At 42.0% G+C, this 57,671-nt stretch carries 47 protein-coding genes and 1 riboswitch (1 of these 48 running past the window's edge); of the genes, 19 read left to right on the top strand and 28 right to left on the bottom strand.

What is annotated here, in order from left to right:
• The 11 genes from dnaB to yaaA all read right to left on the bottom strand — a co-directional run.
• Window positions 1–265, bottom strand: partial view of a replicative DNA helicase gene (gene dnaB / locus EKM82_RS07660; protein WP_125767709.1) — the beginning only. The gene continues 1,127 nt to the left of window position 1, outside the view; the window shows 265 of its 1,392 coding nt (coding positions 1–265); it begins with the start codon at window positions 263–265; its stop codon lies beyond the left edge, outside the window.
• 145 nt (window positions 266–410) lie between these two features.
• Window positions 411–863 (bottom strand): 50S ribosomal protein L9, encoded by a 453-nt coding sequence (gene rplI / locus EKM82_RS07655; protein ID WP_125767708.1) that lies wholly within the window; start codon window positions 861–863, stop codon window positions 411–413.
• 12 nt (window positions 864–875) lie between these two features.
• Window positions 876–2,909, bottom strand: coding sequence for a DHH family phosphoesterase (locus EKM82_RS07650; RefSeq protein ID WP_125767707.1), 2,034 nt, complete (start codon window positions 2,907–2,909; stop codon window positions 876–878).
• Between the two features lie 120 nt (window positions 2,910–3,029).
• Window positions 3,030–3,266, bottom strand: a complete 237-nt coding sequence (locus EKM82_RS11475; RefSeq protein ID WP_164508171.1) for a hypothetical protein — start codon at window positions 3,264–3,266, stop codon at window positions 3,030–3,032.
• A 473-nt stretch (window positions 3,267–3,739) separates the two neighbouring features.
• Entirely contained in the window at window positions 3,740–3,976 is a 237-nt protein-coding gene (gene rpsR / locus EKM82_RS07645) for a 30S ribosomal protein S18 (RefSeq protein WP_125647142.1), read from the bottom strand.
• A gap of 36 nt (window positions 3,977–4,012) precedes the next feature.
• The gene (gene ssb / locus EKM82_RS07640; RefSeq protein ID WP_125767706.1) at window positions 4,013–4,573 is read right to left on the bottom strand and encodes a single-stranded DNA-binding protein; all 561 of its coding nucleotides are present in this window, start codon (window positions 4,571–4,573) and stop codon (window positions 4,013–4,015) included.
• A gap of 42 nt (window positions 4,574–4,615) precedes the next feature.
• Window positions 4,616–4,927, bottom strand: a complete 312-nt coding sequence (gene rpsF, locus EKM82_RS07635; protein ID WP_125767705.1) for a 30S ribosomal protein S6 — start codon at window positions 4,925–4,927, stop codon at window positions 4,616–4,618.
• Between the two features lie 260 nt (window positions 4,928–5,187).
• Complete coding sequence (gene gyrA, locus EKM82_RS07630; RefSeq protein ID WP_125767704.1) at window positions 5,188–7,836, bottom strand: DNA gyrase subunit A; 2,649 nt, start codon at window positions 7,834–7,836, stop codon at window positions 5,188–5,190.
• Window positions 7,837–7,856: 20 nt separating this feature from the next.
• Entirely contained in the window at window positions 7,857–9,956 is a 2,100-nt protein-coding gene (gene gyrB, locus EKM82_RS07625) for a DNA topoisomerase (ATP-hydrolyzing) subunit B (RefSeq protein WP_125767703.1), read from the bottom strand.
• A gap of 17 nt (window positions 9,957–9,973) precedes the next feature.
• Complete coding sequence (gene recF, locus EKM82_RS07620; RefSeq protein WP_125767702.1) at window positions 9,974–11,104, bottom strand: DNA replication/repair protein RecF; 1,131 nt, start codon at window positions 11,102–11,104, stop codon at window positions 9,974–9,976.
• Between the two features lies 1 nt (window position 11,105).
• Window positions 11,106–11,321, bottom strand: coding sequence for a S4 domain-containing protein YaaA (gene yaaA / locus EKM82_RS07615; protein WP_125767803.1), 216 nt, complete (start codon window positions 11,319–11,321; stop codon window positions 11,106–11,108).
• A 501-nt stretch (window positions 11,322–11,822) separates the two neighbouring features.
• On the opposite strand from yaaA, the gene EKM82_RS11970 reads away from it, so the two are divergent.
• Window positions 11,823–11,903, top strand: a complete 81-nt coding sequence (locus EKM82_RS11970) for a type I toxin-antitoxin system Fst family toxin (protein ID WP_125767801.1) — start codon at window positions 11,823–11,825, stop codon at window positions 11,901–11,903.
• Between the two features lie 180 nt (window positions 11,904–12,083).
• Here the strand turns inward: EKM82_RS11970 and EKM82_RS07605 are convergent, their stop codons facing one another.
• The 7 genes from EKM82_RS07605 to dnaA all read right to left on the bottom strand — a co-directional run bounded on the left by EKM82_RS07605 (window position 12,084) and on the right by dnaA (window position 25,331).
• Window positions 12,084–12,698 carry a transposase gene (locus EKM82_RS07605; RefSeq protein ID WP_164508170.1) on the bottom strand — a complete coding sequence of 205 codons (615 nt, stop codon included), beginning with the start codon at window positions 12,696–12,698 and terminating at the stop codon, window positions 12,084–12,086.
• A 25-nt stretch (window positions 12,699–12,723) separates the two neighbouring features.
• Window positions 12,724–15,333 carry a hypothetical protein gene (locus tag EKM82_RS07600; RefSeq protein ID WP_125767700.1) on the bottom strand — a complete coding sequence of 870 codons (2,610 nt, stop codon included), beginning with the start codon at window positions 15,331–15,333 and terminating at the stop codon, window positions 12,724–12,726.
• A 335-nt stretch (window positions 15,334–15,668) separates the two neighbouring features.
• Window positions 15,669–16,625: a helix-turn-helix transcriptional regulator gene (locus EKM82_RS07595; protein ID WP_125767699.1), complete on the bottom strand. Its 957-nt coding sequence runs from the start codon at window positions 16,623–16,625 to the stop codon at window positions 15,669–15,671.
• A 274-nt stretch (window positions 16,626–16,899) separates the two neighbouring features.
• Window positions 16,900–20,730: a Cna B-type domain-containing protein gene (locus EKM82_RS07590; RefSeq protein WP_125767698.1), complete on the bottom strand. Its 3,831-nt coding sequence runs from the start codon at window positions 20,728–20,730 to the stop codon at window positions 16,900–16,902.
• A 318-nt stretch (window positions 20,731–21,048) separates the two neighbouring features.
• Window positions 21,049–21,816, bottom strand: coding sequence for a hypothetical protein (locus tag EKM82_RS07585; RefSeq protein ID WP_125767697.1), 768 nt, complete (start codon window positions 21,814–21,816; stop codon window positions 21,049–21,051).
• An 857-nt stretch (window positions 21,817–22,673) separates the two neighbouring features.
• Complete coding sequence (gene dnaN, locus EKM82_RS07580; RefSeq protein ID WP_125767696.1) at window positions 22,674–23,813, bottom strand: DNA polymerase III subunit beta; 1,140 nt, start codon at window positions 23,811–23,813, stop codon at window positions 22,674–22,676.
• Window positions 23,814–23,987: 174 nt separating this feature from the next.
• Window positions 23,988–25,331 (bottom strand): chromosomal replication initiator protein DnaA, encoded by a 1,344-nt coding sequence (gene dnaA / locus EKM82_RS07575; RefSeq protein WP_125767695.1) that lies wholly within the window; start codon window positions 25,329–25,331, stop codon window positions 23,988–23,990.
• 516 nt (window positions 25,332–25,847) lie between these two features.
• Here dnaA and rpmH point away from each other — a divergent pair.
• From rpmH to jag, 4 genes are all read left to right on the top strand, one after another.
• Window positions 25,848–25,988, top strand: a complete 141-nt coding sequence (rpmH, locus tag EKM82_RS07570; RefSeq protein ID WP_125647113.1) for a 50S ribosomal protein L34 — start codon at window positions 25,848–25,850, stop codon at window positions 25,986–25,988.
• A 212-nt stretch (window positions 25,989–26,200) separates the two neighbouring features.
• Window positions 26,201–26,566: a ribonuclease P protein component gene (gene rnpA, locus EKM82_RS07565; protein WP_125767694.1), complete on the top strand. Its 366-nt coding sequence runs from the start codon at window positions 26,201–26,203 to the stop codon at window positions 26,564–26,566.
• A gap of 17 nt (window positions 26,567–26,583) precedes the next feature.
• Window positions 26,584–27,426, top strand: a complete 843-nt coding sequence (yidC, locus tag EKM82_RS07560; RefSeq protein ID WP_125767693.1) for a membrane protein insertase YidC — start codon at window positions 26,584–26,586, stop codon at window positions 27,424–27,426.
• 32 nt (window positions 27,427–27,458) lie between these two features.
• On the top strand, window positions 27,459–28,277 hold the full coding sequence (gene jag / locus EKM82_RS07555) for an RNA-binding cell elongation regulator Jag/EloR (RefSeq protein WP_125767692.1): 819 nt from the start codon (window positions 27,459–27,461) through the stop codon (window positions 28,275–28,277).
• Window positions 28,278–28,303: 26 nt separating this feature from the next.
• On the opposite strand, the gene EKM82_RS11470 is transcribed toward jag, so the two are convergent.
• Window positions 28,304–28,504 (bottom strand): hypothetical protein, encoded by a 201-nt coding sequence (locus EKM82_RS11470; RefSeq protein WP_164508169.1) that lies wholly within the window; start codon window positions 28,502–28,504, stop codon window positions 28,304–28,306.
• A gap of 326 nt (window positions 28,505–28,830) precedes the next feature.
• The gene (locus tag EKM82_RS11965) at window positions 28,831–28,911 is read right to left on the bottom strand and encodes a type I toxin-antitoxin system Fst family toxin (RefSeq protein ID WP_125767798.1); all 81 of its coding nucleotides are present in this window, start codon (window positions 28,909–28,911) and stop codon (window positions 28,831–28,833) included.
• A 960-nt stretch (window positions 28,912–29,871) separates the two neighbouring features.
• Between EKM82_RS11965 and EKM82_RS11465 the strand changes: the two genes are divergently transcribed.
• From EKM82_RS11465 to EKM82_RS11895, 5 genes are all read left to right on the top strand, one after another.
• On the top strand, window positions 29,872–30,048 hold the full coding sequence (locus EKM82_RS11465; protein WP_164508168.1) for a hypothetical protein: 177 nt from the start codon (window positions 29,872–29,874) through the stop codon (window positions 30,046–30,048).
• Between the two features lie 226 nt (window positions 30,049–30,274).
• Complete coding sequence (gene mnmE / locus EKM82_RS07545; RefSeq protein ID WP_125767691.1) at window positions 30,275–31,660, top strand: tRNA uridine-5-carboxymethylaminomethyl(34) synthesis GTPase MnmE; 1,386 nt, start codon at window positions 30,275–30,277, stop codon at window positions 31,658–31,660.
• A gap of 5 nt (window positions 31,661–31,665) precedes the next feature.
• Window positions 31,666–33,576, top strand: coding sequence for a tRNA uridine-5-carboxymethylaminomethyl(34) synthesis enzyme MnmG (gene mnmG, locus EKM82_RS07540; RefSeq protein ID WP_125767690.1), 1,911 nt, complete (start codon window positions 31,666–31,668; stop codon window positions 33,574–33,576).
• Window positions 33,577–33,675: 99 nt separating this feature from the next.
• Window positions 33,676–35,241, top strand: coding sequence for a ClC family H(+)/Cl(-) exchange transporter (locus tag EKM82_RS07535; protein ID WP_404802895.1), 1,566 nt, complete (start codon window positions 33,676–33,678; stop codon window positions 35,239–35,241).
• A gap of 119 nt (window positions 35,242–35,360) precedes the next feature.
• Complete coding sequence (locus EKM82_RS11895; RefSeq protein ID WP_263853122.1) at window positions 35,361–35,492, top strand: hypothetical protein; 132 nt, start codon at window positions 35,361–35,363, stop codon at window positions 35,490–35,492.
• A gap of 54 nt (window positions 35,493–35,546) precedes the next feature.
• Here the strand turns inward: EKM82_RS11895 and EKM82_RS07530 are convergent, their stop codons facing one another.
• Window positions 35,547–35,798, bottom strand: a complete 252-nt coding sequence (locus tag EKM82_RS07530) for a hypothetical protein (RefSeq protein ID WP_125767688.1) — start codon at window positions 35,796–35,798, stop codon at window positions 35,547–35,549.
• Between the two features lie 181 nt (window positions 35,799–35,979).
• Between EKM82_RS07530 and EKM82_RS07525 the strand changes: the two genes are divergently transcribed.
• The 4 genes from EKM82_RS07525 to EKM82_RS07510 all read left to right on the top strand — a co-directional run bounded on the left by EKM82_RS07525 (window position 35,980) and on the right by EKM82_RS07510 (window position 41,705).
• Window positions 35,980–36,303, top strand: a complete 324-nt coding sequence (locus tag EKM82_RS07525; protein WP_125767687.1) for a hypothetical protein — start codon at window positions 35,980–35,982, stop codon at window positions 36,301–36,303.
• A 166-nt stretch (window positions 36,304–36,469) separates the two neighbouring features.
• Window positions 36,470–37,378 carry an HNH endonuclease gene (locus EKM82_RS07520; RefSeq protein WP_164508167.1) on the top strand — a complete coding sequence of 303 codons (909 nt, stop codon included), beginning with the start codon at window positions 36,470–36,472 and terminating at the stop codon, window positions 37,376–37,378.
• Between the two features lie 32 nt (window positions 37,379–37,410).
• Window positions 37,411–38,532, top strand: a complete 1,122-nt coding sequence (locus EKM82_RS07515; RefSeq protein ID WP_125767685.1) for an exonuclease SbcCD subunit D — start codon at window positions 37,411–37,413, stop codon at window positions 38,530–38,532.
• Window positions 38,532–41,705, top strand: coding sequence for an AAA family ATPase (locus tag EKM82_RS07510; protein ID WP_125767684.1), 3,174 nt, complete (start codon window positions 38,532–38,534; stop codon window positions 41,703–41,705). The genes EKM82_RS07515 and EKM82_RS07510 overlap by 1 nt, the downstream gene beginning before the upstream one ends.
• A gap of 981 nt (window positions 41,706–42,686) precedes the next feature.
• Here EKM82_RS07510 and EKM82_RS07505 read toward each other — a convergent pair.
• From EKM82_RS07505 to EKM82_RS07490, 4 genes are all read right to left on the bottom strand, one after another.
• On the bottom strand, window positions 42,687–43,439 hold the full coding sequence (locus tag EKM82_RS07505; protein WP_125767683.1) for an amino acid ABC transporter ATP-binding protein: 753 nt from the start codon (window positions 43,437–43,439) through the stop codon (window positions 42,687–42,689).
• Window positions 43,440–43,441: 2 nt separating this feature from the next.
• A complete protein-coding gene (locus EKM82_RS07500) occupies window positions 43,442–45,022 on the bottom strand; it encodes an ABC transporter permease subunit (protein WP_125767682.1) in 1,581 nt (526 codons plus the stop codon).
• A 148-nt stretch (window positions 45,023–45,170) separates the two neighbouring features.
• A riboswitch (Lysine riboswitch) is annotated at window positions 45,171–45,348 on the bottom strand.
• A 996-nt stretch (window positions 45,349–46,344) separates the two neighbouring features.
• Window positions 46,345–47,235, bottom strand: coding sequence for a helix-turn-helix domain-containing protein (locus EKM82_RS07495; protein WP_125767681.1), 891 nt, complete (start codon window positions 47,233–47,235; stop codon window positions 46,345–46,347).
• Between the two features lie 251 nt (window positions 47,236–47,486).
• On the bottom strand, window positions 47,487–48,302 hold the full coding sequence (locus EKM82_RS07490) for an AraC family transcriptional regulator (protein ID WP_125767680.1): 816 nt from the start codon (window positions 48,300–48,302) through the stop codon (window positions 47,487–47,489).
• A 99-nt stretch (window positions 48,303–48,401) separates the two neighbouring features.
• Here EKM82_RS07490 and EKM82_RS07485 point away from each other — a divergent pair, with 99 nt between their 5' ends.
• Window positions 48,402–50,135, top strand: a complete 1,734-nt coding sequence (locus tag EKM82_RS07485; RefSeq protein WP_225419689.1) for a glycoside hydrolase family 2 protein — start codon at window positions 48,402–48,404, stop codon at window positions 50,133–50,135.
• 112 nt (window positions 50,136–50,247) lie between these two features.
• Here the strand turns inward: EKM82_RS07485 and EKM82_RS07480 are convergent, their stop codons facing one another.
• On the bottom strand, window positions 50,248–51,117 hold the full coding sequence (locus EKM82_RS07480; protein WP_125767678.1) for a GRP family sugar transporter: 870 nt from the start codon (window positions 51,115–51,117) through the stop codon (window positions 50,248–50,250).
• A gap of 291 nt (window positions 51,118–51,408) precedes the next feature.
• Between EKM82_RS07480 and EKM82_RS07475 the strand changes: the two genes are divergently transcribed.
• From EKM82_RS07475 to EKM82_RS07465, 3 genes are all read left to right on the top strand, one after another.
• Entirely contained in the window at window positions 51,409–52,320 is a 912-nt protein-coding gene (locus EKM82_RS07475) for a YitT family protein (RefSeq protein WP_125767677.1), read from the top strand.
• Between the two features lie 925 nt (window positions 52,321–53,245).
• On the top strand, window positions 53,246–53,692 hold the full coding sequence (locus EKM82_RS07470; RefSeq protein WP_125767676.1) for an Hsp20/alpha crystallin family protein: 447 nt from the start codon (window positions 53,246–53,248) through the stop codon (window positions 53,690–53,692).
• Window positions 53,693–53,840: 148 nt separating this feature from the next.
• The gene (locus tag EKM82_RS07465) at window positions 53,841–54,728 is read left to right on the top strand and encodes a cation diffusion facilitator family transporter (RefSeq protein WP_125767796.1); all 888 of its coding nucleotides are present in this window, start codon (window positions 53,841–53,843) and stop codon (window positions 54,726–54,728) included.
• Window positions 54,729–55,135: 407 nt separating this feature from the next.
• On the opposite strand, the gene EKM82_RS07460 is transcribed toward EKM82_RS07465, so the two are convergent.
• Entirely contained in the window at window positions 55,136–55,957 is an 822-nt protein-coding gene (locus EKM82_RS07460; RefSeq protein ID WP_125767675.1) for an alpha/beta hydrolase, read from the bottom strand.
• A gap of 324 nt (window positions 55,958–56,281) precedes the next feature.
• On the opposite strand from EKM82_RS07460, the gene EKM82_RS07455 reads away from it, so the two are divergent.
• Complete coding sequence (locus EKM82_RS07455) at window positions 56,282–57,445, top strand: cation:proton antiporter (protein WP_125767674.1); 1,164 nt, start codon at window positions 56,282–56,284, stop codon at window positions 57,443–57,445.
• Between the two features lie 13 nt (window positions 57,446–57,458).
• Here EKM82_RS07455 and EKM82_RS11460 read toward each other — a convergent pair.
• Window positions 57,459–57,671 (bottom strand): hypothetical protein (locus tag EKM82_RS11460; protein ID WP_225419688.1); only part of this gene is annotated, 213 nt, incomplete at its 5' end.

The raw sequence follows: 57,671 nt of genomic DNA, 5'->3' as shown, positions 1-57,671 counted from the left end.
TTAAGTAGCCAATGCCACCAATATCCTCTAATTGATGATGGCTTTCCAACTCATTACGCATCGTAACGACATCAATGGCCAAGTTCTGATCATTTAAATTGATCATTGCTTGAAAAACTATTTGGTTGGCATGGTGATAAAAATCAGCCGGTGTTAAATATTCCATGGCATCAATTAAAGATTCCGGTTGCAAAAAAACGGCCCCTAGGACTGACTGCTCGGCTTCTTCACTATTTGGTGGTAATTGATTTGCTATATTATCCATTTCTGCTCCTCGTTACGAGCGTTATAACGCCAAAACCTGTTTAATAAATCTAAGCTCGTTGATTCTATTATAGTAAAAAAAACCGCCAAGGGGAATTGAATCCTCATGGACGGCCGTAATTTATTCATTAACGACAATTGTAAGTCTACTCAGCCGTGATGTGAACACGAATTGTGGCATTAACACCATTAAAAAGCTTCGCAGGCACATTAGTGTAGCCCAGTGCCTTAATTGGCTCTGCTAACTGTAATTTACGTTTATCAATAGTGATGTCGTATTGTTTAGCTAAAGCTTCCACGATTTGTTTACTTGGTACTGAACCAAATAAACGGCTATCAGCGCCAGCTTTTGACTTCAATTGAACAACAGTGTCGTCAGCTTCCAACTTTTCTTTAACGGCGACGGCTTCAGCTTTTTCATTGGCTAATTGCTTTGCTTCAGCTTTTTGTTGGCCTTGTAATTGGCTAATGGCCTCTTTAGTTGCAACTTTGGCAGCACCATTTTTAATTAAAAAGTTACGAGCATAGCCATCAGGAACTTCCTTCACATCGCCACGCTTGCCTTTACCACGTACGTCTTTCAAAAAGATAACTTTCATTGTTGTAACCTCCTATGATTGCTGATCCTGATCAGTTTGATCTTGCTGGTTCAGAATCGTAATTAATTGCTTCTTAGCGTCTTCAATCGTGGTGTCCTTAAGTTGAGTCGCGGCGTTAGATAAATGGCCGCCACCACCCATTTTTTCCATAATTATCTGAACGTTAAAGTCACCTAAACTGCGAGCCGAAATGGCGATGACGTTATCAACGCGTCGACTAATGACAAAGGACGCATCGATTCCGGCCAACCTGAGAATCGTATCAGCTGCTTGTGCCGCAATAACTGGGTCATAAGCTTGATCTTCTTCACCTGCAGCTAAAGCAATTCGTGGCCGCACCATTTCCATGCCGTCAATCAAATGATTGCGTTGAATGAAGTCGTCAGCATTTTCCTTCAATAACCGTTGCACCATTGAATTGTCAGCACCGACTGAACGTAAATAACTAGCCGCATCAAAAGTCCGGGTCCCAGTGCGTTGGGCAAACGATTGGGTATCGACTGAAATACCAGCTAACATCGCTGTTGCTTCGATCTTATTCAACGGCTCAGCATCAGTTGGTTGATACTCAAAAATCTCAGTAATCAACTCACAAGTTGAGGACGCATACGGTTCAATGTAGGTCAGCATTGGATTCTCAGGGAATTCCTCGCCACGACGATGGTGGTCAATGATGACAACCCGTTGCTCTAATTTATGGTATAACTCAGGACTGATCGAAATTGATGGCTTCGAATGATCAACCATAATTAGCATACTCTTTGCAGTTGCCGCTGCCAAGGCCTGCTCTGGCGTGACCACACATTGAATTAAATCTGGATAACGTTTGATTTCCTCAACTAATCGCTGAACATCAGAATGAATTGACGATTGATCAAGGACAATATGACACTTCACATTATTCATTTGCGCAATCCGGCGAATCCCCAATGAAGCCCCAATCGCATCCATATCTGGGTGATTGTGGCCCATGACATAAATATCTTGAACCTGGGTAAATAAGCCTTGCAGTGCCTGACTGATCATTCGCGCTCTAACACGCGTCCGTTTCTCCATTGGATTCGTTTTACCACCGTAGAAACGTGCTTGTTGGCCCTTAGCACGGACGACAACTTGATCACCACCACGGCCTAAAGCCAAATCAAGGTTGTTCTGGGAAGTAACAGCTAAGTCAGCTAAGTTATCACTACCATAGGCAAAACCGACGCTGAGAGTAATCGGAAAGTTCTGTGCCGAGGTATCTTCACGAATGCGATCCAAAATTTGAAACTTGTTTTTCTCGGCTTTAGCCAATGATTGGGCATAGGCTAAAACAAAGAAATGATCCTCATCAACTCGTTTTAAGAACATTTCATAACGGCTAGCCCAATTACTCAAGCGGTTGGTCAGGTAATTACTTAAATTAGAAACGCCCTGATCGTCCATTGTTTGGGTGATTTCATCATAATTATCAACGAAAATTTGGCCGATAACAATTTGTTGATCAATAAATCGTTGCTCGATTTTAGCTGAGTGGGTCACATCTAATAAATAAAGTGCCCCGACTTTGGCTTGTAGGGTGATTTCAAACTTATACTCGCCCCAGTCAACAATTCGTGAAACATCATCTTCTTGATGTTGTTCAATTAACGTCGCCAAATCAGCATCTACATCTTTGATCTTGCGGCCTAGAACACTGCGATCGCCAAGATACTTCTGCAAAGTCGGATTGACCCACTGTATCTCATAATCAGTATCAAACAACATAATCCCAATCGGCATTTGGATCAACGCTTCTTGTTCGCCCCGTTTAATGCGATAGGACAAGTCAGAAACATACTGATTGGTATTTTTAGAAAGTACTTCAAACCCATAGAAAATAACGCCGACTAGTAAAATGATTGCGACCAGAAAAATAAGGCCAAAAATTGGCTCAATGATCAAAGCAATCACACTAGCAGCAATAGCTATACCGAGAACGGTTAACGCGATAACCCGCAGTTGCAAATCGGCGAAAAAGGTCGGTAAAGCAAATTTATCCTTTAAGAAATTAATAAACTTCTTCATAATACCCCTTCGTTGTTAGTTTCGCTAAGTATCCATTCAAAACTATTCTACCATAAATTAGTTTTCTCTGTAGTCTTCCTATCTGGCAAGGCTTTGAACCTGATGAAGCTGTTAAAACTGTTAAAACAGAACTAGTTCTGACTCCATTGCGGGCTTGCTGGTTGTGGAACACGGCCGGCATCGATTTGAAGCTGTGACATAAGTGCAAAAACAGAATGGCGTCTGACTCTGTTCCGGGCTGCTTAGCGTGGAACGCGGCCGACGTTGATCTGAGCCAATTAAAGACCAAATTGTCTCAGATACAAGTCTTGTACTAAGTGGCACAGCCACTAAGAACAATTTGGCGGCTGACGCCAAGATCCCTCCACGCCGTCTGGAATTGAGGTGGTTCACTTTATCCTTGCTAGTAATCAATGCAGGCATTGTAAGATTGCAGCAAATATCTGACTTATCTCACAACTTCAATTTTGCTGCCAGGCCAAGCCAACTTTTCTAGTACTGCCATTTAATCGAACTAAGCTAAAGTGAACTGATCTAGCTCAAAACGCAGTGGAGGCCGCCGGGGTGTCAGGTGTGAAATTATTGTTGGTGCTTTAGCACTTACAATAAGTCTTGTATTCGAGATTGTTGCGCTAGCAATCAGCTCAAATCAACGCCCACACCGTTCCACAACCCGCCGGCCGGAACGGTGTTGGCCACTACTCTGCCTAAAATAAGTTTTGCTTTAAAACCACGACTACGATGCTGGCAATTTCGAAATTGCCTTACTGCTGATTGTAAAATAAAAACCCCACTCAGCCCAAAGCTAAGTGAGGTTTGTTTATTCAGAATTATTCTGCACTGACGAAAGGCAATAAGCCCATGATCCGTGCACGCTTGATCGCAACTGTTAATTTACGTTGGTTTTTAGCACTCGTACCAGTTACGCGGCGTGGTAAAATTTTACCTCGTTCTGAGATAAAACGTTTCAACAATTCTGTGTCTTTGTAATCGATATATTCGATGTGATTAGCAGCGATAAAATCGACCTTACGGCGACGACGGCCGCCACGACGTTGTTGAGCCATGTTAGTTCCTCCTCTCAAGCGTGATCAATAAGTTCTTTAGAATGGTAAATCGTCATCAGAAATATCAATTGGTTCGCTACTATCCGCAAAAGGATCATTAGTGGCATTATTATTGCCACCATTGTTGCCTTGATTTTGGTTATTAGCAGTCCCATTAGTGGGGCCAGTTGGATTCTGATTATTGAAGTTATTGTTATTATTAGTGTTGTTATTCGATTGATAACCGCCACCATTATTGGCGTTGCCGCCCATATTCGTGTGGCTACCATCTTGACTACTCTTTGGTTCCAGTAACGAGAAGTTATCAACGACAACTTCAGTGACATAAACCCGGTTACCTTGGTTGTTTTCGTAGTTACGAGTTTGCACCCGGCCTTCGACACCAACCAAAGATCCCTTATGCGTGAAATTAGCGAAGTTTTCCGCTGCTTTCCGCCAGAGTACACATGAAATAAAATCAGCTTCACGTTCACCTTGGGCATTCGTAAATTGACGATTAACGGCAAGTGTAAAAGTTGCCACTGCAGTACCGCTACCGGTATAACGTAATTCAACATCCCGAGTTAGTCGACCAATAAGCACTACACGATTAATCATAAAAAAATCCCCTTCCTGAACTCATCTCACTGAAGTTTTAAATTATTTCTTAGCGTTCTTGTCATCACGTTTAACGATCATGTGACGTAAAACGGCACTGTCGATTTTAGCCAAACGGTCAAATTCGTTGATTGCTTTATCGTTGTCGGCTTTCACATTAACAATGTGATAAACACCATCACGGTAATCGTTGATTTCGTAAGCGAAACGACGCTTAGACCAATCTTTAGAATCAACCACTTCAGCACCATCTGCAGCTAAAACTTCATCATAATGCTTGATCAAAGCAGCTTTAGCTTCTTCGTCGATATCAGGCTTGATGATATAAGTAACTTCATAGTTAGTTTGTGTCATGGTTTGTACACCTCCTCGTGGACTATTGGCTCTTTTCTACTAAGAGCAAGGAGTAAGTTAGTCAGATATGGCTACTCACAAGCTACTAGTTTATCATAAAAAGACCAATTTAACAATTTAATTTTGTGAATCACACGGAAATGCCACTCACGTCGGCTAATTGCTCATAAAAAATACTTTGGCTTAGATTAACTCGGATGTTAAATCACTCACCTAATTAATTACGCCAAAGTATCTGTTTTACGCTTTTAAATTAAAAATTATTTCTGATCGTCTGAATTTTCGTCATCGTGGTGATCATCAGTATCATCAGGTTGTTCCGCCCGATCAACTAACTTCTGCACATCACTTGGCAATTCTTTAGGCGCTTCAGTAGCAGTCGTTGTTTCAGTTGCTGCTGATTCAGATGTTGCTGTAGTCGCATCATTAGCATTGGCTTCATTTTCAGCCGTAGCTGCTTCAGGATCATCATCTTCAGGTTCTTCGTGATCAACCTTGGCCATGGCGGCAACTTTAGCACCGTTATCGACCTTGATCAAGCGAACCCCAAGTGTGGCCCGACCAGTTTGCGAAACATTAGCAACCGCAAAACGAATTAAGACACCTTCGTTAGTGATCAACATAATATCTTCGCTACCATCAACCACGCTAATCCCAGCAAGTGGCCCGTTCTTTTCAGTGATATTGGCGGTCTTAATACCTTTACCACCACGACCCTTAACTGGATACTCACTAGCAGCAGTCCGCTTACCATAACCATTCTCAGAAATGACCAGCACTTCATGATCAGGGTTAAGCACTGACGAACCAACGACATAGTCATTCTCGCGGAGACGAATCCCCCGCACACCAGCGGCCGTCCGACCCATTGAACGAACATCTTGTTCATTGAATGTAACGGCATAACCAAGATGAGTACCAATAAAGATATTCTGAACACCATTGGTTAATAGCACGTTGGTCAAGGAATCGCCATCACGTAAAGTTAAGGCCCGTAAACCATTGCGACGAATATTTGTAAATTCAGCCACTGGCGTCCGTTTAACTGTCCCTAACTTAGTGATGAAGAATAAGGCGTCGTCATCATGAATTTCATGAATTTTAACGACTGTTTCAATCTTCTCACCATTTTCCACGCCGAGAAGGTTGATAATTGGCAAGCCCTTCGCTGTCCGACCATATTCAGGAATCTCATAGCCCTTAGCGCGATAGACCTTACCAACATCGGTGAAGAATAACAAAGTATCGTGAGTCGAGGTGTAAATCAAATGTTCGATGAAATCATCATCGTGAACACCCATACCTTGAATTCCACGTCCACCACGATTTTGCAACTTGAATTCGGTTGCTGGCAAACGTTTAACGTAACCATTGTGGGTCAACACGATCATCACGTCTTCTTCTTCGATCAAGTCTTCATCTTCAAGACTTAATTCTTCACCAACGAGTAATTCAGTTCGCCGTTCATCACCAAACCGCTTTTGAATATCAAGTAATTCTTGATAAATAATCGTATCGATTCGTTCAGGACGAGCTAAGATGTCCTTCAAATCGGCGATGGTTTTCATCAACTCATTATATTCGGACTCAATCTTTTCTCGTTCCAAACCGGTTAACCGAACTAATCGCATATCCAAAATAGCTTGGGATTGCTTGTCGCTTAAACCAAAGTTGGCAATTAAAGTATTCTTGGCAATTTCACCAGTTTCCGAACCACGAATGATCTTGATGATTTCATCAATATGATCTAAGGCAATTCGCAAACCTTCCAAGATGTGTGCCCGTGCTTGAGCCTTCTTTAAATCAAAGACAGTCCGCCGGCGGATCACTTCTTCTTGGTGTTTCAAGTAATATTGCAGAATTTCTTTTAAGCTTAATTGCTTAGGAGCCCCGGCAACAATGGCGACCATATTAAAGCCGAATGTGGTTTGCATGGGGGTTAATTTGTACAAATTATTTAAAACGACGGTGGCGCTAGTATCGCGACGAACATCAATCACGATCCGCATCCCTTCGCGGTCAGACTCATCGGCTAAGTCGATAATGCCATCGATTCGCTTGTCGCGAGCCAATTCAGCAATTCGTTCCACCAATTTAGCCTTGTTGACCATGTAAGGAATTTCATGAACGATAATCCGTTCGCGACCACTCTTGTTGGTTTCGACTTCAGTCTTAGCCCGCAGAATAATCGTGCCTTTACCAGTTTCGTAAGCCCGGCGAATGCCAGACTTGCCCATAACGATCCCACCAGTTGGGAAATCAGGCCCTGGTAAAACTTCCATCAAATCAGCAATTGTGGCGTCAGGATTCTTCATCAACATGTGCAAAGCACTAATAACTTCACTTAAATTATGTGGGGGAATATTGGTGGTCATCCCCACGGCAATCCCCGTCGCCCCATTGACTAGTAAGTTAGGGAAACGTGCTGGTAAAACAACTGGTTCCCGTTCCGTACCGTCATAGTTTGGTTGGAAATCAATCGTGTCTTTATTAATATCCCGCAACATTTCTACGGAAATTTTACTCATTTTAGCTTCGGTATAACGCATTGCGGCAGCGCCATCACCATCGACGGAACCAAAGTTACCATGGCCGTCAACCAGCATATAACGGTAACTAAAGTCTTGGGCCATCCGCACCATTGACTCATAAATTGCTGAGTCACCGTGGGGATGATACTTACCCATAACGTCGCCGACGATCCGGGCTGATTTCTTGTAAGGTTTTTCTGGGGTAACCCCTAACTCATTCATCCCATAAAGAATTCGCCGATGAACAGGCTTCAAACCATCACGTACATCAGGCAACGCCCGAGCCACAATAACACTCATGGCGTAGTCTAAGAACGAATCGCGCATCGTCCGCGATAAATTGATGGTTTCAATGCGATGATCTTCAATTTCTGCCATTTAATTCATCAACTCTCCCTTTAGACATCTAAGTTCTTAGTATATTTCGCGTTCTTTTCAATAAATTCACGCCGTGGCGCTACATCGTCACCCATTAGCATTTCAAAAACACCATTGGCTTCTTCAGCATCAGTCACTTGCACCCGGTCCAAACGCCGGTTTTCAGGATTCATGGTTGTTTCCCATAACTGCGAAGCATCCATTTCCCCTAAACCTTTGTAACGCTGAATTGCAGGCTTTGGTGAAGCTGGCAATTGACCTAACACTTCATCCAATTCTTCATCAGAATCAATGTAGCGCATGAACTTACCTTGACGCACTTGATATAGCGGTGGCTTGGCAATATAAACGTAGCCAGCTTCAACAACCGGCCGCATGTAACGATAAAATAACGTTAACAGCAAGGTTCGAATATGAGCACCATCCACATCGGCATCAGTCATAATAATTAATTTATGATAACGGGCTTTCGTCACGTCGAAATCGCCACCGAAACCAGTACCCATGGCCGTAAATAACGTCCGAATTTCTTCGTTGGCCAAGATCCGATCCATTGACGCCTTTTCCACGTTCAGAATTTTCCCACGAATTGGCAAAATTGCTTGCGTTAATCGAGAACGACCTTGCTTAGCGGAACCACCGGCAGAATCACCCTCGACAATGAACAATTCAGAAATATCAGGGTTCTTGCTGGAGTTGTCAGCCAATTTACCTGGCAAATTACTGATTTCCAAACCAGACTTCTTCCGCGTAACTTCACGGGCATGCTTAGCCGCCAATCGCGCTTTCGAAGCTAATTGACCCTTCTCAACGATTTGCTTAGCAACAGTCGGATTCTCCATTAAGAACTTCATGAACGTCTCGGAGAACAACCGGTCAGTTGCGGTCCGCGCGTCAGAGTTGCCTAACTTCGTCTTAGTCTGACCTTCAAATTGAGGATCGGGATGTTTGATCGAGACAACCGCAGTCATCCCTTCACGCACATCATCCCCGGACAAGTTATCATCGTTATCCTTAAGAATATTAGCCTTATGACCATAATCATTGATGATCCGCGTTAAGGCCGTCTTGAAACCAGCCTCATGGGTCCCACCTTCATAAGTATGGATATTGTTGGCGAAAGTTAACAAGTTAGAATGGAAATCGTCCGTATATTGAATTGCCACTTCAACAGTAATGCCGTCTTGTTGACCTTCCACATAAATTGGTTCAGGGAAAATCACGGTCTTATCTTCGTTTAAAAATTCAACGTAACTCTTGATCCCACCAACATAGTGATAAGTGATCCGTTCGGCGGTTGCGGCCCGTTTATCAGTAAAGGTTAATTTCAAGCCCTTATTTAAGAAAGCCAACTCGCGAATCCGAGTATTCAACACTTTGTCATCATAAACGGTTGTTTCCGTAAAAATATCACCATCAGGGACAAAATGAACTTTAGTGCCGTGTTCATGAGGTGCAGCGGTGCCAATGACCTTCATTTCGGTATGCACTTTGCCGCGAACGAAATCCATATAGTAGCGTTTGCCATCACGAGTGACAGTCACATCAAGACTAGTTGATAAGGCGTTAACAACGGAAGCACCAACACCGTGCAGACCACCAGAAACCTTGTAGCCGCCACCGCCGAATTTACCGCCGGCATGTAAAATGGTGAAGACTGTTTCCAGCGCTGGCCGACCAGTTTTGGTCTGAATACCCACAGGGATACCACGACCATCATCAGTCACGGTAATACTATTGTCAGGTTCAACCTCAATGTCGATCCGCGTGGCAAAACCAGCTAAGGCTTCATCGATCCCGTTATCAATAATTTCCCAAACCAAATGATGGAGACCTTGGCTACTTGTAGAGCCAATGTACATCCCGGGCCGCTTACGAACCGCTTCCAGTCCCTCGAGAACTTGGATTTGACTAGCATCGTATTCTTTAACTTTTTCGTCTTTAGCTTCTAGGGCTTCTTCTTTTTTAGCAGCCGCTTCTTCGGCCGTTAATTCTGGCTGAGTGGTTGCTTGATCAACTGCTGTTTGATCGGTATTAGCCTCAGTAGCGGGCTGTTCGTGATTTTGCGCATCATTTACTGGTTGATTAGTTGTTTGATTCGAATCATTCTCGTTACTCATGCGAAAACCTCCTCTGGTTATTCTGACTCAGTGGTTGCGGCAGTAACTTGCCCAGCGGCCACTTGAAAAATCGTGGGTTTGCCAATAATTTCTTCGGCAACGCCATCAAGACTGGTAGTGGTTAAGAAGGTCTGCACCTGATTCTTAATGGTATGTAATAAATGGGTTTGCCGTAAATCGTCTAACTCTGACAACACATCGTCCAACAACAATACTGGCGCTTCGCCAGTTTGCTGCTTGACCATTTGAATTTCCGCCAGTTTCAAACTTAAAGCGACTGTTCGTTGTTGCCCTTGTGAACCGAAGTCTTGCACATTCCGGTCATTGACAATAAACGCCACATCATCACGGTGTGGTCCTAAAACAGTCGTTCCCTGTTGTAATTCACGTTTACGATTTTTCTGATATTGTTCCTGTAAAAAATGATAAATCTGATCGGAATCTTTTAATTCCTCATCGGGCAATACGGTTTGATAGACAAACTGTAATTGCTCTCGTTGCTGGGTGATTTGTTGGTGCTGCTCTTTCGCAAAAACCGCCATTTGTTGCAAAAATTGATGGCGCGCCCAAATAATCTCGGCCCCAAAACCAGCAAGCTGATCTGACAAAACATCCAAATAAACTAAATCCTTAGCCTCGTGAAACTTCAATTGCCGCAAATAAAGATTACGCTGCTTCAAGATATTGCGATATTGGGTGATGTTATAGAGATACTGGTGATTGATCTGACCGAATTCCATATCAATGAAACGCCGGCGCTTGGCTGGTGAGCCCTTGACCAATTCCAGATCCTCTGGCGCAAATAAGATCACATTGAACTGACCCACATATTGTGAGAGACGATCTTGATCAAGATGATTGACCCGGGCTTTTTTGCCTTGGTGACTTAAAATAATCTCCAAAGGCAACGGTCCCAATTTCCGCTCAATTACCCCACTGACCTTGGCAAAATCGGCGCCCCATTTAATCAGTGCCTTATCATCATTCATTCGATGTGAGCGCGCTAACGCCAACACATAGATGGCTTCCAGTAAATTGGTCTTACCTTGGGCATTCTCGCCAATCAAAACATTGATCTGTGGCGAAAACGTCAGGTCCAAATCACTGTAGTTGCGAAAATTCTTTAATTTTAATTCTTTTAGGTACATTTTAGGCCTGCACGATTTGGTAAACTTCGCCAGACGCTAATTCAACGACATCATTTGGGTAAAGCTTCTTACCCCGCCGATTCTCAGAAACCCCATTGAGTTTAACTGGGGTTTCTTGCAGATACCATTTCACTTGACCACCACTGCCAACGATCCCTGCTTCTTTCAATAACTGTGTTAAAGTCATGAAATTATCTGTTAATTTAACTTGTTCGATTATTTTCGCCCCCAGCACACCACGATGAGTTAGTTTCACTACTAAATTATACTCTTTTTTTGACTAAAAAACAATTTAGACCGGAAATTTGGCCGATTATAGCAAATCTTAGTTTAAATAAACTAGGTAGACTATTTTTATTAAAATTGCTGAGAAGGGCCGTTTTTTTGATTTTACGGAAAATGGTCAATTTTGAGAAACAAACTAAATTTAACTGACTATTTGCAGCGATGACCTTAAAAATTGGGAAATTAAAAAAGCCAATCTCGACACACGACAAATTTAAATATTGCTCGTGTATCTAGATTGGCTTTTTTTGTTTTGGTGATTTTTCAAACTGGATTAAAAAGTTGTCAGCGTTAGTTAAAGGCAAAATAACAACGTTGATTATGATTTTGCTCATTATTTTTCATTGTTTGACCAATCTTGAATGATTCCATGATATATTGGTTATGTTGTCGGAATAGACTTCCAGTCTAACAGCAGGGTGGAGGTGATCTGATGTTCGGCGATATTATTGCGCCATTAATCGTGGGCCTTCTGCTGATGCTGGTTCAGCATTGGCTTGATAAACACGACTAGCCGATGACACACCCGCTAAATTAAGATAATTAGTGTAAAAAAAAGCCCTCAACTACCGACATAGTTGAGGGCTTTGGTGTATCTGATGTGGCGATATCATTGTGACTACATTATAACATACTTTAGTGCATTAAACTACTGAGCATAAAAAATTGTTATAAATTGTGCAATTGAACTCACTTAACGACCAAGTGCTGTTGACTGTGGCAACGTAAAAGTTAAAACTTCATCATCACTATTTAAATATAAACCAATTTTAACCTGAATTATTGACGGTTCACGCAGATTATCGACTGCCGGCAGCACCAAACTTTCCTGATAGGTCCCACTAAGCTGTGTGTTCATATAATGTTGTTTCAGAATATGATGCTGTTTCAAAATGAGTTGTGCCAAATTAGCAACAGTCGGCTGATCATAGTGGGGCTGATACAACTGCTGGATAAGTGTTGAAATGCCAGCTAAGGTCGCCTGAGAATCTCTTAAACTCAGCGCCAATTGTTCAAGCAAGATATTGTCATCATGTTGCTTAAATGTGTGAGCCGTAAATTGACCGAAACGATCCCGCGGCACGCGCACACTGAGCCAGCCGAAACGACTGTTAAGCTGGCGAGTATAGAAACCATTCCGACAATTTTTCTGATGGCTAGGGCGATGAAATGCATCATAACCAAGAAAAGCAGTCATTTCATCTTGCAGTAGTAATTTAATAATTTGTTCCAGTTGTTTCCGAAAGCTCTCTTTAGTCACTGCATTCTGAGCTAAAGCAGCCGCAATTCTTGAATAATCATTTTGCAAGGATTTTGACACCTTTCAATCAAAATTATGAACGCCGTTTCTTATTCAACGTTCCTAAACCAAAGAGTGATAATAACGAAGCGCCAACTAAAACTAACCAGCCTGCTTGTTTATTATTCTCACTCGCTTGTGGTAATTTCGATTGGTTAAGAGTTGCTGCTTGGACAACACCATTGCCATTATTTGACTTAGCCTTAGCAGCCGCTAATTTATCAGTTTCAGCTTTCTTGGCTGCTTCAGCAACTGCTTGTTTAAGTGCTTGTTCTTGAGCCAATTTAGTTTCAGCCAATTTCAAAGTTTGCTTAGCTGTGGCTAGTTGAGTTTGCGCGTCTTTCAAAGCAACAGTAGCTTGTTTAACAACAGCAACTTTCGCGTCGTAATCAGCTTGAGCTAATTTTTGGTCCACTTTAGCTTGGGTCAAGACCTGTTGAGCGGCAGCTAAGTTCTCGTCAGCATTCTGTAAGTCGTCTAAATATTGTTCCGCATCGGCAACTGCTTGTTTAGCGTCAGCAAGTTTAGTTACAGCATCATCTGCTTCACCTTGGGCATCAAATAAGTTAGCTGTAGCATTGTCTAAATCAGCTTGAGCAGTGGTTACAGTATTTTGAAGATTTTGTAAAATCTGTGTCTCTGACGTTAAGTTAGCTTTTGCTTTATCCAGATTCAACTTTTCATTTGTATTGTTCATTAGTAATTCAATTTTTTTATTAATACTATCAGATATCTTCTGATTCTCACTTAATTTACTAGTCTCAACTGTTATTTTATTATTAACACTTTGCAAATCATTATTTTCACTGACAATTTTTTCTTTTATAGTATCCGAGTTGTCTACAAGGTCTTTTTTTGTACTAATAAGGTCATCAACATAGCTTTGCGCGATCTTTTGATCTGCCAATTCTTTTTGTAGTTCAGATTTCTGTTCATTTAATGTTTTGTAGAGTTCCTCTGTGTCATTACTTACAACTCCTGAGTTAATTGCTGGTATTTCATAAAAAGATTCAGTTGAGGATGGATTTGGATCATTAATAGGATCTTCCACTGATGTTCCAGAAGACATTGATTTTGTTAACACTTGAAAATTCATAAACTTATCCACACCAACTACAAAATAATCAGGATATTTATCCTTTCTATAATCAAGATCAAAAATAGATGTATAGTCATTCCAATCATTGACAGTAGTTAAATAGTCAAATAAACTTGACTTCAAAGTAGCCATTGTTGAGGTTTCTTCATTATACGAATTAGTTGGTCGAACCCCAAACCAATACACGTAATGTGAAACATTGTTATATTTAAACTGGGAGAAATCAAACATTTCTTCTGTATAAAATGGATCTAAAAGTGCGTTATTCAACACTGCATCAAAATCGGCATCGTTATAAAATTGATCCATATATCCAGCCAATTTTATCGAGACATCACTAACCTGAAAGGTCGGGTTCTCTCCGATTTGTTCACGCATTTTATTTGCAACCTGAGCACCAAATAAGTTTAATTCCAATAATTGTTTATCCGTCACATTATTGGCATCAACAACATCCTTTTGATCCTCCTCACTTGGAATATATTTTATATCATCATTTTCAAAATTTTCCCAAATAACATCATTGAAGCGATTTAGCCAATCATTATAACCATCGCCATCATATTTATCAGTGGAATCATCATAATTATAATCACTATATATATAATCTCTATGAAATCCATTCTTTGCACGATATTCGTTTATTAGCGTATTAATACTAGTTTTTGTGGATTCAGAATATTTTATGATTATCTGTTCTTCATTTTCTTCTTGATCAAGTTTATTTTGAATATCCTGTATATTTGTCTGAATTTTTTCGATGGTTGTCTTGTAAGTATTTAATTCAATATTACCGTTGTTTATCTTTTCAGAAATTGTTTGCAGTTTTTGTTGAATTGATTTAATTTCATTTTGATCTTTTTCAAGCAATTTAAGTATATTTTCGCGACTTATTTTATTTTGATTAATTGTATTTATATCATTTGAAATATCATTTTGAACTTTTGTTAACTCATTCGCTAATTCATCTGGGATAGACTTCAATAAGACCGACTGGGCTTCTTTAACTTTATTTTCAGCGTCAGCGACCACCTTTTCCTGATCAGTTACTGCTTTAGCAGCGGCAGTTTTATTAGCTGTCTTTTCGTCAACTTCATTTTGTTTGTCAGCGAAATTTTTGTCGGTAGCATCAGCTTTGTTCTGGGCCGCTGTTTGTTGGTCTTTAGCTGTTGAAACATCAGCTTCAGCTTGTTTGATGCCATCTTCAGTGGCAGCTGCTTTATTAGTTTCCGCTTGATTGAGATCTGTTTCAGCATCAGTGACTTGATTTTGAGCATCATTCAATTTATCACTAGCTGCAGTTTGATCTTTGTTAGCTGCATTTAAATCATTTTGGGCCTGCCCAACTTGATCAGTGGCCGTTTTGACATCAGTTGTTGCTTTAGTAACTGCAGTTTCAGCGGCACTTTTAGTAGCTGTGGCTGTTTTAGCAACGCCATCAGTGCTCGCCGCCTGAACAGTTTGATTTTGGTTTTGCGCGGTGACTCCAGTAACCCCCGCCAGAACAGCAGCAGTTGCCAATGAAACAATTTTCTGGTTCTTCATAACTTATTCCTCCTGAAAGTATCAATAATAACGATCATTAAACAGCGTCATTGTAGCAAGAGGATTGGTCACATTATGTCGTTTTAGCTATTATTGCTCAATTATATTCAATATTACTTTACACATTTTTAATTGTTCAAAGGCTAGCCATCAAGTTATTTGATTTTACTATTCAAACAGGCCAACAACTTAGTTGGAATGCATTATCTCATCGGTTTTAGCGCAAAAAAAGCCCGCAACTATCAAGAATAGTTACGGGCTTTAGTGTATCTATGTGCAATCCGCTGCTTACAAATTCAGTGTACGGCATTCTAACTAATCTACTTACTAACCATTCAATACAAGTCCAGCGTCGCCTTCATTTCATATTGCAGGCGAGTAATCAATGATGGCGGTGAAATCACCTTAACCTTGGCACCCTGGCTCATGATCCAGAACAGGGCCGCATCGAATTTAAACCGTGCTTCAATAATAACTTGGCCAGCAGCATTGTGGCCAACAATCTTTGAACCTGGAAAATGGTCTAACGCTGTCGGCGGATAACAATTCAAGCACTCAAAACGAAAAGTAATCAACTGGCCAGTATGGAAGAAATATGATTGCTGACGGCGATCGATCAATGAGAAGTCGTGACCATAATCCATCGGCTTACCTGCAGTAATCTTTTTGATTTTTAAAATCCGATCAACCCGATTAAACCAATAGCCATGGGTTTGAACATTATACATCGCCACATAGAAATAATACTTCTCAAAGAAAAGTGCGACTGGCTGTGCTTCGTGTTCATGTGGTTCGGGATCGTCAATCCAACTCCCCTGATAATCAAAAGTTAGCACCTGATGATTGAGAATACAATCTGAAAGCTGGCGCAGATGTACCAATAGTGGCTGAGCATTAGTCAACGGCAGATAACTTGATTTAGGCATAACCAAGTAATTGGCAACTTGTTCCCGCTCATTAGGTGGTAAGCCCGCCTGTAAATAGGTCAAGCATTCCTTCATTTCAGCATTTGTTAGCGCTCGACTGGCTAATAAAATATTGCTAATCAGTAAAACCTTATTTAGAGATTCGTTCAAATCTTCGCGGACCAAATAATACTGTTGGCGATTTTCGACTTTCTTCAAATAACTATCGTTAGGATCTACCTCAGCCAAGGCACCTTCAATATCATGCAGATCGCGCTGGAAGGTACGGTGACTAATATCATACTTCTGCTGTAACGATTCGTAATCAACAACTTCCCCTAACATTAGCCGTACTAAAGTTTCCGCCACTCGATAGTTGCTATTCAAGGTTATTCCCCCAAAAACGCTTATATTTTAAAACAAAAAACGACGTTATCAGCAAAATATTAAGAACAGATTGTAGCGATATTGTTAATATTTTATTTACTGTCTTAAAAAGGTCCTATTTCCTAATTTAACAATGACTATAGTAACTTATTGCATAATTTATTATACCTTATTTCTTTAATAAATAGTGTAATTCACAATTAGTTTAAACTAGCAGCAAAAAAAGCATCTACAATTTTTTAAATTGTAGATGCTTTTAATTTTAATTTAGAAATTAATGCTGCTTTTTTAAATTAACTTTTGCAAAACTGAAAATAGTCGTTAGTAGTAATACGAAACCAGCAACGATTAATAAGTTGCTATTATTTCGTTCCCCAGCTTGTGGTAACTTCTGTTTACTACTGTCTTTCTTCTCATCATGGTGACTGGAATTATTGTTGTCCTCTGAGCCATGATCTTCTTCGCCAGAACCGCCGTTGTCTTCATCGGTGGTTTCTTTGTCTAAGGTATTGGTGAAGTTATAGCCATCTTGGCTGGTGGTGTAACCTAGCACCGCCACTTCTTTGACGGTGTAGGTATATTCCTTGCCTAATTTGTCAAACTTGGCTAATTTAGTGAACTGATATTGCCAATTAGTGGCAGCTATTGCTTCTGTAGTTTGACCAGTCTTTTTACCATTGCGATAAAGTTCGAAGGTCACGCTAGTTGGTCGTTTATTAGCCGCGTTATGATCATCGACCCAAGTCTTCTGACCGGAAATTTTCGTGGTCACTAAGCGATTAACGAAAACAAAACCAAATTGACTGTTCGTATAACCAGGAACTTTTTCTTCTGCAACCGTATATTTGTAGGCATTGCCGTGATCATCGGTTTTAGGTAAGGCCGTGAACTCATAACGCCAATTATCAGCGGCGGTTACTTGGCGAGAATCGATTTTCTGACCATTGCGCAATAAGTTGACAGTGATACTTTCGGGACGTTCACCTTGAGCATCATGTTGATCAACCCAAATCTTACGGCCAGAAATATTCGTAACTTCCTCAGCTGGCTCAACACTCTTATTTAAGGTGTTGGTCCAATCGTAGTTACCTGTTTGTTCCCCAGTGTAATACTTGACGTTTTCTTCCTCAATCGTATATTGGTACTCCTTGCCCTGAGCATCGAACTTATCAAGGTCGGTGAAACTGTACTGCCATTTATCAGCTGCAGTGACTTCGCGGCTAGCAATCACTTCACCATTACGCTTGAGTTTGATGGTAATGGATTCAGGACGTACACCGTTCTCATCATCATTATCGACCCAGGTTTTGGTCCCGGCTACTTCGGTTTTGACTAAAGTATTAACGATATTGAAACCGTCATATTCGACATGATAGTTATTAGGGACATCAGTTTCTTTAACGGTATAAACATAAGGATCGCCGTTAGCATCATATTTCTCTAAATCAGTAAAATGATATTGCCAGCTATTTGCCGCAGTGATTTTTTGGGATTGCGTCGTCTGAGTGCCATTGCGATAAAGGGCGACGGTTACACTCTCAGGCCGCACACCTGAAGCGTCATTGTTGTCGTTCCAAATTTTCTCACCGCTGATTTCAGTCTTTTCTTGCGCCACATAAGTGTTGATGAAATCAGTCCCGACTTGTTCGCTAGTGTAATCTGCAGGAACATCAGCTTCTTTTACAGAATAAACGTATTCGTTACCATCTTTATCATACTTATCCAAGTTGGTAAAACTATATTGCCAATTTTCAGCGGCGGTTACCTGCTTACTATTTATTTTGACACCATTTTGATAAAGATCGACGGTAATACTCTTTGGTCGACTCGTTTCGGTATCGCCAACCCAAGTTTTGGTACCACTGATTTCAGTCTTTTCTGGTTCAGTGGTGGTTTCTTCAAGGGTATTGGTTAAATTATCGCCATCCCGATCACTGGTATAACCAGGCACCGCATCCTCACCAATGGTGTATTCATACTCGGCGCCATTTTCGTCATACTTGGGCAAATCAGTGAAGCTGTATTGCCAATTATTAGTCGCAGTGACTTCTTGAGACTTGAACAATTCGCCATTCTGGTACAAATGGACGGTAATCCTGTCCGGCCGAGTTTTCCCAGCATTATCATTATCGACCCAAGTCTTCGTACCATTAACGGCGGTTGTTTCAGGTTCTGGCGTGACTTCCGGTTCAATCGTGTTGGTAAGATTCAGCCCATTTTGTATTTGGGTATAGCCAGGCACGGTCTCTTCTTTAACGGTGTAAACATATTCTTTGCCATCAGCATCATACTTCGGCAAGTTGGTAAAATTATATGGCCAGTCGTTGCCTTCACCTGTGACATCTTTGGAATCAATTTGAATGCCGTTCTGATAAAGATCAACTTTAATACTGCTTGGCCGTTTGCCGGCAGCATTATCATTATCGACCCAAGTCTTGTTGCCACTAATGCTGGTCGCTAAGGTGTTGGTAATATTATCATCAGCATCAACGCCGGTAATATAGCCCGGCACTTTCCATTCTTTCACCGTATAAAGATATTCGTTGCCATCTTCATCGTACTTCGGCAAATTATCGAAACTATAATGCCAGTTATCTTTGGCGGTGATTTCTCGATAATCGATTTGCTGGCCATTTTGATAGAGATCAACGATGACTTTTTTAGGTCGTTCAGGATTATTGCCGTCGATCCATTTCTTGTTACCAGCAACTTTAACTGTTTCGGCAGTTTCTTCTTTACTATTCGCAACTGTTAATTCAACAGGCACGCCATCCCCAGTTTGGAAAGCCGACTGGAAATCCCAACGATGAGTTTCACCACCGACAACGTTCACGTCATCAGCAATTAAACTACCGTCGACATTTTGATAAGCCACAATTTTAGCTTCTGGCGCCAACATCGTGCCGCTAAAGGGCCGATTTACATTAATGGTCGTGTCGTTAGAATTATAGAAATTAAAAAGAATTTTGGCATCAGCAAAATCTTCCGTTTCTTGATTATGACGATCATTTTCATCAATGATTGGCTTAATTTGAGAATTAATATTTAACTCGCTGCGACCTTTTAAGTCAACGTTAACAATAATTGAGGGACCATCAGAACTAATCCCTGAAATTTTAAGGGGCGTATCTTTCGCTAACTCATCTGCATCAAGGTTGTAATAAACATAGTCACTTTTGCTGGTTTGGCTAGCAATCGTGACTTTGAAATAGTGTTTAACGCCATCAAGTTTATAACCCTCTGGTGCTTTGGTTTCAACAAAATAATAGTCACCAATTGATTTCAAATTGTCTAAAGTGATTTTGCCATTTTCATCGGTAGTTAAGCCCTCACGAATTGGCTTTTCATTACCCTCTTCGTAGAGATCAAAAACAGCTCCTGCCAAGGGATTCCCTTGTTCATCGACTTTAGTTAACTCAACTGAATAAGCAGCACTCTCTTCAGCATCAGGTGAAATAGCAATTTCACGATTATTTTGATCGGAGAAATTGGCACTGACATTGTTTGAATCTTCTTTAGTGGCCCATTCTTCGCCTTGCGTTTTATCTTCGCCAAGTTCCTGCTTGATGTTGATGTAAGTCTCATCGTTAGAAGGATCTTGATAAATTTCGTCAGCGGCTAAATGGTCCATTTTGCTGTTTTCAAGATAAACTGTGTTTTGATTTTCAAGATCAACGTCAACGTTATCACCAACAACAACCTTATTAGTCCGGTCATCACTGCTGCCAGAATCAACAAAAGAACTGTTGGCAATGTTATCAATATTTTGGAAATAGTTAATGTCCTGATCAACTAACCCTTGAATAATGTTGGTCCCAAAATTCACCTGACCATCAAATTGACCAGTGGAAATATTGCCGTTAACATGGGCACTAATTTTGGTTTTATTGGAAAAAATATGAAAATACTGAGCAGCACCTAGGGGCGCATCCTCAGCTTCGGGGACATCATCATAGAAATCGCCACCACTGGGCACGCTAGCTCGACTATTATTGGTTGCCGCCAACACACTCATCGTATTTGCGGAAAATAGTGGTGCAATTGCTAATACAAAAATTGTAAAAATCGTCCTAATCTTTGCACTAATCCCTTTTGCCCTAAACATTGCTGATCGTCCCTTTCAAAAAACTAATCATTAATCATATAGAAATAGTATAACGCTAACGATTAGATAAATGAACCTAAAATCACAAAGATTTACACAAATATTGGCTGTTTTCTGAAAATATTTTCATTAGGGATTAATTGGGCACAAATTTAGTCGATATTGCCGATTTTTCAAGCTTATCAGCTACGGCGATTGAAAATTTTCAACCCGAATAATTGCGTTTTAGTATACTAAATAAATTTATTTTTATTGGAATGATTAGTTCGTTTCGAAAATCCTTGCGTATTACACGAGTTTCTGAGTAATTTTCTGAATTCAAAATATTCTTTTAATGCCTGCACGAACAGCTGTAATTGTTTGCTGGGCCCCTTTGCCTTGAACACCAGGATGAAATGGCAGCCGAAATGCTCGGACTCGATTTGCTTGAATGGCTTGTGTCAATGTTGGCTCAGTGCTGACGTTACCAGCTTTTATCTGCTGCAACTGTGCCGTCAGCAAATTCATAATTTTATCAGAGCGGCGACTTTTATGAATTGCTAAGACAATGTCTAGTGTTCGCGGCTGGTTTTGGCCATGAACTAATAAATCATTAGCAGTCACCAGCAGATGATCAACAATCTCAGCATCACTGACACCAGCCCAGACATTCTGCGCATTGGGATTAGAATCCCATTTATTAGTGATCATATCAGTCACAAAAGCACCAGCTAGCTCGAGCTGAAACTGATTCGGCTGTAAATTCTTCGCTAAATAACGCAGGCGGCGATCAGTTGTACTGGGATGATGAAAGGCCTCAAAATCAGCATCACTAACTAACGTTTTTTGACTGGCTGGGTTGGTTAAAATCACCAGAGTTTGCCCATTAAAATTAGTTTCATTTGCTTGAATGGCGGCCTGAAACGAAATGTGATCGCCTTTGGTATTGCCAATTGTTGCTGGTGGATTCAGTGATTCTTTCTGGGAATCCTGATAAACCAGCCAAGAAGCGGTATTGCTGTAATTGCGATGGGTCGCAAACCAATTAAAATCGGCCCCTGATAAATTGCCGTATTGTTGCTCAGCATTAAATTCAAATTTTGCCATCTGCCGTACCCCCACTATTATTTATAGTTATCTAATCCCTATTTTTGCGCTTTGATCAGCCAGTTTCAACTGGCATTGAATTAAGTCGTTCCTTAGTTGTGAGCGGCAGGGGCCCAGCGATTTTGTGGGCGTGGAACGCTGTGGCCGTCGATTGAAGCCAATTCAAAAACCGAATTGTCTTCAATACGAGGCTTTGACTAGCTGCTAAAGCAGCAAGACAAATTTCACAGCTGACGCCAATCGTTGGGCCCCTGCCTGGATGAAACTGACAAATTTGATCGCCACTATTTGGCCGAACCAGATTGTAGGGAAATAAAAAAGGTGTGACAATTTCTACTGGAAAATAGAGTTGTCACACCACTTTTTTAGTTGCTGTTCAACTATTACTACTGATTGAATTGAGTTAATGAATCCTACTAACACTGCCTTAAACACTAACAAATGTGAACTGCACTAACTCAACTCCAGACGAAATGGAGGGATCTTGGCGTCAGCCGCCAAATTGTTCTTAGTGGCTGTGCCACTTAGAACAAGGCTTGTATTTGAGATTGTTGCAAAGCAATAAGCTCAAATCAACGCCGGCCGCGTTCCACGCCAAGCAGCCCGCAATGTAGTCAAAACAAGTTCTGTTTAAACATCTTCTCAGAATCAAACACTCTGCCATCCTCATTCAGGAAGCGCTTTACGGACATTTTTGTCATCGCTGTTATACAACAAAATTATCTTACAACACTTTCCTTTATTATCGCGAATTGCATAATCATACATCCCACTTATTATTTTTTGCTCACAAAAAAGCAGCGTTAATTCTGACTTAAAGTCAAAATCAACGCTGCAGCGAAACATGTTTTTCTTTTTTAGTTGAAAGTCCGGACTGGGGTGATCAGTTGGATGTAATGTTCTTTGTCCTCAGATGGGTATAACGTAAATGGCCGTAAGTTGGTGGTGAAGGCCAAAATAATATCAGTGGCACCAAAGGCCCGTAAGGCATCTTTCATATAATCAGGGTTAAAGGAAATATCTAATTCTTCACCTGACAAAGTTGAAATTTGTAAGTTTTCTTCAGTGGTCCCTACGTCTGGCGAAGTACTGGATAGCGTTGCCACATTGTTGGCCGGATTTAAAATCAAGCGCACCACGTTACTGCGACTAGCGTGAGATAACAATGAAGCCCGGTCGATGGCAGATAATAAATCGCCGGCAGATAATTGCAAAGTGGTGTTGGCATCTGTTGGAATTAATTTAGTGGTGTCAGGATAATTTCCTTCTAGTAAGCGTGAATAGAATTTCGTATTGCCAAAGGAGAATAAGACTTGATTTTCATTGATTTTTAGGCTGACGTCTTCTTTAAGATCAGCTAACATCCGGCCTAATTCTAGTAAACTTTTACCAGGAATCACTAAGTTATAAGTGCCAGTAATATTTTCTAAGTCCAAGCGACGTTGTGCTAAACGATGGCTGTCAGTCGCTACTGCCAATAGGCCATTACCGTCGATCATGAAATGAACCCCAGTTAAAATTGGCCGACTTTCTTGGTTTGAAACAGCCAAAACGGTTTGGTTGATCAAGTCGCGCAAAATGTCAGCGTTAATTTTCAGTTCATTTTGTTCTTCGATTTCTGGTAAGCGTGGATAATTATTGGCATCGAAACCATTAATCGTGAATTCTGATTGGCCTGAAGTTAAAACGGTTTGGAAATTGTCGCGAACATCAAAGGTAAAGGTTTCATCAGGTAATCGTTTAACTACTTCACCAAAAAAGCGCGCACTTAAAACAACGGCACCAACAGATTCAACTTGTAAATCCAGTTCTTCATCAGTAACAGGTAAGAATGATTCGATGGAAATATCAGCGTTGCTCCCAGTTAGTTGCAAACCATCATTAGTTAAATCTAATTTAAGACCTGTCAAAATTGAGATGGCAGTTTTTGAAGGGATGGCACGTGAAACATCATTGAAGTAACGTAAAAAAGCAGTTCGATTGATCGTGAATTTCATAGAAGTTCCTCCTAGGTGTTTAGTTAATTATATAAAGCTTTTAAAAGTAATAATAGTAGGGCCTGTTGAAGCTGTGGAAAACTGACTTGAAGAAATGATTTTAATTGTTTTCCACTGTGGATAACTTGTGGAAAGATTTGGGGATGATTTTTTAATTATCCACAGGTCGCTTTTTTAACCCTGCAATAATTTCCGCAGATCACTGAGTTGTTTTTTCAATTCAGCATCGCTAAGTAAGTTTTGACTAATTTTATCGTAAGCGTGAATCACGGTGGTGTGATCTTTGCCGCCGAATTCTTTACCAATTTTTGGTAGGGAATTTTCGGTTAATTCTCGGGAAAGATACATCGCGATTTGGCGCGGTTCGACAATGTTTTTAGTTCGTTTCTTACCTGTTAAATCGGAAACTTGCAGGCGATAATATTGAGCGACGATTTCCTGAATTTTGCTAATGGATAAGCCGCGTTCAGCGGAAATCTCTTGTAAACCGCGGAGGGCGGCCATGGCGTTTTCTAAATTAATATCGATTTTGTTAATGGTGCAGTAAGCTTGGACGCGGACCAGCGCGCCTTCTAATTCACGGATGTTAGTGTCGATTTGGCTGGCGATGTAGCTTAACGTTTGGTCATCGATTTCCAGACCTTCAGCTTGGGCTTTGTTCCGCAAAATCGCAATTCGCGTTTCCAAATCTGGCGGCGTGATATCAGTTGATAATCCCCATTTAAACCGTGATACTAACCGATCTTCCAGCTTTGGAATTTCGTTTGGCACTCGATCAGAAGTGAGGACAATTTGTTTTTTATTTTCATATAACTTGTTGAAAGTATGGAAGAATTCTTCCTGAGTCGCTTCTTTTTCAGCGAAGAATTGGATATCGTCAACCAACAACAAATCGACGGACCGGTATTCGCGGCGGAATTCTTCTTGGCGCCGAGTTTGAATCGAATTGATGAAATCATTGGCGAATTCTTCACTGGTGACGTATTTGACCTTCGCTTTAGGATTGCGTCTTAAAACTTCATGGCCAATTGCTTGCATCAAATGGGTTTTACCTAAACCCACACCGCCGTAAATGTTCAGCGGATTGTAAATTTGTCCCGGTTCTTCGGCAGCTGATAAAGCCGCGGCTTGAGCGAGATAGTTGCCCCCACCAGTGACAAAATTTTCGAAAGTATATTTGTCATTTAAGTGGGTGTCATGAGAGTAGACTTGCCCTGGTTCACCAGGATCAATGACTGCGGTATCTTCCTCAGCCACTGGATCCTCGTTTTCATTTTTGACGACGAGTTTAATATTTAAATTCTCACCACTAATTTTTTGCAACGAAACCGTTGCTTGGTCGATTAACCGAATTCGCCAATAGTCAGCGTGGTACTGCGAAGGTACCTCCAATACCAACGTTTGATTGCTGACTCGCAGCGGGACAACGGTTTTGATCCAGGTTTCATAGCTTAATGGTTCGAAAGTTTTCTTATACTCGGCGTCCAATTGTTGCCATAGTAATTTCGCGTTATCCATGGTGACGCCCCTTTAATTGGAAATAAAAAATAAAGATACTGCTTCAGTATACAAGAAATAGGCGTAAAAAAAAAGTTTTCCACAGATTTGCCGAGAAAAAATAAAAGTAATGCACAGGTGATAACAAAATTATCCACAGGCTGTTGATAAAGTGAATAAGTTAAATGTATTTTGGCAGTTTCCACAACAACCTGTGGACAAACAGTCGCGTTAGGACAAGCTTACATTCAGGTTATCCACCATTCCCCAAGCTGTGCGTAAAGTTATCCCAAAATCGGTGAATTATCGAAATTGTCCCCAAAACCAGTGGACAAACATTTTTTAAGTGGTGACTTTTCCACAGCCTATCAACAAGAAAATTTGCGAAAATGTGTATATTTTATGAAAAAAATCGCAACTGCTGGTTTATTTTTAGGCGCGCATATGATAGTATATTTAAAGTAATTGCGCTTGAAGAACTTTTCGAAAAAAACGATCTTCATGGTGTATCCACTTATAGTAGGAGGTGCCACACACATGACAACAAAACGGACATATCAACCAAAGAAACGTCATCGTCAACGCGTTCACGGTTTCATGAAACGGATGAGCACTAAGAACGGCCGTAAAGTATTAGCAAGACGTCGTACTAAAGGTAGAAAAGTGTTATCTGCTTAAGGCCACTGAAGTTTCAGTGGTTTTTTTATTAGGTCGACAATTTGTGGGCCTAATTTGGTAGTTATTCGAAAAAGAGCTGCTCAATTGCTTGATCCGAAAACACCGCTATCCAAATTTGCGGATATCGGTGTTTTTGACTTTAAAGGCAATTAAGTGCTTTTTAGCAAACTCGTTATTTTTTATTTTACTGAGTGAAAGTTTGGGTTCGTGTAATGCGTAAACGTTATCGAGTAAAGAAAGAGCGGGAGTTTCAACAAGTATTTGAAGCTGGTCACTCGAAAGCAAATCGTAATTTTGTGATTTATCAGCTACCCAAAACTGGGCAAGCTCATTTTCGCGTGGGCATTTCTGTTGGCAAGAAAGTTGGTCACACCGCCGTTTGTCGTAATCAAATTAAACGTTATATCCGTCAAAGTCTGCAGGAATTAGAGCCGCAATTACGGCAAGATGTGGACTTTTTAGTGATTGCGCGTAAGAACGCTAAAAATTTGGATATGAAAGAGACTAAAACAAATCTAATCCATGTGCTAAAATTGAGTCAGTTGTTGAATCCAAAACAAGAAAATCAAGTCGATTGATTCGTGAGGGAAAATTAGTGAAGAAACGACCACAGTTAAAGAAAATCATTTTGCTGGTCTCATTATTAAGTCTTGTTATTATTTTGGCCGGCTGTTCTAATTTAAATGCCCCGATTACTAGTAAAACACCTGGTTTTTGGGATCATTATATTTTGTATCCATTCTCTTGGTTTATTTTGAAGATTGCGTCATTCTTGGGCAATAGTTATGGCTGGGCAATTGTGGTCTTCACCATTATTGTGCGGATTATTTTGTTACCGCTGAACCATTTCAGCACCAAGAATATGCAGAAGCAAAGTGCGATTCAACCAGAATTGCAAGCTTTGCAAAAGAAGTACAGTGCTAAAGATGCAGAAACCCAACAAACATTACGGCAAGAGTCACAGAAATTAATGTCCGAAGCTGGCGTTAACCCCTTAATGGGCTGCTTACCAATGTTGATCCAGTTACCATTCATGTACGCTTTGTACCAAGCTATTTGGCGGACAACTGAATTGCGACAAGGGACTTTCCTGTGGATGCAATTAGGTGAGAAAGATCCGTATTACATCATGGCAATTTTGGCGGGGATCTTCACATTCTTGGCAACTTATATTAGTAATTTATCGATGCCCCAAAGCGGTGCTTCTGGCAAAGTCATGATGTACGTCATGCCGTTAATGATTACCATTCCAGCTTTGAACATGGCTTCAGCAATTACGTTATACTGGGTTATTTCTAACGCATTCCAAGTTGTCCAGACACTGATTCTGCAAAACCCATTCAAGGCTCGGCGTGAACGAGAAGCCAAAGAAGCGGAAAAACGCGAAAAAGAAAAGGCGTTGCGGCGGGCACGGAAACGTGCTTATCGACGTCATTAATTTCAAGTTTAAGAAACTGGAGTGAGTGATCAATGGCACAATTTGAAGGCGTCACTGTCGACGCTGCAATTGCAAATGGTTTAAGTGAATTAAAGTTAACTAAAGCTGAGGCTTCAATTGAAGTGATTCGCCCAGCTAGTCGCGGTTTTCTTGGTATCGGTAAGAAAACGGCCCTAGTTGAAGTGGTTATTTCACCAGAAGTTAAAGCCAAGAAACAACAAGTTAATGAGCAAAAAATGCAACAACATATGCGTGCTGATGCGGCCAATGACCCACAGAAATCCGTCGTTAAGGCGGCAGCAAGCACCGCAACTACTAAGGCAGCCACAGCGGTAGCAACGAAACCAGCCAAAGCTAAAAAAGTTGCAGAAACACCGCGTAGTGATGAACAAGCAGTTAAAGATTTGGCGGTTTATTTAACTGACTTAACGAAACGACTGGGCGCACCATCATTAGTACGAGTTGAACAAAAACCTCAGGAAATTATTTTCCATTTGGATACTGCCAAAGAAGGATTATTGATTGGCAAGCATGGCCGCTCGATTAATTCATTGCAGTATTTAAGTCAGACTTTCTTCAATCATCGTGGTCGAACTCATCAGATCATCGTCTTAAATGTCGGCGATTATCGGGAACGACGTGATCGAGCGTTGACAGCATTGGCTAAACGGACAGCCCGTGATGTGATTGCTGATCATCAAGCGGTTTATTTAGACCCAATGCCATCATTTGAACGTAAGTTGATTCATACGTTATTGGCGGACAGTCCTTACGTGGAAACTTTCTCTGAAGGTAACGATCCTGATCGTTATGTAGTCATTGCCCCACGGAAAACCGTGAAATTACCTTAAATATTTAAAAAACGACCAGTTGCTGATTAACAGCGCTGGTCGTTTTTTTTGCCAAGTCGTTTCTTTGAATGAACACCGTTAAACAGAACAGATTTTGACTGCATTGCGGGCTTGCTGGTTGTGGAACGCGGCCGGCATTGATCTAAGCCAATTACAAACCAAATTGTCTTAGATACAAGCCTTATTCTAAGTGGCACAGCCACTAAGAATAATTTGGCGGCTGACAACCACGCCCTCCATTCCGTCTGGAGTTGAGATAGTGCATTTCATCATTGTTCGATTTTAAGGCAATCGTAGTGGGATTAATCAACTTGATTCGAATTGTGATGACAATTGAATAGAGCACAAATAAGTCTGTTTGACAGTTTGCACAATCTGCACGGATATCAACAACAATCGGTTTGCTTTTTAACTATTTAATGATACAATGAACTTACAAAAGTGATTCAACAGATTAGTCACCAAAGCCCACAACTACCGCTAATAGTTGTGGGCTTTTTTTTACATTTATTTAGTTAATAAACGGGTGGGTTGAATGATTGCCTTGGAATTACTACTTGCGGTTACTCAACCAGTAATTAAAAAGTGCCAATAGGACACCCACAAGTAACTGAACCAAAAGTGATTCAATCATAATTAGTCACCTCCAATCTGCCTGAGGTTTGTCAACAGATTGACAAGGCAACATCTTTATTATGACATAAAATATTGTTAATTTGTAAACAATATTTTTGAATTAGTAAAGTGAAAAATCTATTAATTGCGTATTTATACGTTTTTTATAAAAATTAGGTATGATAATTTTGATCAATTTTTAATCGAGACGGCAGGATCCTTGCGATTACATTAATGACCTTCGCTTTAAGTTAGCAAACCTAATATTTATTGAATAACAAAGCGTGATTGACAGTTTCTTTAAGTGAGACTAAAGAATGTCGATCACGCTATTTTGATAACTATTAACAGGAAAGCATTATTGCTGTTCCTCAGTTTGTAAGGAATGTTGATTTTAAGTTCAGAAGCCGAGATCAGTGTCAATGAAGATATTCCTTGAGATTCACCCAATACTGGATAGTTCGAGATTAGTATTAGTCATCTGCCCATTTTGCTGGGACGGTTGATAAAAGCACACCAATAGAAAGTACCCCAATGATAAAAACAGACCTAACTATTCTTTTAGACAAATCATTTCCCTCCTTAAATTTTATTGGTGTCGATTGGATTTTAATAGAAGTAGATGAGGTTTAACGCTTAACTTAAGGACTTTCCATTGCGAAGGTAATGCGAAAAAAATTGAGCCAATAATTAAAACATTTAACCATTTCACTAATTCCCAATTTCGTTGCAAATGAATCAGCTCCTTAATTAAATTGTTATGTCAATCACATTATAGAAGATAACTAATTTATTTGCTAGTCCCAGTAGACGTCAAATATGTTTGTAGTTTAGTTTGAATGTAACTTTAAATTCATGATCAATTTCTGAATTGGTACTAATGTTACTACATTGCAATTCAGATCGAGTTGATTAGTCCCCACTATTCTTGCTTCAAGTTCGAAAAAAGCTGACGTGCACCACCTCAACTCCAGACTGAATGGAGGGCGTGGTTGTCAGCCGCCAAATTATTGTTAGCGCTTCAGCACTTACAATAAGACTTGTATCTGAGACTTTGTGCAACAAAGGCTCAGATCAACGTCGGCAGCGTTCCACAACCAGCAAGCCCGCAATGCAGTCAGAACCAATTCTGTTTCAACACCTCACTAGGTTTTAATTGTTTTGAACTTTCATTTGAATCAACCACCACTCCTCACACGCTATTTTGACAAATCGCAATTTTTGGCTTATATTATGTCTACAAACTGAATTGATGAAGTAGTCAAAGTGCTTTATCTGTCATTTTCTTTTTTAGTGGACCAATTTGGATTGGTTAGCTGACGAAAGTGGCGGATTTTAGGCGCTTTTTTTATGTTTATAAATAGAAAGAGGTTTTCGCAAATATGGCAACTGTAACGGAATATGATACCATTGCCGCAATTTCAACGCCGCCTGGTGAAGGGGCCATTTCAATTGTGCGGCTGTCTGGCGATCAGGCAGTCGCGTTGGCTAATCACGTTTTCAAAGGGGCTAATTTAACCAAAGTCACCAGTCATACGATTCATTATGGCCACATTGTTGACCCCCGCGATCACCAAGAGTTGGACGAAGTAATGGTGTCAGTGATGTTAGCGCCGAAGACGTTCACCCGTGAAGATGTGGTGGAAATTAACTGTCATGGTGGGATCGTTGCCACCAATCGCATTTTACAATTATTGCTGGCAGTTGGTGCGCGCATGGCCGAACCGGGTGAATTTACTAAGCGGGCCTTTTTGAATGGGCGAATTGATTTGACCCAGGCTGAATCCGTGATGGATTTAATTCGCGCCAAAACTGACCAGGCGATGAAAGTTGCTTTAACGCAATTAGATGGTAATCTCCAACATTTAATCAAAAACTTACGTCAAGAAATTTTGCAAGTATTGGCCCAAGTTGAAGTTAATATTGATTATCCAGAATATGATGAAGAACAATTAACCGCGCAAATGTTGCGGGAAAAAGCGATTCAAGTTGAACACGAAATTGACCAACTGTTAGCGACAGCTGACCAAGGTAAAATTCTCCGTGAAGGTTTGGCAACAGCGATTATTGGCCGGCCTAACGTTGGTAAATCATCATTGTTGAATTACCTGTTGCATGAGGATAAAGCGATTGTTACCGATGTTGCTGGGACCACGCGGGATGTGCTTGAGGAATATGTCAATGTTCAAGGCGTACCGCTGAAGTTGATCGACACTGCCGGTATTCACGAGACTGACGATAAGGTTGAAAAAATCGGTGTCGCTCGTAGCAAAAAGGCTTTATCTGAAGCTGATTTAGTGATTTTAGTGTTAGATGCCAGTGAGGCTTTAACGAAAGAAGATCGGGAATTGCTGGACTTAACGGCTCAGCAAAAGCGCATGATCGTGCTGAATAAGGCTGATTTAACGTCGCAAATTACGCCAGCAACCTTAGCAGCAATTGGCGTTAAAGAAGATCCGATTGTCGCTTCGGTCAAAACGAAAGTTGGCCTGACGACGATTGAAACGGAAATTAAGACGTTATTCTTTGGTGGCATTGAAAATCAGCAAAAAGATATTTTAGTGTCAAATAATCGCCAAATCGGTTTATTACAACAAGCTCGGGCGTCATTACAACAAGTGCTATCAGGTTTAGATCAGGGTTTACCAGTTGATTTAGTCCAAATCGACATGACTACTTGTTGGGATAAGCTCGGTGAAATTACTGGCGAAAGTGCACCTGATGAATTGATTACACAACTGTTCAGCCAGTTCTGTTTAGGAAAGTAGGTTAAATTTTGGAAGTAAAGCGATATCCTTCAAAAGAATATGACGTTATTGTTGTTGGTGCTGGCCATGCTGGTTCTGAAGCAGCTTTAGCCGCCGCCCGCATGGGTCAAAAAACATTATTATTAACAATTAACTTGGATATGGTGGCCTTTATGCCATGTAATCCTTCGGTTGGTGGTCCTGCTAAAGGAACAGTCGTCCGGGAAATTGATGCTCTTGGTGGGCAAATGGGCCGCAATATTGACGCGACTTATATTCAAATGCGGATGCTAAATACTGGTAAAGGTCCAGCCGTACGCGCCTTACGCGCCCAAGCTGATAAGGCCGATTATCACGCCGTTATGAAAGACACGATTGAGAAAGAACCTAACTTAACTTTACGCCAAGGTATGGTTGATGAAGTGATGGTTAAAGACGGCGTTTGCCAAGGCGTTGTGACGGCTACTGGTGCACAATATTTTGCTAAAAGTGTGGTTTTAACAGCGGGAACTTCTTCACGGGGCAAGATTATTATTGGTGAATTGACCTACTCATCAGGTCCGAACAACTCTTTGCCATCAATTAAATTGTCCGAGAATCTGGAAGATTTAGGATTCAAATTGCGCCGGTTTAAGACGGGGACACCACCACGAGTTGATGGTAATACGATTGACTATGATAAAACCATCGAACAACCAGGTGACAAAACACCACATCATTTCTCTTACTTAACTCCAGATTCAGCTTACGTTAAGGATCAATTGTCTTGCTGGATGACTTATACCAATGGTACGACTCATCAAATCATCCGCGATAATTTAGACCGGGCGCCAATGTTCTCCGGCATTATTGAAGGGGTTGGCCCCCGTTATTGCCCTTCAATCGAGGACAAAATTGTCCGTTTTGCTGACAAACCACGGCATCAACTATTTTTGGAGCCAGAAGGTCGCCATACTGAAGAGTACTATGTTGGTGATTTCTCAACTTCAATGCCGGAAGAAATTCAATTGAAGATGCTTCATTCCGTTGCTGGTTTGGAACATGCCGAATTAATGCGTCCTGGTTACGCCATTGAATACGATGTGATCGAGCCTTGGCAATTAACCCATAGTTTGGAAACTAAAGTAGTGAAGAATCTCTTTACAGCTGGCCAAATGAACGGGACTTCTGGTTACGAGGAAGCTGCCGGTCAAGGCCTGGTTGCTGGGATCAACGCGGCTTTGCGAGCTAAAGGTGATGCACCCTTTACTTTAGGTCGGGATGAGGCTTATATCGGCGTTATGATCGATGATTTAGTAACCAAGGGAACTAATGAACCTTATCGTTTATTGACGAGTCGTGCGGAATATCGCTTGATTTTGCGTCATGACAATGCTGATTTGCGTTTGACTGAGAAGGGTTATCAACTTGGCTTGATCTCTGAGAATCGTCACCAGCACTTCTTGGCTAAAAAAGCCGCAATTACCGCTGAATTACAGCGGTTAGATGCTTATCGAATCAAGCCGAAGCAGCCAGGTGTTGCTGAACTGTTGGCGGCTAAGGAGATGGCGCCATTGCAAGATGGTATTTTAGCTAGTGAATTTCTGAAGCGGCCCCAGATTAGTTATGCTGATTTGATGACGATCATGCCAAATGCTGAACCAGAGTTGGACCGTTATAGTGCCGAACAAGTCGAAATTCAAACGAAGTATGCTGGCTATATCAATAAGGAACAACAAAAGATTGCTCGTTTACGCCGCTTAGAAGCAAAGCAAATTCCAGCTGGGATCGATTATGAGGCCATTAATGGTTTGGCCACAGAAGCGCGGCAGAAATTGACCAAGATTCAGCCAGAGACGATCGCCCAAGCTTCACGAATTAGCGGGGTCAATCCGGCTGACTTAGCGATTTTGAGTGTATATATTGAACAAGGTCGGATCGCCAAGGTCCAGTCATAATTTTTTATGATAACTGAAGTTAAATAGTTATGAAAATTAGCGCTGATTGCGATTTTAAGATGGCAATCAGGGCTTTTTTGTCCTTTAATAGTAGTAGAGGTGTTGAACGTGGGAAAATTCCGGGCAAAATTAGACTTTAATCATTTAGCATATATTGGTAAAGGGCTGTTAGTAGGGCTGATTTCTGGATTAGTGGTCAGCTTATTTCGTTTGCTCATCGAAAAATCAATTAAACTGTGGCAATACTGGTATGGCTTGGCTCATCAACAATGGCAGTGGTTGCTGTTGATTGGCGCCATCTTGATCATCATTGCCAGCATCAATGCTTTTTTGATTAAAAATGAACCTCATATTATGGGCTCGGGGATTCCCGAAGTTGAAGCGCAGCTGGCCACAACACTACATTTAAGTTGGTGGTCGGTTTTATGGCGCAAGTTTGTCGGTGGTGTTTTAGCAATTGGTTCGGGACTCTTTCTTGGGCGTGAAGGGCCCTCGATTCAGTTAGGTTCGTCGATTGGTCAGGGATTCGCTGAATTGACCCACGAACACGAAACCAACAAACGGGTGCTATTGGCGGCTGGCGCGGCTAGTGGCTTGTCAGCAGCTTTTAACGCACCCATGGCGGGGACCATGTTTGTCTTGGAGGAAGTTTATCATAATTTCTCGCCATTGGTTTGGATGTCATCATTGGCCGGCGCGCTGGGCGCCAACTTTATTTCATCGAACTTCTTTGGCCTGACGCCAGTTTTACAAATTCATTATGATACGAGTTTTCCCTTAAATTTATATTGGCATTTACTGTTATTAGGTGTCGTGCTTGGCCTCTTAGGTATTTTGTATCAACAAGTGTTATTGTACATGCCCCGGCTTTATCAAAAAATTCCCCGCTTATCGCGGCGTTGGGATGGCATTGTGCCCTTGCTGTTGGTCATGGTGGTTGGTTATTTCTGGCCCCAAACTTTAGGTGGTGGCAATGGCTTGATCTTAAGTTTGGCACAACAACAGCCAGCCGCAATTATCGTGTTAGGTCTGTTTAGCCTGCGGTTTATTTTCTCAATGGTTTCCTATGGCTCTGGTTTGCCCGGGGGCATTTTCTTACCAATTCTGACTTTGGGAGCTTTAATTGGCGACCTGTACGGTGTTTTAATGGTTCAGGCCCATTTGCTGCCAGCACCATTAATTATGAATTTGGTTATTTTTGCCATGGCGGGTTATTTCGCGGGGATCGGTAAGGCGCCATTTACGGCGATTTTGTTGATTACGGAAATGGTCGGCAGTCTGAGCCATTTAATGCCCTTGGCGGTGGTTTCATTAACGGCCTACTTAGTTGTCGATGTGCTCGGTGGTGAGCCAATTTACGAATCATTATCAGCGCGAATGAAGCTAAATCAGACCTTGGCGAAATTAACGGGACGGAATGATCGTCTAGAAATTCCTGTGTTTGAAGGGACCCGCTTCGTGGGCACAGAAGTTCGTGATATTTCCTGGCCTAAGAATACGTTATTAATGTCAATTCGTCGCGGTTCCAAAGATGTGATTCCCAAAGGCGATACTGAAATTCGGGCCGGAGACACCTTAGTTGTGCTGACTGATCACGATCGCCGCGCCCAAGTAAAGGCGGAGCTGCTCGCCTTTAGTCGTGAGGCGGATCAATTACGACCTTAAAAAACGGTTGATTTTATTTCCCGGGCAATAATTTGTGTTAAAATAATAGGGTTTGAATTCATAGTTGAAATATTTGCTCAAATGCAATAGAATTAATTGAATAAGTTAGGAGGATCATCATGTCACAAAACACTCATACTGGTATGAACGGCGACCGTCGTCCTATTAACCATACTAACGTTAAAAAGAATGCCAAAGCTCAAGACAAAGTATTAGCTACTTTGAAGAAATTAGCTGACGCTGATAAATAATTTTAGTATAAAAAAAGAGTTGGAAATTTTTCCAACTCTTTTTGTTTACGATTTTTAATTTGTAGCAACATCAGACAGCCAATCAAAGTTCAATAAAGTCTGGGTGTTTTTCATGATCGGAATCCATAATTGAGCGGTATAGATTTTAACTAAGCTCCACCAGAACAAAGGGTCACTTTTCTGGTCCTTGGTTAGGTGCAGCTTGACCAGTTGGCCATCTTCAGATTCGCATTCAATATTTTTAGCATTAACAATTTTTTTAATTTGAATTGTGGTAATTTCTTGGTTGTTATCGTTAATCAACATGATTATCATCCTTTCGTTGACTATGAATCAAGCATAACGGATAAAAGTGATGGTTCTAAGGACAAAAGTGGCGGTAAATCGTGATGATTATTTGAAGAATTGATTTTTTTTATTAACGAATGCTAAAGTTATTAGGTTTGTGCTAAGATAAGAGTAAATTGGTTTAAATGGGGTAAATGCCATGAATGTCTTTCAAGTATTGAAATTTATCACAGTTAATCATCAGAACGTTTCACCAGATCAGGTAACGTTGACTGACTTAAATGGTAAACCAAATGGTGTCATGACCGACTTGGTTCACGATTTGCTAACTAAAATTTATTTATTTGTTGATTTAGGCGCCGTTAATGACCCACACGAGGTGATTACCAAATTAGCGACGGTCACACCGTTACCAGAAGATGTGCTGGACGAGTATCAGAAGGCCTTGGAGCAAATGGTTTATCAAGTCAACTTTGCCACCAAGAAACAGTTAGTTGAAATTGTTTATGATGATTTTGTTTAAAAAGCTCGTAATTTGAGTTAAGTGGCTGTGATGGCCGTTAAAGTCCGTACAATCCGTTAATTTGATTGTGCGGGCTTTTGTCATCATTGCTTAAATTGCCGACGCTTAAATGAATCGCTGAAGTTAAACGGGCTTCGTTTTGCGAATTTAGTAAAGGATGGTTACCATGCATTTACGATGTGCTTATTGTCAGTTGGATTTAAATTTACACCATTATCAAGCTAGTGCCGAAGTGGTAACCAGTATTTGTGACCTGTGCCAGAGTCGTTCGCTGAAACCCGCTGCATTTCAAAATCAACAGGTTGCTTATTTTGCAGCGGCGCGAAAATGGCTTTTTCTAGGATTGCCAACGCAATTACAGTCCGCGTCACAACCAGTGTTACAACTAACCCGGCAACAACGAAAAGCTTGTACCAGTTTGTTGAATAGTTTCGATGCGCTGCCCGCTGCTTGGCAAACCACTGGTCGGCGGCAACAATTTTATCAAGAAGTTATTCGTTGGCAGGATCAGCCAGATTTTGAGTTAACGGGGAATGTGCCCGTGGATTTAAAACGACTTGGTTGTGACACGACTGGCTTATTCGATAAGAATACGTTAGATTACACCACGCGGGCGCGGGTTCGAGAATATTATCAGCATCAATGCCAATATTGTGGCCGTTATGGCGATAGTGTCGACCATAAAAATCCCGTGGCCTTGTCCAATGATAATCGTTGGGAGAACTTAACTTTGTCCTGCCGCGAATGCAATCGGCTGAAGGGCGATATGCCATATCAGTTGTTTGTTGACTGGAATCAAGAATTACAACCGTTATTGCGGCAATTGGTTGCCAGTGAACAGGCGTTACAACGCCTAGATGAACAACAGCGGCAATTACAAAATCAATTGGCAGCTCAACGGCATTTAACTGGTGAAGTAACGAATCCACAGTTGCAAGCTATTCGGCAGCAAATTAAAGTGGTGCAAGGTTTGCGTGATGGGGAAGATAGTGACTATCAGAAACTAATTCAATTACGACACGACTATATTATTAGTAAATTTCAGATTTGGCAGTTACAACAAGTAGCTGACTAAAATTAGCGACTTAGAAATTGGAGGTTGGCGCCATGCGTTTTTTGCACACAGGTGATTGGCATATTGGTCGTAAATTATTTGGCTATGATTTATTGGCCGAACAAGAAGCGACTTTCCAGCAAGTGATTCAAATTGCTCAAGAAGAACAAGTTGACGCGGTGGTGATTGCCGGCGACTTATACGATCGGCAAAATCCCAGTGAAGAATCAGTTCGACTACTTAATAAAATGATCAGCGACTTGAATTTACAGTTAAAACAGCCTTTATTGGTCATCAATGGGAATCATGATAGTGCCGTGCGCCTAGGCGTGGGCTCCGAGTGGTTCGCCAGTACTGGCTATTATTTGCGCACCACGTTGGCTTCAATTGATCAGCCAATTGTTTTAAACGATACTCAATTTTTCTTGTTGCCCTATTTTGAGCTTTACCAAGCCCGACAATTTTTTGATGATAGCAGTATTCACAGTTTGGCGCAAGCAATTGAATTGTTGGTGGCGCGAATGGTGGCTCAATTCGATCCGACTAAAAAACATATTCTAGTCGCCCATTTCTTTGCTGCTGGTAGTACACATTCTGATTCAGAAACCAACGTCAATGTGGGTGGTCTTGATGCGGTGCCGCTAAATCTGTTGACTGATTTCGACTATGTAGCGTTGGGGCATATTCATAATAAAGATGCGTTACATGAAGCAAAGATTCGTTATAGCGGTTCGCTGAATAAGTTTTCTTTATCAGAAGTCAAGCAAACCAAAGGAGTCTTGATTGTTGACACTGAGCCGCAAGTTAAGGTGAGATTTCGTCCTGTAACGCCGCTACATGAAGTGCAGCAGTTAACGGGTGCTTTTGCCGACTTAAGTGATGCCAGCTTTTTGAAGCAACATCAAATTGATCAAACGGCTTACACGGGCATTGTGTTGACTGATACCAATGTGATCAGCAATGCTAGCAATCGACTGAAAAAACAATTTCCGCGATTTCTCACGATGAGCCGGGAGAGTGGCGTCCAATTTACGCAACAGCGGACTTTAGCCGCCACCAAAAAACAGACGCCCCAAGATTTACTGGCCAGTTTTTACCAAACAGTGACCGGCAAACAACTCACTGACCAGCAAATTGATTGGGCAGCGGCGGCTTTACGGGAGGCGGAGAAATAATGCGACCACTACAATTAACCTTAAACTTCTTTGGCCCTTATCGGCAGCAGACAATTGATTTTACTAAGTTTGATCAACAATCGATGTTTTTGATCAGTGGACCGACTGGTGCGGGAAAGTCGACGATTTTTGACGGCTTGGTCTACGCCTTATATGGCAGTGGGTCGGGTCCTCAACGCCAGTGGCAGGATTTCCGTTCTGAATTTGCGACCCCCAATGATGAGACGAGTGTGAAAGTTATTTTTACTCAACAGGGGCAGCGTTATGAGCTCGTTCGTAAACCTGCGCAAACTTTGGCTAAGAAGCGTGGTAATGGTACTACAGAAGCAGCTAGTTCGGCAGAGTTGACCATTTATCAAGATGAAACCACGCAAACTGAAGTGAAACAGTTAACCCGAATTAATCAAGTTAATCAGTATTTAGCGGAACTTTTACAAATGAATGCCGATCAGTTTCGGCAAATTGTCTTGCTGCCTCAAGGTGAGTTTCGCCAGTTTTTAGATGGTGATAGTGATCAAAAGGAAGCCGTTCTTCGAAATCTGTTTCAAACTCAGCGTTATGAACGGTGGGTCGATCAAATTCAACAACTTTATAAAACAGCCAGTACTAAAAATAAAGCCCATCAGGATCAATTACAGTTTTTATTGGCGCAGATTCAATGGTTGCCGGAATTCCAGCCGGAATCTGGCACAACGTTAGCGCAGCAACAAGCGCTGTTAAGTCAGCAATTAGCCCAATTAAAGCAGACGCAAAAAGTAGCCCAGCAGCAGTACGATAACCAAGAAGTAGCCGTCAATCAGCAACAAGCTTTGGTTAATCAGCAAGAGCAGTTGTTAGCTGATTTTCGGCAGCGACAACAAGTATTAGCAGCGCAACAACGGCTACAAGCGCGGGCACCTGAAATTCAGGCTTTGACTGAGCAACAGGCGCAACAATTATGGGTGCAACAGCAATTACCAACTTTCCAGAAATATCAACAATTGCTGCAGCAACAACAGCAGTGGCAGCAACGAGTGACAACGAATCAAAATCAGCAAGACCAAACTCAACAAGCGTTAACACAACGCCAACGAGCAGTTGCTGATTTATTGGCGCAGCAGGATCATTTCACCCAGCAGCAGGCGCAATTAAGTCGTTGGCAAGAACTGCAGCCGCTCTATGAAACAGTTGCGCAACTAACACTTACCCAAGAACAACAGCAAGCAGCAGTTGCGCAAGGGCAAGCAACACTTGCGCAAGAGACCCAGCAAGTGGCAACTAATCAGCAGCGGCTGGTTGATTTAAAGCAACAAGCGGAACAGTTGCCGCAGTTATTAAGGCAACAGGCGGGACTACAGCAACAAGCGCAAGCGTTGCAACATTGGCAACAAGAACTGGAAAAAATCAGTCAGACCGCCGAGCAAATCGCTCAGCAACGTCAACAATTAACTGCTTTACAACAGCAGCAAGCACAACAGACTGAGCAGCAAGCAACGGCTGATCAACAATATCAACAACTTAAAAATGATTTTGCTTTAAATCAGATTGCATTATTGAGCCAAGATTTATTACCAGGCACTCCTTGTCCAGTTTGCGGTGCGACTGATCATCCCCGGCCAGCAGTGGCTACTGTTCAGAAGCAAGTTCAACAAGCAGATGTGGAACAGGCCGATCAGTTGCGACAACAGCTGACGACAAAATTAGCCAATACCACGGCTAGTATAACGGCGTTACAGCGGCAAAATGAACAGTTGACTGCGGCTAATCAAGCGGCGATTCAGTCGCTTTTGGCCCAGTGGCAACAAACTGACTGGTTGACTAATCGCGCTGCAATTGCGGCAATGACAAAAGTCAGTCAATTGCTGGCTTTTATGGCAACACAACAAGAAGTAAATCAAGAACAGCAACAAGTGGTCGTTGCTGAACAGCAAAGATTACAAGCTATTGCCGCTGAGTTGCAGCAATTAACTGATCAGCAGGCTACTTTAGTTGAGCAGCAACAGGCGACCATGCAGCAACAGCAACAGTTAACCAGTCAGTTGTTAGTGACTCAAACGCAATTACACGACCAACAGGCACAATTACCAACGGAATTTCCTACTTTGCAAGATTTAACGCAAAATATTCAACAGCGGCAGCAAGAAATTCAGCGCTACCAGACTGCCGTCACTGAACAGCAGCAACAATTGCAGACCACGCAGCAAACTTTGGCGACGCAGCAGGCTGATCAGAAGCATTATCAAGAGCAATTGCAGCAAACGACGACGCAATTACAACAAGTTCAAGCAAAATTAGCGACTGTTTGGCAAGAAAAATGGTCGACGGCTTCATTTGCAGAGCAACTTGCTGATTTTCAGACTTTATTAGCACAAAAAGTTGATTTAGCCGCACTTGAGGAACAATTAAGCGAATATGAGCATCAAAAAATTCGTCTGGATACTTTACTGGCTGAATTAACGGCTAAATTGGCCGAGGTTGATTCAGAGCCTGATTTGACGGCAATTAAGGCAGAACTCCAATTGCGTAAAGATCAGGCCAATGAGTTGCAACGCCAAATCACAACGCTAGAAAATCAGCAAGCCCAATTACAAAAAACTGCAGATCAGCTCGTTGAAATCAGCAGTCAAGTGACTGACTTGACGTCGTTACAGGAACTGAGTGAGGTCACCCGTGGCCTAGGCTCGCAGAAGTTAGGATTAGAGCGTTATGTTTTACAAATGTACTTAAATGAAGTTCTAAAAGTCGCTAATAATCGCTTGAGCCAGTTGACTGCTGGTCGTTATTTGTTAGCTTTGGCAGATGAATTAGGGACGAATCGCAAAAATTCTGGCTTGGAATTAAATGTTTATGATGATTATACCGGCGATTATCGCAGTGTCCGCACTTTATCCGGTGGTGAAAGTTTTATTGCCGCACTGGCGTTAGCCTTAGCATTAGGCGAAGTGGTGCAACAACAAACTGGTGCCATTGAAATCGATGCGCTTTTCGTTGACGAAGGTTTCGGCTCGTTGGACGAAACGTCGTTACAAACGGCAATTAGCGCCTTAACTAGTTTGGAAGGACAACAGCGGCTAATCGGCATCATTAGCCATGTGCGTGAACTCCAAGTGCAACTGCCAAATCAGCTGCGAGTGATCCCTGATGGCAATGGCGAGAGTCATGTGCAGTATCAGGTGGCTGATGGACGGTTGTGATGGTGTGGCCATTGCTTGGCTTGGAATCTGAATTGGTTTTGGGCAGAATAGCGGACAACTCCGTTGCGACCGGCGGGTTGTGGAACGTTGCCGGCGTTGATTTGAGCTTATTGCTGCGCAACAATCTCAAATACAAGCCTTCTTCTAACCGCTGAAGCGGCAAGAAGAATTTGGCGACTGACAACCCGGCGGCCTCCACTGCGTTTTGGGCTAAACTAGTCCACTTTAGGTTTAGTTGATATAAGGGCTGAGTTGATGGAATAGAGATCGTGCCAAGTCTTCCTTAATTAGAATGGTGTTTGCTGGGCGATTTTACTGGCGTGGAACGCTGTGGCCGTCGATTTGAACCAATTACAAACCAAATTGTTTCAAATACGAGGCTTTGACTAGCTGCTAAAGCAGCAAGACAAATTTCACAGCTGACGCCAATCGCCCAGCAACCACCTTGGTGAAACTAACAAAATTCAGCATCACTATTTAGAAAAAAAGATTGATGTAAACTAAGTGAGCCTGTTTGACAAGCTTTCTGGATAAAACCAGGAATGTCAAACTGGCTCTTTGATTTACTATTCAGTTAGCATTGCAATTTAAATCAAATTGATTAGTCACACTATAACTGTCTTAATAACTAACAAAGTTGAAGTGAACAACCTCGACTTCAGACGGAATGGAGGGCGTGGTTGTCAGCCGCCAAATTATACTTAGCGATTTATCGCTTAGTATAAGGCTCGTATTGATGACAATTTGAAAAATTGGCAATCAATCGATGCCGGCCGCGTTCCACAACCAGCAAGCCCGCAATGGAGTCAGACGCAATGCTGTTTTAACGTCTTCACTAGATTTTAATGGTTTTTAATTTTGGCTGAAATTTGAACTTTTTAAACACTAAAAATACCGCGTCAACAGTCTCTATGCTGTCAACGCGGTATTTTTATTTGGACGAAGCATTTGATTAATTGCTACGGCAAAAACTGAAACTGCTTAGCGCATGCCACCTTGTAAATAGCGCTTCAAGAAGGTTTGCGTCCGTTCCTTTTGCGGGTTGGTGAAGATTTCTTGAGCAGAACCTTCTTCGGCAATTACGCCTTGATCCATGAAAACAACGTGGTCAGAAATATCACGGGCAAAGGCCATTTCATGAGTGACGAGGATCATGGTTAAACCGGTGTGAGCTAAGGCCCGCATTGAATCCAGGACGTCATCGACCATTTCCGGGTCCAAAGCTGAAGTTGGCTCATCAAAGAGTAAAACTTCAGGATTCATGGAAACAGCCCGAGCAATACCTACCCGTTGCTTTTGACCACCAGATAATTGGGCTGGTTTCGCGTTCACGTATGGTGACATGCCAACCTTGTCTAATTGCTCTAAAGCCACTTTTTTGGCTGCTTCAGGATCACGCTTTAAGACGGTCGTTTGGCCGATCACGCAATTCTGGAGCACATTTAAATTATTAAATAAATTAAAGGATTGAAAAACCATCCCGACTTTGGCGCGATAATCAGTCATGTCGAAGTCACTGGTGAGAATGCTTTGATCGTGAAACTTAATATCACCACTGGTTGGCTGTTCAAGCAAATTAATGCAGCGCAGTAAAGTTGATTTACCGGAACCAGAAGCACCAATAATTGATAACACTTCGCCACGATTAACTTCAAGATTAATATCCTTCAGTACTTGGTGATCACCAAAAGTTTTCTCTAAATGCGCAACAGTAATAATTTTTTCGTTTTCCATGATTACACCTCGGGATTATTCTTAGGAACTGAAACTTGATCTTGGTTCGCCATTAAATTGTAGTTCTGAGGGCCAGCCATGTGTTTTTCGATGGCACGGAGAATGCGAGTAATCGTGAAAGTTAAGATCAAATAAATGGCGGAGATAATCAGGTAAGTGTGGAAGAACTGGAAGTTCTGACCGGCAATAGTTGAGCCTTGGAAGAATAATTCAGAGACGGAAATGACACTTAAAACTGATGTATCCTTAATGTTGATCACGAATTCATTGGTGACAGCGGGTAAACTATTGCGAATTGCTTGCGGCAAAATAATTTTGTTCATCGTTTGCAAGTGAGTCATGCCTAACGCATGAGCAGCTTCGAATTGACCAGCATCCACGGCGATGATCCCACCACGCATGATTTCGGCCAAGTAAGCCCCAGTATTGACGGAAACAATTACTAAAGCAGCGGCCAATCGATTCATGTTCCAACCGAATGCCTGGGCAGCACCGTAATAAACAACTGCCGCCTGAACGATCATTGGCGTGCCACGGAAAACTTCGATATAGACTGAAAGCAACCAATCAACCACTCGTAATAAACCGCGGCGAGCTTTGGAACCAGACCGAGGAATCGTCCGAACGATGCCGACCAAAAGACCAATAATGAAGCCGACAATTGTCCCGACCATGGAAATCAACAAAGTAATCCCAGTCCCACTAGCCAACATGCCACCATATTGCTTCAATAAAGCAATCACCCAGTTGCCTGAGCTTTTACTTTGTGGTTGTTGTTCAACAGCTTTGGTCATAATTTGGTCACGTTCTTGAGGTGTGATCTTAGCCAAGGCCGCATTGATTTTAGCTTTGTTAGGATCGTTCTTGCGTAAGCCAATGGCTAAGTCGGTGTCAGCCGGGTTGGTGTGGAAACCGTTGTTACCCTTGAACTCGAGCATTTTCACGTTAGGATTTGCCCGGGTCACACTAATGCCTTCAGGTTTTTCGGAAACGTAGCCGTCGATAGTGCCTGATTCCAAAGCCACCCGCATTGAAGGAAAGTCTTTCATGGCAGGCTCTTTGATGACACCTTTAATTTGATTTAAGGCCGTGTAATGATAAGTGTTTAATTGGCCAGTTAATTTGGCACCCTTGAAATCACTTAACTTTGTGGCGTCAGCGTATTTGCCGTTTTTGCGGACAATAATAACCAGTTGTGATTTGTAGTAGGTGTCGCTAAAGTCGATAGTTCGGCGTCGTTCTGGTGTGGGCGACATCCCGGCGATGATGGCATCGATTTTGCCAGAAGTCAGGGCTGGTGCTAAACCATCCCAACTGGTTTTGACCACGACTAATTTCTTGCCTAAAGATTGGGCAACTTTCTTAGCCATTTGCACGTCGTAACCACCGGCGTAAGATGATGAGCCTTGGATTTGCACGGCACCATTGCTGCTGTCCGTTTGGGTCCAGTTAAATGGTGGATAGCCAGCTTCCATGCCGACCTTGAATGTGTTGTCGGCAGCTTGACTAGTTTGTGTGGGAATTGCCAGTAGTGCCAAGAACAATAACCCTAACCAAACCAAAAAATTGCGATGTTGCTTCATGATGAACTCCTCCTAGTGTCGTTGGCTTAATTATCGCCAATTCCAATGTTAAGAGCCAACAAAAAGACCTTTATTGAATGTAACTTCAATAAAGGTCTTTACCATAATTTTAAAACTGAATGATTAAATTCGTCGTGCGAATCATCCCAAAAATCATAGCGCTCCCTGACAGTAACCTGTCAAGACAGTTCAACAGCCTTTCAACTGTTGCCCCAACCGCCGCGACTTCCAAAACTCGCGACAATTTCGGCAATCCTCCTTAGACTTGGTTCAACGTGTTTGGACACTTCCCAAGCGTAGTGATTCATGCGACCTCTATTTGCTTTGTGGCATTTTAACTTACCTGCATTCTACTGAATGGCGTTCTGGTTGTCAAGCTTTAAAAGCAGTAATTGTTGGCAGAAGCAGCGGAAATTTAGAGTTAGCAGAAAAACAAGTGTCGGAAATTCGCTAAAGGAAGCGATTGCGGTGATGATTGGCATAAAATTTTGAGGAAGTGAGCAAAGATGTGTTGAACGTGTTTAAAAACATTAGTGAAGATGATAAATAGAATTGTGTCTGACTGCATTGCGGGCTGCTTGTCGTGGAACGCGGCCGACGCTGATTGAAGCCTTTGTTACACAAAGTCTCCAATACAGGTCTTATCGTAAGTGCTAAAGCACCAACGATAATTTGGCGGCTGACGCCAAGATCCCTACATTCCGTCTGGAGTTGATTTGGCTCACTTTATCTTTGCTAGTGGTTAAGGCAATGATAGTGGGATTCATTAACTCAATTCAATTAGCAATATACTAGTTGAACAGTATCAGAAAAAAGATGTGACGACCCTATTCTCTCAATAGAGGTTGTCACACCTTTTTGTATCATCACAATCTGTTTTAGCCAAATAGTGGTGATTATTTTGTTAGTTTAACGAGGTAGTTGCTGAGCGATTGGTATCTAACTTTGCTAGTATTGCCTTGATATCAACCAAATTTAAAGTGGGCTAAGATTAACTCAAAACGTAGTGGAGGCCGCCGGGTTGTCAGCCGCCAAATTCTTCTTGCTGCTTTAGTAGTTAGAAGAAGACTTGTATTTGAGATTGTTGCGTCAGCAATAAGCTCAAATCAATGTCGGCAGCGTTCCACAACCCGCCGGCCGCAACGGAGTTGTCCGCTATTCTGCCTAAAACTAGTTAAAGCTCAAATCGATGGCCACAGCGTTCCACGCCCACAAAATCGCTAGGCCCCTGCCGCTCACAACTAGGGAGCAACTGTTCCTCCGCCAACAAATCATGAATAAAAGACCTAGCTCATCAAATAAATGCTCAGCTAGGTCCGTGGTTAAAATAAAGTTTTAGTATTTAGGATTGTTTCTGGATAAAGTTGCTTTTGCAGATCTGCTAATTGTTTCAGCATAATGTGATTGCCATTAATGCGAGAGAATGCCCGTGAATCTTCAATATAAGCGAGCACTGTCGCCACATCTTTTTCCTGGGCGATGGCATTCAAGGCCAATTGATACTGAATTTTCGCTAAATAGTAGGTGACATGATTATCCGAGCAAATTGAAATAGCATAATGTAACAATTCGTCGCTAACCACATAATTCTTCTTATACGCACCGTAGAAATCGCCACAATTATAGACAATACTCAATACGCGCCAAACATCTTTAGTGGATTGAATCGGGCATTGGTAAATCTGATCGATCACCTTGCTAAAATAAAAATCGGCTTTATCAATTTGTTGATGATGTGCATAAGCCATGCCACAACCAGTGTGGGCTAGTAACTTATAAATCAGTGGGGCGTGTTCAGGAGCCATTAAGATTTGATTGAAATCAAACAAAGCATCAGTAATTGGCCGGTCTAACAAAGTCGATAAATAACCACGTAAGTAAAGGAAACGCCAGTGTTGTTCGTCGTTGGTTACATCCTGTTCATCGATTGTATCGACAATTTTTTGAGCTGCTTCGTATTCACTAGTTACGAAATTAAACTCGGCACGATCCATTTTTTGGTTCAATTGAGATTCAGGAACGCCGACTTTAGGGAAAAGTTCATCCAGCGTTAACTGCAAACGCCGGCATAATTGGATCAGAATCTTCATTGTCGGAATCTGCCCATTATTTTCCAAACGGCTTAAAGTTGCCTGGGTACAAATCCCTGCGGCAAGTTCTTGCTGGGAAAAGCCCATTTTCTTGCGTGTTAAAACAAATCTTTCAATATTCATAAATCCCATCACATTCCTGTTTAAATCCCGTCATACTTCAAATTGGTGATCTTAAGCATTATTTTTAATCAATCAAAAACTAGTGCCGAAAAGTTTCGCCACTTTCAATGACTGGAAATTTACCAGTCAGCCTCCGTTCGAATTGATGATAATATTTTTCTTTAGTATACATCAGAATTATTGTAAGCGCTGCCGACGTCAACTGTCAAGGTATTTTTAGTGTTTTCGTGAAAAAATAATTAAGTTGTCCACTATCTATTTTGTTGGCGCCATTGATATGGCGTAACGCCTAATTTATTTTTGAATAAGTTAGCAAAATAGTGCACATCATTGAACGCTAATCGATCGGCGATCACCTTAATTGGTAGGTCCGTGCCGCGTAATAAAGTTTGGGCCATGGTTAAGCGTTGCTGCAAATAATAGGCGTAAGGTGTTTGGGCCAAAACTTGCTGAAATTGGCGGGTTAATTGTGCTGGCGATAGGCCCACGAGTTGCGCCAGTTGCGGTAATTTCAGCGGTTGATTTAAATGATGGTCAATATAAATTTGCGCCTGCTGGACCGTCATGGGAATTTGCGTTTGAATTTGGTTGTTGAGAAAGAGTTGTTGCAGGAGTGCTTCGAAGGCTGTTGTCGCCGCACTAGTTCTGGCGCGTGGTGTTAGTTCTTGGTGGCGGCAAATTCGCAATAATTCCTGAAAGTAAGGGGCCAAACCTTGCCCGTTAAAAAGCGGCTGCTGTAATAGGCCATACGCTTGCAATAAACTAGTTGGCAAAGTACCGCGAAAATTAAGCCATAATTTATGCCAAGGCTGTTGCGGGTCAGACCAATAATGGTGGTCATGGCCTTGGGGTAACAAATAAACCTGGCCAGCCTTGGCTTGGTAAGTTGCTTGATCAAGTTGAATGGTCCCTTGCCCGGCAATGACGTATTCCAAACAGTTGATGGCTGATTGCGGTCGCTGAACGTGATAGTTCGCAAAAGGAAAGGTGACGCCGGCTAATTCGATAAAGAAAATATCTGGCCGCAGAAACTGTCCGGGTAAAAAACTGAGAATCTCTTCTTCCATGCGTGAATACCACCCTTTTTTGCGTGAAAAGTTGCTTGTTTAAATCAATCCTGATTGTATACTACAACTATGTTAAACGAAATACTAGGAGGTATGACGATGACAATTCCTCGTCCTGAATTTCCACAGCCACAATTTCAACGCTCGCAGTGGCGTAATCTCAATGGCTGGTGGCAATTTGCTTTTGACTTTGGAAATAGTGGACTTGATCGCGAATTTTATCGGACTGGTGAATTTCCTGAGCAGATTCAAGTGCCGTTTTGTCCTGAAAGTGAGCTGAGTGGTCTTAACTTTCACGATTTTATGCCGGCAGTTTGGTATCAGCAAACGTTAGAATTTACGGCTGCTGAATTACAGCAGGTAGTGCGCTTGCATTTTGGCGCCGTAGATTATGAGTGTCGGGTATTTATTAATGGGCAAGAAGTCGGCCAGCATCGTGGTGGCTATGCGCCGTTTTATTTCGATATTAATGATTATGTGCAAGCTGGCACCAATCGACTGACCGTTTATGCTGCTGATGACCCACGCTCTGGTCGGCAACCTGTGGGGAAGCAAAGCCGCTTTTATTACTCGCGGGGCTGTGACTATACGCGTACGACCGGGATTTGGCAGACCGTTTGGCTGGAGTTCATGCCGCAGCAACATTTACAAGCGGTGCAATTTTATCCTAATATCGCTGGTCAACAAGTGGCTTTGAAAATTCAAGCTGTTGGTCAAGGCACCGTTCAGGCGGAAATCAGTTATCAGGGGCGGCTTTGCGGGACTGGTGAACTGACGCTACTCAATGGCACTGGCATACTGACGATTCCACTAGCCGAATTGCATCTATGGGAAGTGGGCCATGGTCGCCTGTATGATGTTAGCTTGACTTATGGCGTTGATCAAGTTCAGAGTTATTTTGGAATGCGCGAAGTGAGCCTGACCGGTTATCAATTTCGGCTAAATAAGCGGCCAGTTTTTCAACGTTTTGTGCTTGATCAAGGTTTTTATCCCCAAGGAATTTACACGGCGCCAACAGATGCTGATTTGAAACGTGACATTGCTTTAGGGCAGGCGGCTGGTTTTAATGGGGCGCGGTTGCACGAGAAGGCGTTCGAACCGCGTTATCTTTATCACTGTGATCAAGCTGGGTACTTGGTTTGGGGTGAGATGGCAAATTGGGGCTTGGATTTCTCCGATGCTCGGGCGACGACGGACTTTTTACCAGAATGGCAGACGATTTTGGCTCGAGATTTCAATCATCCTGCGATTGTGACTTGGTGTCCTTTTAACGAAACTTGGGATTATCAAGCCCGGCCGCAACGTCCGGAATTATTAAAGTTGCTCTATCAAGTAACTAAAAGTATTGATCCGACGCGACCTTGCATTGATACCAGTGGCAACTATCATGTGATCACGGATATTTATGACGTGCACGATTATGCGCAAGATCCGGCTGTTTTAAAGGCACATTTCAGTGGCCCGCAAACCAATGGCGAGTTCTGGGATGAACATGATGCCCGCCAACATTACCAGCTGGGGCAGCCATTTTGTGTGAGCGAATTCGGCGGGATCAAGTGGCCGGAAGCTAAGCCAGCTGCGGCTAAAAAGGCTTGGGGCTACGGAGACACACCCCAAGATGTGCCGGCCTTCATTGCCCGTTATCGTGGCTTAGTTGAAGTCCTCTTGCAACATCCGAAAATGTTAGGTTTCTGCTACACGCAACTTTATGATGTGGAGCAAGAACAAAATGGGCTATGTACTTATGAGCGTCAACCGAAACTGGACTTGGCCATCATCAAGGCAATTAACCAACAAGCAGCAGCGATTGAACAGGAATCAATGCCGCAGTAAAAATGCGTTTCTAATCATTAAAAAGACCTCGTTGACAGTTAATTTTGTCAGCGAGGTCTTTATTTTAAGGCGTTTATTTAATGAAGCAGAATAATGGCTAAATAATCAGTGGTTACATCACGCCGATGGTAATCCCACCAGCCATGACTAAGGCCAGGCCAATTAGGGTGAAAACTAATTCTTTACGAGTTTTATGCTCGTGCAGGAATAAAATTCCGCCGATAGTTGATAAAACCACACTCATTTGTGTTAAAGCGAAGCCAGTTGCGACCCCATTGCGCCGAGCCGAAATAATATAGAATAACGCGGCAATCGCAAAGAAGAAACCTGAAGCCAAGTTAAACCAAGTGGATTTATCACGGAAATAATTATGTTGTTTATTGCGACCAGAGAATAGGGCAAAAATTGTCGACATCAAAGCCATACCAATCCCTTGAGGCAAGAAGCCAGCCCAAGGATCAGCGCCCACTAATTGTGGGAAAACATTATAACCCAAATAGCCTAGGGTTGAAATGAAGAAAGTGAAAATCAACATGCCTAAATCGCCGTTGCTTTGGCTATCTTGTTGATGAGAACGAATTGTCGTGAAATACATCCCGATAATAATTCCCACAATTGCTAGGGTACCAATGATTTTCATACGAGCGCTAGCCCATTCACCGAAAACCAACACCCCGATTAAAGCGGTGCCAATAATTTGCAGACCAGTTGAAATCGGCATTGCCTTAGAGACGGTCATTTTCTGAAACAGCTGATACTGCAACATTTGGCCAGTTGCCCAGCAAGCACCAGATAACATGCCCATTAATAATAATTGCCAGGAAATATGTGGCTGACTACTAACGAAAATCACAATCGCAGTTAGAAAAGTTGCGTAAGTTGTTCCCATAATTTGATTAATATGGTCGCCGCCGGCTTTCGTTGCTACTAAAGGCATAATGCCCCATCCCAAAGCAGGGATCAACCCAATTAATAAGTTCATAATTTGTTTTTCCTGTCCTCTCGTTTCACGATTGTCAGGAACATTCCTGGCAAATTGATGGTTGTATAAAGCTCAGAGTTATATTCTATCGTACTTTCAGAAAAAACGCTACAATTTACTATAAAATAATAAGCTAGAATGCGCGACAGTGTGTCATATCACATAAGACGATTAATCTACTTGCAGGTCACAAAAGCTTCAAATTCCTATGTTATAATCAAAAAGGTTTAGGTATTCCTAATTAAGTGTAATCGTAAAAATATCTTAAAATAATTTGAAGGAAGTGGTAGGATGTCGCGAATTCGACGTTCAAAAATTTTACAATTTCTAGTGATGTTGGTTGCCCTAGAAATCATTGCTGTCAGTATTAATATGTTCTATGCTCCCCACGATATTGCGGCCGGCGGTGCCACAGGTTTAGGTATTTTGCTCGAAGCTGCTTTTGGCTTTAACTTATCACTGGTCGTTTTAATTATTAATATGGGGATGTTGATCCTCGCTTATTTCTTTTTAAGTAAACAGACAGTTTTAAAAATTGCTGTGGGCAGTTTTGTCTTGCCATTATGTTTGGCCTTAACGCCACAGATTAAATTGATCGAAGATCCTTTGCTGACCGTTATTGTTGGTGGTTCAGTCTTTGCCGTGGGAATCTCAATGCTGTACCAAATCAATGCTTCCAGTGGTGGCACAACGGTACCGCCGCTGATTATTAAGAAGTTCTGGGGTGTGAAAACATCACTCTCCTTGCTCGCAATTGATGGCTTTATTTGCCTCTTAAACGTTTTTGTCTCTGGCTTTGAGACGATGGCCCTAGCAATTACTTCGCAAGTGCTCACTACAATTGTGATGAATTTTATTGAAACTGGTCTTGATCGCAAGAAAATTATTTACATTATGAGCGATGATGCTTTGGAAGAAATAAAAGCTAAGCTCGGTTTGCTAGGAAAAGCCTTAACTATTTTCAACGTGACTGGTGGTTTTACCGGCCATGATAAAGAAATGTTAATGGTTGTCGTTGAAAACCCGGACTACCATCAAATGCTGGAAGTTGTCCATGAGATTGATTCCAGCGCCTTTGTTTTAGTGATGAACGCGTCCGAAGCCCGTGGTGGTATTTGGAACGATGGCGATCAATACGGCGCCAAAATAGAAATTCCCGCCGACGCACCGGCTGCATCGACGCCGAATGATTCTGCTAAGTAAGCTGATGAACCTTAATTTTAAGCGAGTTATTTAAAAGATATCTGTGAGCAGATGTTTTTTTAAATGACTCGCTTTTTAATGGCTTCAATTCAGTGATTTCATTTGCGATATAGGGTTAAAACAGAATGGCGTCTGACTGCATTCCGGGCTGCTTGGCGTGGAACGCTGCCGGCATTGATTTGAGCTTATTGCTACGCAACAATCTCAAATACAAGCCTTGTTCTAAGTGGCAGAGCCACTAAGAACAATTTGGCGGCTGACGCCAAGATCCCTCCATTCCGTCTGGAGTTGAGACAGTACACTTCATCTTTGTTAGTTTTTAAGGCAGTGACAGTAGAATTCATTAACTCAATTCAATCAGTAATAATAGTTGAACAGCAACCAAAAAACGGTGTGACAACCTCTTTCGATTAGAACTTGTCACACTTTTTTCGTATCACCACAATCTGTTTCGGCCAAGTAGTGGTGATCAGTTTTGTTAGTTTAATCCAGGCAGGGGCCCAGCGATTGGCGTCAGCCGTGAAATTATTCTTAGCAATTTATTGCTTAGAATAAGCCTCGTATTTGAGATTGTTGCGTCAGCAATAAGCTCAAATCGACGGCCACGGCGTTCCACGCCCATAAAATCGCTGGGTCCCTGCCGCTCTCAACTGAGGAGAGACTAATACTAATATCAAAACTACAGCTCTAAAGCTTAAATCAATACCCATGGCGTTCTACAACCAGCAAGCCCGGAATGCAGTTAGACGCCATTCTGTTTTACCATCGTCATAAATGTTTTTGAATTCGTTCGCCACAACTCTGTGACTTACTAAACTTCCTTATTTTTTATTAGCACTCTTTAGTTTCGAGTGCTAAATTCTTGAATCATTATACAGTCTGACTATAATAGAAGTTGAAAGTTGAAGAAAGGAAGTAAACAATTATGGCACATGAATTAGCAAATCGTCGTAATGATTTATTTGGAGGTTTCAATGATTTCTTTGATGATGATCACTTCTTTAACAATCTAGGTCGGATGTATTATGGTTTGGCTGAACAGAATGATTTAAAGACTGACATTAAAGAAACTGATCATGATTATAACGTTACAGTAGAGGTCCCTGGTTTGGATAAGAAAGATATCAATGTTCGTTACGACAATGATATCTTGACGATCAGTGGCAAGAAAGATAGCTTCACTGATGAAGCTGACAAGGATGGCAATACATTGATGAGTGAGCGGAATTATGGTAGTTTCACTCGTCAATATCGGATTCCTCGGGTTAATGCTGATGACATCAAAGGCAAGTATGAAAATGGTGTTTTGAAGATTACTTTACCTAAGGAAAAGAAAGAAGTTCCTGCTGACCATCGCGTCGAAATTGAATAGAATTGCTGCGGAAGTGATTCCGTTGTGAAGCTGTAAGTTTAGTGCTACGATGAGATTGTTAACGCTAAGCTTACAGTTTTTTTATTCGTTAAAATTTTCAATTTAAGTGATTAGAGGAGTGACTTTCATGGCGAAACATGATCATAATATGGTTAGCAGCCAACAGTTTCAGCATAAGTCACGAATGTTCAAATGGGGTATTAGTCTGAACGTCATTTTCATTGTGGCTGAAGCAATTGCTGGGGTAACAGCCAGTTCGTTGGCCTTGCTGGCAGATGCTGGCCACAACTTAAGTGATGTTTTAGGCTTATTGATTTCTTGGCTGGCGTTATGGCTATCGCAAAAAGGACCAACGAAACAGCGGACGTATGGTTATAAGTCGTCCTCGATTTTAGCGGCTTTGGCTAACGCGGTCTTTTTATTAGTCGCAGTTGGCGGGATCATCGTTGAAGCCATTCAACGCTGGGCCCACCCACAACCAACTTCTGATTGGATCGTCATTATTGTAGCGGCCATTGGGATTGTGATCAATGGTTTGACGGCAGTGCTATTCATGAAGGATCAGCATGGCGATTTAAATATTCGCGGTGCTTTTATGCATATGGCTGCTGACGCTGGCGTTTCCTTAGGCGTTGTGATTGCTGGTTTTGTTGCCTTAATGACCGGCTGGCAACAACTGGATGCCATTGTCAGTTTAGTGATTGCTGTGATTATCCTGATCGGGACTTGGGGCTTATTGCGCCAGTCAGTTAATTTGGCGTTGAATGCTGTGCCTGAAGGTATTGATATCGATCAAGTCAGAAAAATAATTATGGCGGACCCAACAGTGGCTAACGTCCATGATTTACATGTCTGGGCGATGAGCACGACGGAAGTAGCGATGACCGTTCACGTGGTGCGCACGACTTTGGCTGACAACAACGATTTCATTGAGAAAATGAATCGCGAATTAAATCAAGGGTTTAAAATTTGTCATCTGACGATTCAAACTGAACTCGGAAAATGCAGTCCTGAGTTGACGGATGACAGTATTTAAACAATAATAAAGAAGCCTGATCAGTTGTTGCATGGACAACTGACCGGGCTTTTTTTCATTTCGAATTACGATTATACTGGCTGATCTAAAGGCGGCTAGGATCACCACTGTAAGTTGGCGGGTTACGCGCGATTGAATGGCGTGGAACAATGCCGATATCGGTTTAAGCCTTTCTGACGAAAGTCTAAAACACGAGTCTTGTTCTAGGCGGTAAACCGCCAAGAACAATTTGGCATTTGACGCCAATCGCGCTCCACCCGCCGGATAAACTAACAAAATTTAGCACCACTCTGAGAAAACCAGATAGCATAAATTAAAATATCGTGTTGACAATTTTTTATAAAATAAGTGTCAACACGATATTTTTGGTAATTAAACTAGTTTAGTTTCAGACTGTTATTTAGGCCTTATTTCTCAATAACGTGGTGCATCCAAGTTGTGAATAAATCTGGCCAAACAGCAACTTGTGGCAAGACACCAGTGCCAGAAACATGTTGCGTTTCGGCATTGGCCAAGCTTAAGCCGTGGTCACCTTCAGGGAAAACGTGTAATTCGCAGGAAACGTTGGCCTTACGTAAGGCACCAGCGAACAATAAACTATTTTCCATTGGCACTAAGCCATCAGTGTAGGTGCACCAGAGGAAGGTTGGTGGTGTGGCTGGGGTCACCTGATTTTCTAAAGAGACTTCAGCCCGTTTAGTCACGTCGCTGTAGTCGTCGCCAAGCAAGGCTTTGATCGACCCTTCGTGAGCAAATTCGCCCGATGTAATGACTGGGTAAGCTAAGCTCAAGCCATTTGGTTGAATTTCTGCAGCAGTGAAGCCATATTTTTTAAGTAAAGCTGAATTCCAGAAAACGCCGAGGCTGGCTGCTAAATGGGCCCCAGCAGAAAAACCTTGAATGACAATTTTGTCGGGTAGCACGTGCCACTCAGCCGCGTGTTGCCGGACAGTGGCCACGGCCTGGGCTAACTCTAGGAGTGACGCCGGGAAACGAGCTGGTGCGACGCTATAACGCAGTACGAAAGCTTGAAAGCCGCGTGCAGCAAACTGAATTGCTACTGGTTCAGCCTCACGATCAGACAAAAATTCGTAGCCACCACCAGGCAAAATAATCACGGCTGGCCGCCGCCGATCAACATCCATTTCTGGCGAGTTGTCGAGAATATAGCCTGTTAAAGTCGCTGTTTTAGAAAGTGGGGTGGTTAAGGTTTCTTGAAGATATTTCATTGCTAAAAACTCCTCTCAGGACAAGTTAATTTGGTTTAATTATACGGCAAAAAGCCTAACAAAGTTAGCAATGGCGATTGCGGGAATTACTTAGTTATTTGAATTCAGTTAATTTATTTCGGCAATATGGCCACAATATCTAAAAATAGTGACGTGAATCAGCTCAACCCTATTTTCCGCATGATAAAAATATTTTTGGCGCTGTTGACGCGAAATTCGTCAAGAAGTGACTACATTTGGGACCCGTTGAGCTGGTCAGGGTATTTCGGTTTTGCCCAATTTTTTTGTTATACTTAGGGTATCAGTAAATTTGGGAGCGAAGTCATGACATATTTAGGGCAGATCACGATTATTTTATTAGCCACATTAATTGTGGGCTATTTGTGCAATCGGATTGGCATTCCGGCTGTTTTAGGTGAATTGGTTGCTGGCGTGTTGATTGGACCGGCCTTATTAAATTGGGTAACGCCAACCAACTTTTTACACCAAATGGCCGAAATTGGCGTGATCTTGCTAATGTTTGCTGCTGGTTGCGAAAGTGATTTGGTATTGCTCCGTAAGTATTTCAAACCCAGTATGGTGGCGGCTTTCTTAGGGGCTATTTTACCAATCGTGACGATTTGGCCGTTAGCCCAATTATTTGGGATGAGTAGTCAACATGCGCTCTTTTTAGGCGTTGTTTTTGCAGCGACCTCGGTGTCCATTTCGGTCGTGGTGATGCAAGAATTGAATTTCACCAAAAACCGCGAGGCCAGTACGATTCTCGGCGCAGCGGTGGTCGACGATATTTTAGCAGTGATTATTTTAAGTTTAATGATGTCATTTCTGGGTGAACAAAATTTAAGCACCCCGGCGTTAATTGGCCACTTTGCCTTACAAATTGGTTATTTTGTCGGCATTTTTGTTGTGATCAAATGGGTGACACCGGTGATTTTCAGTGTGGCGGAGAAATTGCAAATGCGTTACGCCAGTTTGGTGATTTCAATGATCATTGCATTTGGCCTAGCGTATTTGGCCGAAGTCGTGGGGCTCAGTGATGTTGTCGGTGCCTTCTTTGCCGGAGTGGCAGTTAGTCAAACGAAATTCCGCGAACAAATTAGTCAAGCAGTTGATAATTTAGGTCAAGGATTGTTCATGCCGATTTTCTTCGTCAACATTGGTTTGAACATGACTTTTAAAAATTTTGTGCCGCAAATTGGCTTTATTGTGGTCTTGACAGTTGTCGCCATTCTGACCAAATTAATTGGTTGTGGTGGCGGTGTGCGACTGCTTGGTTTTAACCGCGCTAGTTCGCTCATTGTTGGGTCGGGGATGGTTTCGCGTGGTGAGATGGCGCTGATCATTGCTCAGATTGGATTGACCAATCATTTGATGTCGACGGCGCATTACTCGGCGGTGATTGCGGCGATTATTTTAACAACATTAGTTGCACCGTTGTTCTTGAAATTAGCGATTAATCATCAGGCGAAGGTTAAAGCGGCTGAGTAATGCTCAGGTTAAATTAAAACCGAAGTTCAAAAACATTAAATCCTGATGAAGATGATGAAACAGAACGAGTTCTGACCGCATTCCGGGCTTGCTGGTTGTGGAACGCGGCCGGCATCGATTTGAACCAATTTAAAACCGCAATTGTTTCAAATACGAGCCTTTGTCTAATTGCTAAAGCAATAAGACAAATTTGGCGGCTGACAACCACGCCCTCCATTCCGTCTGG

Origin of the sequence: Lapidilactobacillus wuchangensis (assembly GCF_003946645.1) — a bacterium.
Classification (GTDB): domain Bacteria; phylum Bacillota; class Bacilli; order Lactobacillales; family Lactobacillaceae; genus Lapidilactobacillus; species Lapidilactobacillus wuchangensis.
The sequence above is the reverse complement of the archived record's forward strand: the minus strand, read 5'-3'. Positions and strand labels throughout refer to the sequence as shown.

Coding starts and splice junctions, on each gene's coding strand:
- EKM82_RS11895 (WP_263853122.1), top strand. CDS start 35,361: ATGTCACAAAACACTCATACTGGTATGAACGGCGACCGTCGTCCTATT.
- EKM82_RS07495 (WP_125767681.1), bottom strand. CDS start 47,235: ATGAATATTGAAAGATTTGTTTTAACACGCAAGAAAATGGGCTTTTCC.
- EKM82_RS07470 (WP_125767676.1), top strand. CDS start 53,246: ATGGCACATGAATTAGCAAATCGTCGTAATGATTTATTTGGAGGTTTC.
- ssb (WP_125767706.1), bottom strand. CDS start 4,573: ATGATTAATCGTGTAGTGCTTATTGGTCGACTAACTCGGGATGTTGAA.
- EKM82_RS07600 (WP_125767700.1), bottom strand. CDS start 15,333: ATGAAGAACCAGAAAATTGTTTCATTGGCAACTGCTGCTGTTCTGGCG.
- mnmE (WP_125767691.1), top strand. CDS start 30,275: ATGGCAACTGTAACGGAATATGATACCATTGCCGCAATTTCAACGCCG.
- EKM82_RS07460 (WP_125767675.1), bottom strand. CDS start 55,957: ATGAAATATCTTCAAGAAACCTTAACCACCCCACTTTCTAAAACAGCG.
- EKM82_RS07500 (WP_125767682.1), bottom strand. CDS start 45,022: ATGAAGCAACATCGCAATTTTTTGGTTTGGTTAGGGTTATTGTTCTTG.
- EKM82_RS07485 (WP_225419689.1), top strand. CDS start 48,402: ATGACAATTCCTCGTCCTGAATTTCCACAGCCACAATTTCAACGCTCG.
- EKM82_RS07455 (WP_125767674.1), top strand. CDS start 56,282: ATGACATATTTAGGGCAGATCACGATTATTTTATTAGCCACATTAATT.
- EKM82_RS07650 (WP_125767707.1), bottom strand. CDS start 2,909: ATGAAGAAGTTTATTAATTTCTTAAAGGATAAATTTGCTTTACCGACC.
- jag (WP_125767692.1), top strand. CDS start 27,459: ATGGCACAATTTGAAGGCGTCACTGTCGACGCTGCAATTGCAAATGGT.
- EKM82_RS07490 (WP_125767680.1), bottom strand. CDS start 48,302: ATGGAAGAAGAGATTCTCAGTTTTTTACCCGGACAGTTTCTGCGGCCA.
- EKM82_RS07585 (WP_125767697.1), bottom strand. CDS start 21,816: ATGGCAAAATTTGAATTTAATGCTGAGCAACAATACGGCAATTTATCA.
- EKM82_RS07510 (WP_125767684.1), top strand. CDS start 38,532: ATGCGACCACTACAATTAACCTTAAACTTCTTTGGCCCTTATCGGCAG.
- rpsF (WP_125767705.1), bottom strand. CDS start 4,927: ATGACACAAACTAACTATGAAGTTACTTATATCATCAAGCCTGATATC.
- EKM82_RS11965 (WP_125767798.1), bottom strand. CDS start 28,911: ATGATTGAATCACTTTTGGTTCAGTTACTTGTGGGTGTCCTATTGGCA.
- EKM82_RS07480 (WP_125767678.1), bottom strand. CDS start 51,117: ATGAACTTATTAATTGGGTTGATCCCTGCTTTGGGATGGGGCATTATG.
- EKM82_RS07505 (WP_125767683.1), bottom strand. CDS start 43,439: ATGGAAAACGAAAAAATTATTACTGTTGCGCATTTAGAGAAAACTTTT.
- rnpA (WP_125767694.1), top strand. CDS start 26,201: ATGCGTAAACGTTATCGAGTAAAGAAAGAGCGGGAGTTTCAACAAGTA.
- EKM82_RS11970 (WP_125767801.1), top strand. CDS start 11,823: ATGTTCGGCGATATTATTGCGCCATTAATCGTGGGCCTTCTGCTGATG.
- gyrA (WP_125767704.1), bottom strand. CDS start 7,836: ATGGCAGAAATTGAAGATCATCGCATTGAAACCATCAATTTATCGCGG.
- rpmH (WP_125647113.1), top strand. CDS start 25,848: ATGACAACAAAACGGACATATCAACCAAAGAAACGTCATCGTCAACGC.
- gyrB (WP_125767703.1), bottom strand. CDS start 9,956: ATGAGTAACGAGAATGATTCGAATCAAACAACTAATCAACCAGTAAAT.
- dnaA (WP_125767695.1), bottom strand. CDS start 25,331: ATGGATAACGCGAAATTACTATGGCAACAATTGGACGCCGAGTATAAG.
- rplI (WP_125767708.1), bottom strand. CDS start 863: ATGAAAGTTATCTTTTTGAAAGACGTACGTGGTAAAGGCAAGCGTGGC.
- recF (WP_125767702.1), bottom strand. CDS start 11,104: ATGTACCTAAAAGAATTAAAATTAAAGAATTTTCGCAACTACAGTGAT.
- EKM82_RS11465 (WP_164508168.1), top strand. CDS start 29,872: ATGGAGGGCGTGGTTGTCAGCCGCCAAATTATTGTTAGCGCTTCAGCA.
- EKM82_RS07465 (WP_125767796.1), top strand. CDS start 53,841: ATGGTTAGCAGCCAACAGTTTCAGCATAAGTCACGAATGTTCAAATGG.
- rpsR (WP_125647142.1), bottom strand. CDS start 3,976: ATGGCTCAACAACGTCGTGGCGGCCGTCGTCGCCGTAAGGTCGATTTT.
- EKM82_RS07515 (WP_125767685.1), top strand. CDS start 37,411: ATGCGTTTTTTGCACACAGGTGATTGGCATATTGGTCGTAAATTATTT.
- dnaN (WP_125767696.1), bottom strand. CDS start 23,813: ATGAAATTCACGATCAATCGAACTGCTTTTTTACGTTACTTCAATGAT.
- EKM82_RS07590 (WP_125767698.1), bottom strand. CDS start 20,730: ATGTTTAGGGCAAAAGGGATTAGTGCAAAGATTAGGACGATTTTTACA.
- EKM82_RS07475 (WP_125767677.1), top strand. CDS start 51,409: ATGTCGCGAATTCGACGTTCAAAAATTTTACAATTTCTAGTGATGTTG.
- EKM82_RS07520 (WP_164508167.1), top strand. CDS start 36,470: ATGCATTTACGATGTGCTTATTGTCAGTTGGATTTAAATTTACACCAT.
- EKM82_RS07525 (WP_125767687.1), top strand. CDS start 35,980: ATGAATGTCTTTCAAGTATTGAAATTTATCACAGTTAATCATCAGAAC.
- EKM82_RS07530 (WP_125767688.1), bottom strand. CDS start 35,798: ATGTTGATTAACGATAACAACCAAGAAATTACCACAATTCAAATTAAA.